This window comes from Paenibacillus sp. SRL342, assembly GCF_984798905.1.
Genome location: NZ_OZ481790.1, coordinates 4,092,992 through 4,150,662, shown reverse-complemented (window position 1 = coordinate 4,150,662; position 57,671 = coordinate 4,092,992). Strand labels below are relative to the sequence as shown.

Genomic DNA, 57,671 nt, shown 5'->3' with positions numbered 1-57,671 from the left:
GCTCCAATTGCAGTCTAATTATGTGTTCAATCTCGATAAGAGACTTGGATTGAAGGAGTGTATTACCCTTGAGTATTGAACTGGTATGGGCAATGGGGGAGAACGGTGTGATCGGATTAAATAATTCGATTCCATGGCGTTTACCCAAGGATATGGCCTTTTTCAAACAACGTACGCTGAACAAAACAATTATCATGGGACGTAATACGTGGGAATCCTTTGGTGGTAAGCCGCTTCCTCAGCGCCGTAATATCGTAGTGACTAGAGATCTGAACTACAAGGTGGACCAAGCTGAAATCGTACATACGATTGAAGAAGGGCTGAGTGTAACCAAAGGTGAGGAACTGTGCGTAATTGGGGGTTCCCAAGTGTATCGTGAGTTCCTGCCACTTGCAGATCGTCTTGTGGTGACCAAGATTCATGAGAATTTTGAGGGAGATACGTTTTTCCCTGAAGTGGATTGGTCCGAATGGGAACTAATTGAACAGATTGAAGGCGAACAGGATGAAAAAAATGTTTATGCGTATACATTCGAATTCTACGAACGTAAACGGTAAATTTGGCATAAGAAATTCCTGACTTCGGTCGTATTTTTATGATGAGAGGCGCTGATTGCGAAATATTCGTGAACAGCGTCTTTTCTTTTATAAAAAAATGAGTCACTTGTTTAAATTGGAGTACATATAACATTAATATAACATGATTAATTGGTATTTATGTATATTATACATACGCTCAAGCATTAAAAAGTAAAAAAGTGTAAAATTTTTGGGGTTTTAACGTTGTGAAGCCCTAAAACAGGTCTGATATTCGGAATTGAGAACGATTTATAGCAAAATATGTTGAATTTGATGACAAATTATCTGACATTTACTTAACGTTTCGACAGTTTATTTCTTTAACACACAACAGATTTCGCAGTTCAAAACCACATTAAACACCAAAATAAGGGTATTGACCATGGGTAGACTTGAAAGATATGATGTATAAAATACAAATAATTATGCGGATAATCCATTTAATATTCAGCACAGTAAATGCTACTATAATTGAAATATCTTCGAGAAGATTTTGTGATACAATAGACAAAAACTCAAGTAATGAGTAATCCATTTCATATAGAACCATGCACATGAAGGGATTAAGACAAGAACGGATGGGGGAAAACGTAAGATGTCTACACCTACTGGATTTATGGAATACAAACGTCAACTGCCAGCAGATCGTGAGCCAGCGGAGCGGATTAAGGATTGGGAAGAGTTTCATAAACACATGGCTGAAGAAGAGCTCAGAACACAAGGTGCACGATGCATGGATTGTGGTACCCCGTATTGCCATACAGGTATAGATATGATTGGTGGCACGTCAGGTTGCCCCGTGCATAACCTGATTCCAGAATGGAATAATCTTGTATATCGCGGACTGTGGAGAGAAGCACTTGAGCGCCTTCACAAAACGAATAATTTCCCAGAGTTTACAGGTCGCGTCTGTCCAGCTCCTTGCGAAGGATCATGTACAGTTGGCTTAATTGGTCAGCCTGTAACCATCAAAACGATTGAAGAAGCAATTATTGAAAAAGGTTTCGAAGAAGGATGGGTGGTTCCCCAACCTCCTGAAAAACGTACGGGTAAACGTGTAGCTGTGGTAGGCTCAGGTCCAGCGGGATTAGCTACTGCGGCTCAGTTGAATAAAGCAGGACACTCGGTAACCGTATATGAGCGTTCGGACCGTGTCGGCGGATTGCTGATGTACGGTATCCCAACCATGAAATTGGATAAAAACGTAGTTCAACGTCGTGTTGATCTGCTCGAAGCAGAAGGCATTCAATTCATTACGAACACCGAGATTGGTAAAGATATTGCAGCACAACAACTGGTGGATGAATATGACGCTGTTGTATTGTGCGGTGGTGCAACGAAGCCGCGTGAATTCAATATTGAAGGCAGCGACTTGAAAGGCGTTCATTACGCAATGGATTTCCTGAATGGCAGTATTAAGAGTTATCTGGACTCCAATCTGGAAGATGGTCAATATCTGTCCGCTAAAGATAAAGATATTATCGTCATTGGTGGCGGTGATACAGGATCTGACTGTGTGGCTACATCGCTGCGCCATGGTTGTCGTACGATCACTCAATTCGGTACGCATACCCAAGCGCCTATGGAGCGTGATCGCATTAATAATCCTTGGCCACAATTCCCTAACGTATACACACTTGATTATGCGCAAGAGGAAGCCAAAGCGTTGTTTGGTCAAGATCCGCGTGAGTTCTCCATCATGACAACAAAATTTGTCGGAGACGATGAGGGGAACCTCAAAGAATTGCATACAGTACAGATCGAGCGTATTGTGGATGAGACTGGTCGCAAGATTTATCAGCCGATTCCAGGTACAGAGCGTGTCTTCCCGGCTCAGATGGCCATGATTGCCATTGGTTTTGACGGACCGGAACAAACGTTGGTCGAGCAACTGGGACTTGCAACAGATCGTCGCACAAACGTTAAGGCACGTTACGGCAAATACAACACCAATGTGGATAAAGTATTTGCAGCAGGTGACATGCGTCGTGGTCAAAGTTTGGTTGTATGGGCAATTAATGAAGGCCGTGAGGCTGCTCGTGAAGTGGACAAATACTTGATGGGTGCTTCGGTTCTGGTGTAAAAGTATAGAACAAGATATCAATGACAACCTTCGCGATCAGCGGGGGTTGTTTGCTGTCTATTGAATAGAAAAGACTACATATTTCACGTAAGTGTGAGCAATAGCATTGCTTTTTAAGTGATAAAGATTTATTATTATATTATAATGATTATAAATAAGGATTCACTGAAACCAAGAAATTCGTACGTTAAAAGTAAAATTTAATGAATATAAACCGGAGGTGCGACCTGCTATGGCAAGTAACCGGGACAAGTCCATTTCAGAACAGATCTTTCACATTAAAAATCAATTGGTTGAAAAAGGATATAAGTTAACACAACAACGAGAAGTTACTGTACGTGTATTGCTTGAACATGAGAAGGATCATTTTAGCGCAGAGGAAGTATTCCTGCTGGTTAAGGAGCAGTTCCCTGAGATTGGATTGGCTACCGTATACCGCACTCTCGAACTGCTGAGTGACCTTCAGGTCGTTGAAAAGATTAACTTTGGTGACGGCGCTGCGCGCTTTGATCTGCGAAGTACAGACGGTTCCCATCACCACCATCATTTGATCTGTACAGAATGTGGTAAAGTGGAAGAGATTATGGAAGATGGTCTGCTTCGTTTGGAACAACAAATCGAGCGTCAGTATGGCTTTGCTGTTACGGATCATCGTCTGGATTTCCAGGGTGTATGCAAAGAGTGCAGACAAAAACATGTATTAAAGGAACAGGCAGCAGGATAATTCATTTCGGGAAGGTGCTCCCGAATCCAAAATCTGATATAATGAGTTTCAGAAGCAAGGGGCTTCCGTCGGCGGAATGCCCCTTTTTGCCGTCATGCGGACGGTGAAGGAGGAGAGATGGACGGATGAAGACACTGGTTATAGCGGAAAAACCCGACATGGGTCGAACCATTGCCGCCGTCATAGAACCAAAGGCCAAGAATAATCGCACATATCTGGAGGGTGAGCATTACATCATCACTTGGGCGATAGGGCATTTGCTTGGACTGGCTGAACCGGATGCCTATGATACAAAGTACAAACGCTGGAATATAGCGGATCTGCCGATTATACCCGATCAGTTCAAGATTGTACCCAATCCGAGGACTAAAGATCAGCTTAAAATGATTGGAGAACTGGCAAAACGGGCTTCAGCGATCGTTAATGCTTGCGATGCAGGGAGAGAAGGTCAGTACATCTTCGCCCTCATACAACAGCAATTGAAGCTGCGCCAGCCTGTAAAGCGTTTATGGATATCGGATTTGACGGCAGAGAGCATTAGACGTGGTTTTGATGGTCTGAAGGATGCCTCTGAATTTGAAAATCTGACCCATGCTGCTCGCGCCAGAAGTGAAGCCGATTGGCTGATCGGGATGAATGCCTCACGGGCGTTTACAACCCGCCATAATGCATTGTTGTCTGTAGGCCGTGTTCAGACGCCGGTACTCGCGCTAATCTACGATCGGGAAATAGAGATTGAAGCATTCCAGTCACAGACCTTTTATGAAGTAGCCGCCTGGTTTCGGCAGGAAGGTGTCGAGTACCGGGGACTGCGTCAGGGAGATAAGTTGACCGATGCGGAGGCAGCAGAGGCCATTGCAGCCAGTGTGAAGGGCAAGACAGGGCAAATTACCAAATACGAAGCGAAGCAGACGAAGGAGTATCCGTATCGTTTGTATGACCTGACCCTTTTACAGCGTGAAGCCAATGCCAAGTTTGGATATGGTGCCAAAAAAACACTGGATATCGCACAGGCCTTGTATGAAAAACACAAGGTGATTTCGTATCCGCGGACAAACTCCAACTATGTTACAGAACAGAATATTGAAGGTATGCACAAAACACTAAACCTGCTTAAAAATGGTACCTATAGTGAGCTTGCGCAAGGGGCCAAGCCAGAGCTTGTTCATAAGAATAATAAAGGGGTATGTAATCCGAGCAGGGTTGAGGATCACCATGCGATCCTACCTACTTTGAAGCGACCAGGTACCTTATCCAAGGATGAGCAGAACATCTATGATTTGATTGTAAGACGTTTCTTGTCTCACTTTTATCCTCCGGCGGAGTATAAGCAACATACCGTGCTCACCGAAGTGGAGAAACATCAGTTTAAGACATCTGTCAAAGAGCTGCTGTCCCTCGGATGGAAAGTGGTTCTTGGTTCTGGAGATCAGGAACAGGGCGGTGCAGGCAAGAAGAAGAGCAAGAAAAACGGCAATGAGGAAGAAGAAGCCGAAGAGTGGACGGACAAGGCTTTTGCTGTACAACCTGAATTGCCTGTTCAATGTACGAAGAGTGAGTTCAAGGAGAAAGCGACCCAGCCTCCCAAAAGTTATACCGAGGGAACATTGCTGAAAGCGATGGAAAGTGCAGGCAAGCAGATCGAGAATGAAGAGCTGCGAGACGCGATGAAAGATAGTGGTCTAGGTACTCCGGCTACACGTGCGGCTACAATTGAGCGTCTCAAAAACGTAGGTTACATTACGCTGCAAGGGAAGAAAATGCAGTTAACGCTCAAAGGCAGAACAGCTATTGAGTTGATTCGCCGTGCAGGCGTAGACTTGTTAACTTCACCTGAGATGACCGGGCAATGGGAAAGAAGGTTATATCAGATTTCCAAAGGTGAGGCGGGTCAGGACAAGTTCATGGAGAACGTCAAGAAATTCACCTTGTCCATCATTGAGAAAGTGCGTGTACAAGCCCCAGCCCCAGCAGATGCTTTTGGGGAAGATTCACGGGCAGGCAGGGGGAAAGGTAAAGGAGCGAGGACCCAGGCCGGCAATACAAGGACATCTGCCAAGACGGCTAGTGGTGGTTCCGCTGTAAAAACGTCCCGTCAGACTACGGCATCTTCGTCCAGAGCGGGCAGTGGGAAAAGCACGACCACCAAGGCATCATCTTCAACAGCGAGCCCAACCGGAGTGAGAGAGTTACTGGCACCTTGTCCTTCTCCAGGCTGTACAGGTCAGATTATAGAGGGCAAGAAGGGTTATGGATGCTCACGTTTCAAGGAAGGCTGTTCATTCGTGGTCTGGAAAGAGTATGCGGGTAAAAAAATCACCAGTACGATGTTAAAATCGCTGATTGAGAAGGGGAGTACACAAGTACTGTCGTTCAAACGAAAAGACGGGAGTACGGTGAAAGCACGGATTATTTTACAGGACGTAGTAACAGGCAAATTATCTGGTGAGAAGCAGGATGCTTGATCTTAGTTAACAGTTAACATACAGCAAAAGGACCCTTAACCAAGGGTCCTTTTCTGTTGCTGCTGTTGTATATTTTCGTGTATGACTTTTGGTACCTCTTCCAGTGCAGTGATGGTATACATCGATGTTTCCGGATTAGGTTGAAGATCTACGATGTTGTATTGCCATTCATTTGGTTGTTTGATATAAATGCTGTGAATTCCGGCTTTTACCGCGGGCATAATGTCTGTCCGCAGTGAGTTACCGATCATCCACGTTGCACGACGATCAAACGGTCCATTAGACAGAATGCCTTCCAGTGCCTCGACGTTTTTGTGTTGTCGGATATAGATCCGATCATCAAAATAAGCCGAGAGCTTCATCTGATCAATCTTGCGCTGCTGAATCACGGTTTCGCCGCCGGTATATAAGTAAAGGGAATGTCCAGCACCTTTAAGGTTCTCAAGCGTTTCAACCATATGAGGGTAGGGTTCAACCTCCTGATCGTACACACTCATACCCAACTTGCTCAGATAAGACTCTTCTCTGGGAGAGGTTAATCTGGCGAACTTGCCGGAGAAATAACGATAGGTGTCAATCAGGGATTGCGGGAAATGATGACTCGCAAAGCCAAGCTTGTTCACTCCGGTTACATCAATCTCCAGTTGTTTTTCCCGAATCTCTTGTGTTGTCAGAGAATGTCCATCAAACCACTCTTGCATATTCTCAAAGAATTCTCCCAAAACCAGGTTGAAGTATTTGTTGCAATATACGAGTGTATCATCAAGGTCAAACATAATATGTTGTTTCATTATTTTCATGATCTAACTCACTCCTTGTTGCCAGTAACTCCACAATGGTTCAACTAAATTATATGCGAATATAGGATTCCAGGAACATATTCAATTCAGATACGCCATCCGGACGAATACTGTATTTCTCTTTACGATTACTTCCCAGCAGATGGGTTCGAAGCAGACCTGCGATGCGCAACGCCATAACCTGATCTTTGACCGTGTCTTCATCTTTACCCAATTCTTCACACATCTCAGCGAGGGATTTGGGTTCATCCGATACGTAACGAAGCAGGCGAAGTCTTTCAGGATCAGCCAGTGCATGGGTGAAACGTAAAAGGCATGTTGGTGGTTGGTCTTCGTTCTCTTCAGGTGCATCTACGGGATACTGCATGATCATCATACCCTCATAGAAGCAGTACATATTAATAGGGCGGTTATGCACCGTTGGAAACAGGATGACTTCGTTTAGTCCAGGCATCGGTTCAACAAGAACGCCAGCTGTAGCATATTCAATGAGCAGTTCAGATCCCATTTTTTCAAGCAAAACGCGTTTTTCTTCAGCATCTTCTTCGAGCCATACACGCTGATCTTCACTTATATTCTGACAGTAGTGTTGATCCCATAGTCGCAATAATGGGACATAGCTGTTCCGAATACGCGTAGATTCTTCTATGGTAAGGGCGGGCAGAAGAGGAGACACACGTGCATACAGGTCATCCGCTGTCATTCCGGCAAGCATGTCCAGAAACTCTTGATTCTCCTTCGTATCATTTTGATACGCAGCCCATGCAAACAGGACATCAAAATCATCAAAAGGCCAAGTGGCAGCAGGTGCGAGCGCAGCTCGTACATTGGAACTTAGTTTGCCTTCCACTTCCAGAATCCATTCAGGACCTATATCCAGATGCTGAATCCATTTTTTCGTAACATAAACCAGAAAGCTGTTGAGCATTTCATATATCGGTGAAACATCAATTTTCACATGATAAGCCATATTGTTGCAGAATCCTCCCGTCACATCTAAGTGTACGCAGCGACTTAAGTACCATTATGGCTTGTTTTGCAGGGCGTTGTCCACTATAATGTTCAAGTCCGGGGCAAAGCCCCGACTATGAATAGCAGTTCAAAACCATATGTATACCATACGAAAGTCGTCAGCGATGGCGATTTTTCTTTGTGTGCTCGCAGGAGGAATGAATTCGTGTCATCGATTACTCGCCCCAAACTATCACACTCGACAGCCAACTATCTGATTTTGATTACGGTTATTGTGGTAGCTGGAATTAGTCAGGGGCTTTTGCTGCCTGTGCTTTCGATTTTTTTGGAGCAAAAAGGGGTTTCACCAGGTTTGAACGGATTAAACGCCGCCGCGTTGTACGTTGGCTCTTTTGCCATGACTCTCGTTGCGGAGCGACTACTAGGTGCATTCGGGTTCAAAAAGCTGATTGTGGGTGGCCTGATATTAGTCATGGTCCCTTTAATACTATTTCCGTATTTACCAGATATTAAAATATGGTTCATATTGCGTCTGATCGTTGGAATAGGAGACAGCGCACTTCACTATGCGGCTCAGCTCTGGGTACTGCTTGTTACGGCACCTGAGAAACGTGGGCGCTACATATCGCTATATGGCATGTCCTACGGGCTGGGATTCAGTATTGGTCCGCTGGGAATTAAGCTGCTTGGCTTTGGTGATGCTGTCCCTTTCTGGGTATTGTTCGTATGTATGGCAGCAGTACTTATACTGGTATTAATGAAGCTTCCGAATACAAAGCCGGAAAAAGCAGAGCATGGCCAGCTTCCTGAACGGCGCTTCCGTCGTAGTCTGGCATGGGCTTGGTACGCACTGTTACCTGCTCTTCTATACGGATATATGGAGGCCGGCATGAATAGTAACTTCCCCGTGTATGGCCTGCGTATTGGGTTCGACACCGATCAGATTTCGTCGTTGCTTCCCTTTATTGGGATTGGAGGTTTGTTCCTTCAATTGCCTCTGGGGATGCTGAGTGACCGGTATGGGCGTAAAAAGATATTGATGTTTGCGGGAATCAGTGGGGGGATCATCTTCATGCTGGTTCCCGTCGCAGGTACGCATTTCTGGTGGACGCTTGTATTGTTAACAATCGCAGGTGGCCTGGTCGGTTCCTTTTTTTCGCTGGGCCTGGCCTATGCCGCAGATATTTTGCCTAAAGTGTTGCTGCCTGCAGCCAACGTTGTGGCTTCCTTTCATTTCACGATTGGAAGTATTATTGGACCGAATCTGGGTGGTCAGATGATCAACTGGATTTCACCCGGAAGCATGTTCACCTTGCTCGGAATCATGTATCTTCTTTTCGGCTTGGCAGGTATATTATTTCGTCGTAAACCGGAGTTCGAATCTGTGTTAAAATAGAAGCTGGTGTTCGCATGGAAATTGATGTCCATTTCCGAGTACACTAGTGGTAGGGAAAAACATGGACAAGAGGAGACATCGCGATGATCAGAGTAGAGAACTTGAGTAAATCCGTTGGCGTGGACCGCGTTCCCGTTCTACGGGATATTCGATTTGATATGCAACAAGGAGAGATGATAGCTGTAGTTGGTTCAAGCGGTAGCGGTAAAAGCATGCTGCTCAAATGTCTGGCTATGATGGAGAAATGGGATTCCGGCCGGTTTACGGTGGATGGCGCCGAGATTTTGAAAGAAGGCTGGTCCGGAAAACGGAAAATCAAACGGGAATGGGCATACTTGGAACAGAATCCAGAACTATTTCCCAGACGTACGGCTCTTAAAAATGTATTAATCGGACGATCGGGTCAGACTCCTGTATGGAGAATGGTAACCGGTATGGTACGTTCAGATGATTATATGGGTGCTATGGATTATCTCGAAGGATTGGGATTACTTGATAAAGCACATCAAATAGCAGAGAAGCTCAGTGGTGGCGAGAAGCAGCGTGTTGCCATTGCAAGAGCACTTGCTCATGGTGCCAAAGTGGTTTTGGCTGATGAACCAGTGATTGGTCTTGACCCTCACACAGCAGATTCGGTGCTGGAAACGCTGCGCAAATTATGTGAAGAAGAACGTGCAACAGTCATTGCAGTATTGCCCATTGAACTTGCTGAGAAACATGCCACGCGAATCTGGGGGTTGGCAGACGGCAAGATTGCTTTTGATATTCGTGGACGGAGATTGACACAGCAAGAAAAAAACCAGATTTAAACTATTGAAAAGAGTGATGAGATTGTTTAATTCACGGTGGGGACGCTTTGTAGCAGCAGGAACAATGGCGATCATGCTTGGTTCTGTTCTAAGCGGATGCACAGTCATAAGTGACCCCAAAGGTTTGATGAGAAAACCAATGATGTCCACCGATAAGGAGAAATTGTACAACGTGGTTCAGGTTAAACTGCCGCCAGAGAGCACGTTGATTCGTCCCAAGGATATGAATAACACCAGTATGATTCGAGTAGAAGACCTGAATGGGGATGGAACTCGGGAAGCGATTGTTTTTTATGAGACACCGAATGAGAATGTGCGAATCCATGGCATGATTTTGGAAGAGCAGGGAGGCACATGGGTTAAAAAGCTTACATTTGATGTGCCGGGAAATGAGTTGCAATCCTTTAAAGTATTGGATATTACGAATGACGGAAATCCCGATATTATTCTTGGTGTAAGTCTGCAGGAGCAGAAGGCCCTGACTGCATATTCCTACAAGGGCGGGGCACTGGAGCAGGTCTTGGGTGGAGTTCCGTATAATCAATATATTATTGATAATGCGCAGGGGAACACGCTGGATTTAAGTGGGGATGGCAAGAGTGATTTTGTTATCATTTCGCTGAACAACAGCGGTTTTGCAACGATTGCGTTATACCAGTACGAAGATGGCAGCTTCAAGGAAGTGGATCGGGTGCAGACCGATTATACCGTTAAAGAAGTTTATAATGCGCTGGGCGGAGAGATCGCCGAAGGACAGATGGGCATTGTACTGGATGCCGAGCTGGATGATCGGAGTTCCTTTTCGCAAATTATGTATGTTAAGGATAACAAGTTAGTCAATGCTTTTAAATCACCGGATCAAACGTATAGAGATGACAAAATTTTAAGCGGTGATGTCGATAATGATGGTATTATTGAGTTTGGACTTAAAGAGACTCCGAAAGGCTGGGAGCATTACGTTTTTGACTCCAGGTTGTGGTTCTATACCTATTACCAATGGGATGGTAAAGAAGGCAAGAAATTTGTCTCGTTCCAATTCCGGGATGACGCTGATTTATTTCATCTAAATCTCAAACCAGAGTGGTACGGTAAGATTACTATTGACACCAAATCGGAGAAGGAAAAATATATTCGCTTTAAAATGATTGATACGGACGAAACCGTGGCAGAGATCAAATATTTCACCCTTTCCAAGTGGGAACAGGAGAAGGGTAAAAGCTGGAAGGAAATTACGCGTACCAAAGATCGGGTTATTGCTTCACGAGTAGCACAATCAGAGGCGGGTAAAGATGCACTGAGCAATACTTCTCAGCTGAATAGAAAGGGAGAACTTAATGAGTAAAGTACTTATTCTTGAGGATGAAGAATCCATCCGCAGTTTTATAGTGATTAATTTAAAGAGAAACGGATTCGAAGTGCTTGAGGCGGGTGACGGCCATGAAGCGCTCCGCATACTGCAGACAGTACCGGATATTGATCTGGCTCTACTGGATGTCATGGTACCTGGTATTGATGGATTTGAGGTCTGTCGACGCATCCGTGAAACTAATGAACGTCTGGGCATCATCTTTTTGACCGCGAAAGTTCAGGAACAGGATAAAGTGTATGCTCTCTCCGTTGGTGCAGATGATCATGTCAGCAAGCCTTTCAGCCCAACAGAGTTGATTGCACGTATTCAGTCTTTATTACGTCGTGTGAACGTGCATCGGGAAACTGCGGCAAAGGTTACGTTCCAGTCTGGGCCATTTTCACTGGATCTGATCTCGAAGCAATTCAAGAAACAGAATGAAGCCATTGAGTTGACTCCAACGGAGTTTTCCTTGATTCAGTTTTTCCTGGAAAAAGAAAATACACCGCTCAGCCGCGATGTATTGTTAGATCATGTATGGGGAAAAGAGTACATGGGTGATCCAAAAATTGTGGATGTCAACATTCGTCGTCTGCGTCAGAAAATTGAGAACAATCCTTCCGAGCCCGAATACCTGCAGACAGTATGGGGTCACGGGTACAAATGGAAGGGCCGGGAGCAATGATTAAAAAAGGCATTACTCGGCAGATCGTACTACATTATTTCTTTGTAGTTTTTCTCGCTCTGCTGTTGGTCGAATTCGTATTTATGTTGGCAGTTCAAAGGTATTATTATGAGAGTATCTACAATACGATTAGTACCCACATTTCTAATTCAAAGGACTTTTTCGAGCCAATCGCTCGTGAGAATACTACGGAGGATGGCAATAATCTATCTAGACTCCTTGTGAACTTGGCATTGTCCAATACTGAATTGGAAATTTTGGATCTGAACGGGCGCGTATTGGCGAGTTCAACTGCTTTTGAATCTGACCGTGCCGTACTGCAAACCAGTGATATTATGCAGGCTCTGAACGGAGATATGGGACGCTGGATTGGAAGACAACCAGGTACTGGAGAATCCGTCATGGCCGTTTCACACAAGTTTGATCTGGGCGGCGAAAATACTTATGTTATTCGATATTTGACTTCACTCGAAGATGTGAATTCAAAGTTGTTGAATATGGGACTACTCGCCGCTGCGGTCGGTGTTGGCGTGCTTGCTATAGTGTTAATCATCAGCATTGGTATGGCAAATTCCATTGTACGTCCAATTAACAACATCACCGCAGTATCTGCTCAAATGGCCAGAGGACGGCTGGATGTCAGGGTTAAAGGGAATTATAAGCACGAACTGGGCGAATTGGCATCAACACTTAACTTCATGGCACATGAGATTGTGCGCAGTAATCAGATCAAAGATGATTTTATCTCTTCGATCTCACATGAATTAAGAACACCTCTGACCAGCATTAAGGGCTGGAGCGAGACACTGGACTCAGGCGGTTATGATCCGGAAGAAACCCGTATCGGTATGGGCATCATTTCCAAGGAAACCGAACGACTGATTGGACTTGTTGAAGAGATGCTGGATTTCTCCAAATTACAGCAAAATCAGATGAAGCTGGTCAAAGGAACGGTCAACATTCGTGAAATTGTACAGGAAACGATGTTGAATGTCTGGGCCAAAGCGGAACAAAAACAGGTCCATCTCAAGTTGGAAACGGACGAGACACGTGCTTATAATGTCCATGGGGACGGCAACAGACTGAAACAAGTCTTCTTAAACATTGTGGATAATGCGATCAAATTTTCACACGAGAATTCCTGGATCTTCTTGTCCGTCAAAGAGGAAAATGGTCAGATCATTGCAGCTGTTCAGGACACCGGTATCGGAATTAGTGAAGAACACCTAATCAAAGTACGGGACCGCTTCTTCCAGGTTAATCATCAAAATGGGGGAACGGGACTGGGTCTTGCGATTACGCAAGAACTGGTAGAACTGCATGAGGGGACGATCACGATGCAGAGTGAACTTGGATCTGGTACAACCGTTACGGTTACGTTACCGGCTGTGCCTGAGGAAATGGGTACAGAAGAATCTGTAAACGCGTCTGGTGATGCTGAAGTCACAGATGAGAGGACAGCAAGCGATACAAAATCGGATATAGAAAAGTCTTAAGGTTTTAAAAGATAAGAGATTTTTCTACCTGACCCTCGAGCATGTTACGCTTTATAACATCCATATCAACACAAAAAAAGGTGAGCCATTCAAGGCTCACCTTTTTTGCATATTATTATGAAGAAAGTTCACCTGTGCGCAGGCGCCCACTTTTCTCATATACTTCTTTCAACATACGAACAGGTTGCGTACGGACAGCCGGTTTGGCAGAGACGATCTCGTTAGGTCCAACGACAACAATTTCATCTGCCGTACCTTTAACAATTGCACCGTCCTTGATTATTGCCCCTTCACCGATGATGGCGCGTTCGATGTGAACCCCACGGCCTATGCGTGCATTAGGCATAACGACACTGTCTTTAACCTCAGAGCCTTTACCCACTTCTGCACCGCAGAAGATAACGGAACGCTCCGAACGACCTTCGATTGCACAAGAGTCGTGAATCATGGAAGTAACATGTTCGATCTTTGTATGTCTTGCTTTGTAAGCACTTGGCTTGGAGCGCCAGTCGCGAGTAAACATCGGCCAGTTTTCTTTTTGCAGACTCCAGTCTTCCTCGTTGTGTAACAGATCCATATGTGCATCCCAAAGGCTCTTAACCGTACCTACGTCTTTCCAATAACCATTAAAGTTATAGACAAAGAGGGGATTATTTTCGTTCAACATTTGAGGAATAACATCTTTACCGAAGTCATGGCTGGATTCAGGGTTAGCGGCATCTTCCAAGAGATGGCGTTTCAGATAATCCCATTTGAACATGTAAATGCCCATTGAAGCCAGATTACTTTTTGGTTCAGCCGGTTTCTCGGCAAACTCGGTTACACGTAAATTCTCATCAGCAGCCATAATACCGAAGCGATGTGCTTCATCCCATGGAACTTCCATTACTGAAATCGTTGCTGCTGCATTATTGGCCTGATGAGCCTCCAACATCTCGCGATAATTCATATGATAAATATGATCACCCGACAAAATTAGAACATTTTCGGGGTTTTGCTGATCAATATAGTCAATATTTTTATAAATAGCATCCGCCGTTCCCAAGTATTCGTCATTTCCTGTATGATAAGATGGAAGTAAGGAAATTCCTGCCTGACTTGAGTTACCATGTCCCCATGGTTCGCCTTGACCAATGTGATCATGCAAAGATTCCGCTTGGTACTGCGTTAATACGCCTACAGTATCGATCCCTGAGTTTACGCAGTTACTGAGAGGAAAATCGATGATCCGGTAGTGCCCGCCAAACGGTACAGCGGGTTTTGCGATACTTGAGGTTAAAGGGGCTAATCGCTTCCCTTCTCCTCCCGCCAACAGCATAGCGATGCAATCTTTATTAAACATAATCGTTTCCCTCCCAAAATATTGTGCATTGTAGTACATCATTAACGCAAAGTAGAGCAGATGAAACGATTGTTACTGTAAAAATTCAGAAAAAAGACAACATTTTCTAAGACACCGCATTTTTCTTTTCAACTTGGCTAGAATGGGGTAATGGTTACTGTTATATCTATTTTCTTGAGAAGAAGGTGATCTCTTGGCCATTCAACCGTTGGCACACCCGGACATATTGCCGGAGCATATTTATTTATTTCATGAAGGTAACCTTCATCACAGTTATCGAATTTTGGGCGCACAGCCTGAGATCTGCGATGGCCGTCAGGGGTATCGCTTTACCGTGTGGGCACCAAATGCCGCAGAAGTAGGATTGGCTCTGGACCGTAATGGATGGAAAGGTGAAAAGGAACCTTTATATAAGATACCCGAATCAGGATTTTGGAGTCGTTTTTTTCCGGAAATTAGTGAAGGAACTTTATACAAGTTCCGTATATTAACGGAAGACGGAACAGAATTGCTCAAAGCCGATCCTTATGCGTTTCATGCGGAGGTTCGACCTCAGACAGCCTCTGTCACCAGTTCAATCGAAGGGTACAAATGGAATGATGGAGCCTGGAGACGCAAACAACGCGGGCTGTATAATAAACCCCTACATATTTATGAAATGCATATGGGAACCTGGAAGCGCAAAGAAGACGGAAGCCTCTACAGTTATCGAGAGATGGCTGATTTGCTTGTTCCTTACTTATTGGAAATGAAATATACACATGTTGAGATGATGCCTCTTAGTGAGCATCCTTATGATCTTTCGTGGGGATACCAAAACACTGGATTTTACGCGCCAACAAGCCGTTACGGACAGCCCAAAGATCTGATGTATCTGGTGGATACACTACATCAGGCTGGAATTGGAGTTCTGCTGGATTGGGTACCAGCGCATTTTGCCAAAGATGCTCATGGGTTGCGTATGTTTGATGGTACGCCTTTGTATGAGTATGCAGACCCGATGTTAGCAGAGAAGCCAGGCTGGGGTACTCTTAGCTTTGACTACTCGAAACCTGAGATTCGTTCATTTCTGATCTCCAATGCATTATATTGGATGGAGATGTATCATTTTGACGGACTCCGTGTTGATGCGGTTACGAGTATGCTTCGGCTTGATTTTGAGAAGCAGCCAGGTCAATATCGTACCAATGATGAAGGTGGTCTTGAGAACAAGGAAGCTGTAGCTTTTTTGCAGCAGCTGAATCAGACGGTGTTCAAGTATTTCCCTTATGCATTGATGATGGCTGAAGAATCCAGTGCATGGCCAATGGTGACTTTACCTGTAGATGAAGGTGGTCTGGGCTTCAACTACAAATGGAACATGGGCTGGATGAACGATACGCTTGATTACATGGAATCTGATTTTCATGAGCGTCCTTCCAAACATCATTTGCTGACTTTCCCGGTCGTATACTCCTTTGCTGAAAATTATGTGCTACCTCTGTCACATGACGAGGTTGTTCATGGCAAAAAGTCGCTCCTCGACAAGATGCCAGGAACCTATGAGCAGAAATTTGCCGGCATGCGTGCTTTTCTGGGCTATTTTATGACTTTCCCAGGGAAAAAGCTGTTGTTTATGGGTGGAGACTTTGGCCAGTTCATCGAATGGAAAGATGAAGATCAACTGGACTGGTTCTTGCTGGATTATGACAGTCACCGCAATTTGCATAAGTTTGAGCGTGAGCTGTCTAACCTGTACTTGAGTGAAAAAGCTTTGTGGGAGCTTGATCATTCCTTGGACGGTTATGAATGGATCACTCCGGATGATCAGGACCAGAGTGTCATTTCATACGTACGCAAAGGAAAAAAACCTGCGGATACACTCCTTGTGCTCATTAACTTTCAGCCGGTCAAGCGGGAGCGTTACCGGATTGGTGTCATGCGTCCCGGTATGTATACCGAAGTACTGAACAGTGACCATTCCGTTTACGGCGGTTCAGGCATTACTAATGATATGCAACTGCCTACCGAAAAGATTCCTTTTCATGGGCATCCGCATAGTCTCGAATTGGTATTGCCTCCGCTTAGCATCGTGATTCTAAAAAAGAACACGCGTCGGAAAACGGATGAATCACCTGCGAGTATAACTTCCGTCAGTTCAAAAACAAAGAATAATAATGAAAGCAATACGCTCAAACCGAAGAGGAGGACAAAGGCATGAATATTCTATTTGCTGCTGCTGAAGTACATCCATTTATCAAAACAGGAGGCCTTGCTGACGTAATCGGTGCTCTCCCGTTGGCATTGAAGAAGAGCGGGGCAGATGTGCGGGTGATTATGCCTAAATACAAGGGGATTCCCGATGAGTATAAAGACGCGTTACAGCCCGTAATTACAACGGATGTGCCTCTTGGCTGGCGGAGACCTTATTGTGGAATAGAAATGCTGGTTCATGATGGGATTCCAGTATATTTTGTGGATAATGAATATTATTTTGGGCGTGATGGAGTGTACGGTTATATGGATGATGGCGAGCGTTTCGCCTTCTTCAACCGTGCAGTTCTCGAAGTGTTGCCACAGATTGAGTTCAAGCCTGACGTGCTGCACAGTCATGACTGGCATGCAGGAATGATTCCTTTGGTGCTTGAAGCACACTACAGACACGATCCATTTTACAGTGATATTCGTACGGTATTCACTATACATAACTTGTTGTATCAAGGGGTATTCCCGCATCAGTTATTCAGTGATATCCTTGAGCTGGACGATCGATATTTCACCGTGGATGGAGCCGAGTATTACGGTAATGTCAACTTCCTGAAGGCTGGAATTGTCTACGCTGACCATGTAACAACCGTTAGTCCAACTTACGCACAGGAAGTGAAAACATCTTATTACGGATACGGTCTGGACGGACTGCTTAGTTCACTTGGAGATCGATTCAGCGGGATTGTAAATGGCATTGATACCAAGAGTTACAACCCGGCTACAGACACCAAAATCCCGGTGAAATACAGAACAAGTCTGTCCAAAAAAACGGAAAACAAAATTGAGCTGCAAAAGGAACTTGGATTGCCTGTTCGACCAGATGCACCTCTTATGGTCATGGTCACAAGGCTCGTGGATTCTAAAGGACTTGATCTGGTCTGCCGCATCCTGGATGAATTGTTGTATTATGATGACATTCAATTCGCTGTACTTGGAACAGGGGAGCAGTCCTATGAACACTGGTTCCGTGAAGCCGCGAATCGTTATCCACTCAAAATGTCTGCCCAGATCAAGTTCAACGATGGGTTATCCCGTCGGTTCTATGCAGGCAGTGATATCTTCCTCATGCCATCCAGGTTCGAGCCATGTGGTATTAGTCAGTTGCTGGCTCTGCGGTACGGCAGTGTGCCTCTCGTAAGAGAAACAGGTGGTCTGAACGATACTGTGCAGGCATACAATGAGTTTAGCGGTGAAGGAAATGGTTTCTCATTTACCAGCTTTAACGCACATGACATGATGAATACCATTCGACGTGCGGAGGAGATCTACAAACAGCCAGAACACTGGAAGAAGATTGTGAAAAATGCAATGAACGGGGATTATAGCTGGGATGTCTCCGCCGATGAGTATATGAATATTTACCGTGGTATTGCTACATCGTCCGAATAAATATTATCACTCTAATGAGCCGCAGTATTCTACTGCGGCTGTTTTGCAGGCTTATGTCGGGGAATAGTAACATTTCCGTTTGTATTTTGCAGATGAAATGTGATTCATTCAAAACTTAATGAAAGAGAGTTGGTAAAGTGAACAATCACATTAATTTCACCTCCGCTTACAATCCACATATGGAGGCATTGAGTAGTGCCCAAAAATTTGATCCTGTAAAATTGAATGAAATGTTTAGTCAAGTGATGGGAAATATCGCATCTGTGCAAGCCTTAACGACCGGAAATACGATTAATGTAAGGGATTTTGCTCCTGGAGATGGGAGTAATCAGTCAGTTCAGATCAAAGCTTTTTTTGACTCAGCCAATGAAGGCGACGTTTTGTTATTTACACCAGGGCACTATAAAGTGGTGAAGTCAGGATGGTTTTATACTTTTACTGGAAGATCGGTAATCATTAGAGCCCTTCCGGGAGCGATATTTGAGGTTTCTGATCAGGGATTGAGATTTGAGGATAGTAACCATATTGAAGTGAGTGGTTTGACATTAATTCGGACTACACAAGCTGGTTGGAGTAAAGGAAGAACAGGAATACATGTAGAGAATTCAAGCAATGTTATTTTGCAAAATAATGATATTAGCAAATTTACTGATGGAATTGGAGTTAATGGTCCAAGTAGTCAAGATCGTCCATCCCGAAACGTGGTTATCAGAAACAATAAACTTCATCATTTAGGTGAAGAGCCCATCGCCGTGAGGAGCAATTTAGCTTTTGTGATCATAAGTGAAAATGACTGTTTTAGATTCCTTGGAGATGGAATCTTGATTAAAGCGACTTGGAATGTATGTATTACAAACAATTATTTGCATACTCCTGTGCTATCAACCGATAGTGATTATCCTACTTTTACAGCAGGATTACAGGGTACGAATGTACCCAAAGTTGGTGGAGGCATAACCTGTAACAATGAAGGTGGCGAAACTGGGTCAAGAAATATGCATATTCATGCCAACAGCGTCATTGGAACTGCTTTTGGAATAGGGCTTATTGGCTTCAGAGGCGCATTTGTTACTTCGAATGTTTTTAATGATATCAGGAACAGTTCTGTTATTTCTGTTTCTTTCTTTCCTTCACAATATAACCCGGGAGGTGTACCCAATCATGTTTTTGTTATTCAAGGCAATCTCATTGACACGATTTCCAAAACAAGTTCCACATCAGCTATTGAAGCAAGAAGTAGTATAGGAACTGATGGTATGGACATCGGGATCATATCAGATAATATTATCATTCCCAATGGAAACCATTGGGGCATTGTCGCAGACGGTAATATCATTATAAAAGGAAATTATATTGCTAACGCAGGAATCGCGATGGATATAGGTAATGGTGTTATTGCTTCGAATAATATTATACAACCTGATTTTGAAATAGCAAATTCTGACCGGATGGTCAGTGTTAATCATAATGTTACGTTTACCAATAATTCAATTTCAGGCAAAACTACGACACTTAAAGTTCGTGGCTCCAACAATGTCATTACGGGAAATCGTATGAAATATGATGGGAGCTGGTGGGCAGTTCACCTGGATAACGCAAATCATATTGTTGAAAATAACATAATAAGAGATAACGTGTTAATTGTATCCGCAAATGCTACTGGCCGATATTTATTCGGTTCGAACCCTTTTCCGGATGGGAAAAATGTAGTGATCGACATGGTCAAAGACAATAATGGTATTGTCTATCAAGTGGTCAACGATCTCGTGCTTGTCGGACCTAATTCTACACGCTGGAAAGTTATTGTTGACTCAAATGGCAATGTAAAAGCTACAAAGTTATAGCAAAATCAACAAAACCTCCTGAAGTATCGGAATCCATGAAAGATTAGTTCTGATACTTCAGGAGATTTATGAGTTAATTTAAGCCGGATCAAGCTGCCTGTACAAAATCCGGTACCCGTAGGGATCAAGCTTAACATTCATCATGCCATCAGTTGGATACACAGACTCTTCCGTTAAAGCATCCTTCCAGTCTTTGGTTTCCATGGGATGAGAGAGCGTACGATCTTGAGAAGTATTATTCATCCATACAGTAAAGTGGAGGTTTTCATCTACACGTTCGTACACGATACAGGGATCGTTAGGATCAGCTTTGAGGAAACGGAAGCGTCCTTTGCGCAGGGCTTCATTGCTTTTGCGTAAATCGATCATCAGACGATAGAAATCGTAGAGTTCTCTGTCTTGTTTAGCAGGGTCCCATTCCATGCATTTTCGGCAATCCGGGTCAGCACCACCACTAATTCCAACCTCATCTCCATAGAAGATACAAGGTGTGCCAATATAGGTGAATAGAAATACAACCGATAACTTTAATCGGCGTTTGTCTTCTCCTAACCGGGTGAGCAGGCGAGGGGTATCATGGCTGCAGAGCATATTGAAGATTACTTCATTGGTTTGTTGCGGATAGCGCATAATCAGTGAACCCATCTCGTTGGCAAAATTATACCCATCCATTGAACCACAGAAGAACTGAAGCACTTTGTCGGCAAAAGGATAATTCATGACGGAATCGAATTGATCTCCCATAAGCCAGGTCAAGGAATCGCTCCATACTTCACCAACAATATAAGCTTCAGGATTCGCAGCCTTAACAACCTTGCGGAAATCACGCCAGAAATGGTTGTCCACTTCATTCGCTACATCCAGTCGCCAGCCATCCAGCTTGATCTCCTTGATCCAGTACTCAGCCACATCGAGTAGATAGGCCTTAACCTCTGGGTTGGCTGTATTGAATTTGGGCATGTTGCCATAGAACCCGAACGTATCGTAGGTAGGTATACCGTCCTTAATCTGCAACGGATATTCATTGATGTGGAACCAATCCGCATACTTTGAGTTTTTTCCATGTTGGAGTACGTCTTGAAAAGGAGGGAAGTCTTCGCTGCAATGGTTAAACACCGCGTCAAGCATGACACGTATACCCAGGCGATGGCATTCTTCTGTCACTTGTTTGAGCATGGCGTTATCACCGAAATGGGGGTCTACCTTTTTATAATCAATGGTGTCGTATTTGTGGTAGGAATTAGCCTGAAATAACGGGGTAAAGTAAATGGCGTTCACGCCAAGTTCAGTCAAGTCATACAGATGATCCAGCACACCTTGCAGATCTCCACCAAAATAATTGTCCAACTCAGGTTTGCCACCCCAGTCATGTATTCCTTGTGGGTTCAGTTTGGGATCTCCATTGGCAAATCGTTCAGTCATGATCTGATAAAAGACGGCTTCTTTGGCCCATTCAGGCACCTTAAACACATCGATCTCGTGGATATAAGAGAACTCATAGTATCCTCCGGTGGGATAGGGGGTCTCATAATGAATTCCATTATCCGCAAGAAACACATCCTCTGAACCGGCGGTTATCCGAAATATATAGGTGAGACGTTTGAATTGTGGCTTGACGGCAGCCTCCCAATAATCAAACATGCGATCGGAAGCAGCTTTCTCCAGTTGAATTTCCTTGTAGGTTCCGTTCCAATTGTACTTATCTCCGGTCAGTGCAGTCACGTATTGCACATCATTGCGCTTGGTTCGTACGCGCAGATGTATGGTAGACGAATTATAGGCGTAAGCCCACTTGTCACGAGGGACATGATACATGGCTTCGAGCAGCATGACAGCACCTCCTGAATATAGGATAAGTTATAGCAATATATAACCAAGTTAGCCAGCAAATGAACCATATTTACTGTAATAAAATGTATTATTTTCAGTGTTTTCAAGGCTTTTTTTCATAGCATATCCAGCTTCTTACTGGATATACTTACAGATTATTACGAAAAGGGGTACCCGGAACAAGCTTGAAATTCAAGCCCTCTCAGGGTACCCCTATGCAACGTGCTGAAACAAATGTTAACGAATAGCTTGCTCGAACTCAGTAAGGATGGATTGAAGCAGTTCCGGCTGGCTCAGGACGTCATAGGCTGTTGTAGCGAGTGCCTTGGCTCCCAGAATCATCCCGTCCAGGGCACGCTCTTGGAGTGCAAGATCACGGAAGGCTATGGAGTGCAGTGTGTGCACCTCGTCTACAACACGAATGTAAGGATGGATGGCAGGACATTTCAGGGAAACGTTACCGATGTCCATAGAGCCGTGATCATTACCACTCACTATCTCTTCTTGCGGGATACCAAGTTCCATCAGATTTTGACTAAACGCAGCTGAGAATGCTTCATTGGTAACCATCTCGTCATAGGAGGTTTCATAGTTGGATGTCACCAGCTTGCATCCTGTCTGGAGAGCAGAACCTTCAGCGATCTGAATTACACGTTCTGTGAGGATATTCAGTTCTTTGCGAGTTGCTGCCCGTACATAAAATTGCGCAGAAGCATAGTCAGGAATGATATTTGCTGCCTGACCTCCATTGTTGATCACACCATGAATCCGAACGGTGCTTTTCACTTGTTGCCGGAATGCGTTGATTCCGTTGAACGTTTGAATGACGGCATCAAGAGCATTAATACCTTCGTGCGGACTTGCAGCAGCATGTGAAGATCGGCCATGGAATTCAAATTGCACAGCATCAATAGCCAGCGAACTGCCTGACTTTTCGTAGGCATAATACGGATGCGCCATGAGAGCGACATCACAGTCATCGAACAGACCTGCTTCCGCCATCGGAACTTTGGCACCACGTGTCTCCTCAGCGGGTGTACCAAACACTTTAATTGTTCCGCCGACTTCTTCCAGAATGGATTTCAGCCCCACAGCAGCCCCAAGACTCATCATGCAGATCAGATGGTGACCACAAGCATGACCGATCTCCGGCAATGCGTCATATTCACACAATAATGCAATGGTAGGGCCGGGTTTGGCGGCTGAATAGGTTCCGATAAAGGCTGTCTCCAGTCCAAGGATTGGAGCCTCTACAGTGAACCCGTGATAGATCAGTTCTTCTTTTAGACGAGCAGAAGCAAGATACTCTTCATTCCCCAGTTCGGGGTTGGCACCGATATATGATGAAATGGCTTTAAAACGGGAAGCATATTGATCAATAACCGTCAGGATCTGTGATTTGTTAGATGTCATTAGTAAACTCCTTATGCAAAATGAAAATAATTTATTGATTATATCATGTTTGCTTTATTTTTTCAGAAACAAGTCAAGATTTGTATTGTCAAAATGCATTGCATAATCATGCATTGTACTTTATAATGACTCAGTCATCAACATGAGAAGCATACAAAGTATTGTAAGGGGAGAGAAAAAGGTTGAAATTAATAAGTCGTTACACCATGATGCTGTTGACCTTTGTTGTTCTGCTGACAACTGCCGTTCCTGTGGCACTTGCAAGTGGAACTACAGATAATTCAGGCAGTAAAAAGCTGGTGCTCGGTACAAGTGCCGATTTTGCACCATACGAATTCCATAAAGTGATTAATGGTAAAGATGAAATCGTCGGCTTCGATATTGAGATCGCCAAAGAGATTGCCAAAGATCTTGGCGCTGAGCTTGTGATTGAGGATATGGGCTTCGACGGTCTTCTGCCTTCATTGCAGAGCGGGCGTGTTGATCTGGTGATTTCAGGTATGACGCCGACGGATGAACGGAAGAAAAGTATCGATTTTTCCGACACCTATTATAAATCAAAACAAGTGATTATGGTTCGCAATGTGGATAAAGACCAATATCCAACCATGGCAGAACTTGAAAATGCGAAGATTGGCGTTCAGAAAGGCTCCATTCAGGAAACGATCGGACAGAGTATTCCAGGAGCGAAGCTTACTGCGCTGGATAAAATCTCCGATATCGTGCTTCAACTGCAAACAAAACGCATTGACGCGGCAATCGTTGAAGATACCGTTGCTGCAGGTTATCTGGACGATATCATTGGACTTGCTGCTGCTGTTCCGGACGAAGAGCAAGCAGAAGCGGCAATCGGGATTCGTAAAGGTAATACCGAGCTGCTAGCTGCAGTAAATGGAACACTGGAGCGACTGAAAAGTGAAGATAAAATCAATCAGATGGTGACGGACGCCAGCCTCTTGATGGCGGATAAAGCGAACAAATCACAAAATATTTTCCAAGTATTCTGGGAGTACAAAAGTTTCTATGCTACAGGTGTAGGATACACACTTCTGTTGTCTGCACTTGGGGTTATCTTCGGGGTAATTATTGGATTGATCATCTGTTTGTTCCGTTTGCATGACGCTGCAATCTTGCGCTGGATCGGTACTGCTTACGTTGAAGTGATCCGTGGCACACCGATGCTGGTACAATTAATGATTATTTACTATGGTTTTTCCCTGAGCTTTGGCATTAACTTCACTGCCCTTCAGGCAGGTATCATCACGCTTTCCATTAATAGTGGTGCGTATCTAGCGGAGATTTTCCGTGCAGGTATCCAAGGGGTGGATCGTGGCCAGTTGGAAGCAGCTCGCTCCCTCGGAATGGGCAGAGGTGCAGCCATGCGCTACATCATATTGCCACAGGCTTTCAAGGCCGTATTGCCGGCAATTGGTAATGAATTCATAACGATTATCAAGGAATCCTCCATTATCTCTGTTATCGGTATGGTGGACATTATGTATCAGGCAAGTGTAGTCAAGAACATTACGTACCAAGGCTTGAGTCCATTTTTGATTGCAGCAGCCATCTACTTTGTAATGACGTTTATTTTGTCCAAGCTGCTGGGACGACTGGAAAGGAAGTTGAGTGCAAGTGATAGACGTTAGACAATTACACAAATCTTATGGAAATAACGATGTGCTTAAGGGCATTAATGTGACGATTGGCAAAGGCGAGGTTGTCGTGGTTATCGGTCCTTCCGGTTCAGGTAAAAGTACATTCTTGCGTTGTCTGAACCTCTTGGAACAACCTACATCAGGTGAAATCGATTTTGAAGGTGTTTCAATTACGGACCCCAAGCACAACATTAATGCAACTCGGGAAAAAATGGGCATGGTGTTCCAGCATTTCAACCTGTTCCCACACAAAACGGTACAGCAAAACATCACGATTGCTCCGATTAAAGTGAAGAAACAATCCACGCAGGAAGCGGAGAAAATTGCTGCTGATCTGCTTAACACTGTGGGCTTGTACGATAAAAAAGATACATTCCCGAATCAGCTGTCCGGTGGACAGAAGCAGCGGATCGCTATTGCAAGAGCATTGGCTATGCAGCCGCATGTCATGCTGTTTGACGAGCCTACTTCGGCACTGGACCCCGAGATGGTCGGTGAAGTGTTGGATGTCATGAAACGTCTTGCAGAAGGTGGGATGACTATGGTCATTGTAACGCATGAGATGGGTTTTGCACGTGAAGTAGGAGACCGGATCCTGTTCATGGATGGCGGGGTTATTGTAGAAGAGGGAACACCTGATGAGGTGTTTGGAGCACCAAAAAATTCACGTACACGTGATTTTCTTGCCAAAGTACTCTAAATGAAAGTGATCAATAGCGTTACTGACTTCGAGTCGGTGACGCTATTTTTTTATGGTTAATAATCACGTATGGATTCGGAAAAGTAACTATTCTGTTACCAAATGTAAAGTAATCGGGTCGTCCAATATTTCTAAAGTATCCAGTACTCTTACATATGCTTACATGCTAAAAAACCATTTGGTAAGAATTACTACAAGTTCAGGTTACAAAATTGTGATATATTGAACTCTGCCGAAACTTCCGGACAGGGAGTGCGGGGGATGTAACGATGCAGATTTGTGCAGGGGGAAGATCTACAGCACACTGCTTGGGGTGAATTAGGGGTACATAACGTTTCAAATGTAATGAAGAACCTATAGGGTGGGCTCCTCATCCGAATCCGACAACTAACTTCGCAGGCACAATGAGGGAGGAAGACCATGATTAACAAGAAACGTATAGCCAAAACAGCAGTAGCATTAATGACAACAGCAATGCTCATTCAAGCCGTTCCGGCTCACGCCGATTCAGTTCATGTGGCCAAAGAAGGGGATACCTTCTACACCTTATCAAAACAATATGGAGTAGCAATGAACACGTTGGTTAAAGCAAACAACGACATTTCACCTTACAATATTTATGGTGGTTTGAAAATTACAATTCCCGGTAAGGCAAACAATCTAGCTGCCGCGGCGACGGGGAGCAAGACCCAAGCCAAAACGGTTACTACAGCAAGCTTGGACGTTAACGCAGATAACAAAGTGGTTCAAGCCTGGGGTAAAACATTCGATTACAGCAAAGCTGTGAACGTGAAAGCAACGGCATACTCTGCAGATCCGTCTGAAAATGGAGGCTGGGGTGCAGTCGATTATTTCGGAAATGACCTTGAACTGGGTACGATTGCAGTTGATCCAAGTGTAATTCCACTCGGAACCAAAGTACTGGTAACGGGTCACAGCCATCCAGGATTGCCAAAACAGGCTTTTGTAGCCACAGCGCGTGATGTAGGCGGTGCAATCAAGGGTCACCGGATTGATATCTTTATCCCGGGTAGCAAACAGTCCGTAAGCACATTTGGATTTCAGGATATCGAGCTGTACATTCTGAAGTAGAAAATTAATTACATCTAACGAATTCAAACAGGGTGTCTGCCAGTCGCAAACTTGCGATTGAACAGCACCCTTTTAATATTCTCATTTATTTCTTCATCGTCATCTTAATCTTTGGCCTTTGACAATCCCAGCATTTCGTCCAAGGTGACAAGTTCATATCCGCGCTTTTGCAATTCCTCAATGATTTCAGGCAAAGCCTCAATCGTGCCGTTCAGGTTTGATCCTACACCGCCTCCAGCATGTTGCAGAACGATGGAGCCTGGTTTTACGGCAGACAGGATGTTATCTTTCACCTGTTCCTTTGAAAGGCCTTTCCAGTCCAGAGAGTCTACGTTCCAGTTCACAATGCTATAGTGTTGTTTGGCAGCCCATCTCAGCTGTTCTTCATTAATGTCTCCATAAGGCGGCCGAATCATCTTCGGCGTATATCCCGCCAAACGTCGAATAATATCCCCGGTATGTAAAATTTGTTTGCGAAAGGCATTCATCGACAGCTTACTGAATTCAGGATGATTGTAGCTGTGATTACCAACCATATGCCCTTCCTTAATGATGCGTTTCACCAGATCCGGATGTTTCTCTGCACGACTACCCACGATGAAGAATGTAGCTCTGACATTGTATTTCTTCAATACATCCAGCACTTGTGGAGTAAATCGTGGATCAGGTACATCATCAAAAGTCAGTGCAACCTTCTTTGTTGAAGGACCATTGGTTTTGAACGTATCGGCATATTTTTGACGTAACTGTCCCAATGTCAGTTGTTCTTCTTCCGCAGAATCCGAACCTGATACGGATTCACTTGGCGGGCTTGAAACATCCCGCGATGAAACTGGAGCATGATATCCTCCGAGAAAAATAACGATAACCATCAGCATAATGAGGCGTACGCGCATAATAACGGCCTCCTTTTCCAAAATGACGTTCTCTTTGGTATGCCCGGGCTATCCATAAGTTATGCGTAGTGTGAGAATTTTCATTGCCGATGTAGCTCATGAAAGCCATAATTCCTCCATATATAACATATAGAAAAGGATAGGTGGATGGGTATGAGTACATATGATTTGAAATCCATACGTTTACAGGTGATTGAAGCAGGAGAAGATAAGGTTTTTCTCGTTACGGGAGGAAAGGCGCATATTGGCGCCGCAGCCACATTCTATGTAGATCATGAGCGCGTAAGCGGGACGACGGTACATATTCCCGGTCATAAGGAACAAGAACTGTGTGAGCGGCTTGCCCGGAAGGCTGCCCAGCAGCTGAAAGTAACCGTTACGGTGATCATGGGTATTCATTTTGATTCCATCACGCGGATGCAGATCGACGAAATCGTGCAGACTGCAGAGAGGTTGATGGAAGATCATCTGATCAAAGATAAACGATCTTCCTGACGTAAGAGTCATCGAATGTTTTGATTTTATTTGCTAAAATTGAAACGAGTTGTAGATTGTTACGTATGTATGTTTATATACGATGTAATATCGACTAGGAGGAATAACATAATGTCCATTTTCAAACGTTTGCGTGATCTAACCATGTCTAACATCAACGCCATTATTGACAAGGCGGAAGATCCAATCAAGATGACGGAACAATATATCCGCGACATGCAAGAGGATCTGGAAGATGCGGAGAAAGCAGTAGCTCAACAAATCGCCATTGAGAAGAAATTCAAGCAGTTATTCGAAGAGCAGGAAGCTCTTGTGAAGAAACGTGAAGAGCAGGCGCATACGGCGGCACGTGCTCAGAATCTGGATTTGGCTCGACGTGCTCTGGAAGAGAAAAAGGCTGCTGAAGAGAAGATGGCTGAGTATAAAACCAGCTATGACCAAAACAAGGCTTCTGCAGATAACCTGCGTGGCAAGCTCGACGAGATGCGTAAGCAACTGACTCAAATGAAGAACAAACGTGAAACACTGGTAGCCCGCTACAATGCAGCAAAAGCCCAAACGGAAATCAACAAAGCGTTGAATGGGTTTGGCTCTGATACTGCAAGTGCTGGTATGAAGCGTATGGAAGAGAAAATGATGCAGATGGAAGCACAGGCAGAAGCAAGTAACGAAATGTCTTCCAAAGGCAAGTCTTTGGATGAAGAGTTCGAGAAGTTGGGTAAAGATCAAGCTGTTGAAGACGAACTCGCAGCATTGATGAAACAGTACGATAATAAGAACTAATACCTTGGTTGTCAGCAGGGTTAACCAGCGGAGGAGAAGAGCATTTCTCCTTCGCTTTTAAATGCGGTTCATGTTGATATGTGGGGGCTGTGTAAATGGATTTGAATATTTTGGCGATGTTGGTCTGGACCGGATCTGGTTCGGTTTTGCTGTTTGTCTTGATGTATGTAGATTCACTGTTCACGAAATATAAGGATTTTGCTGAAGTTAAGGCTGGCAATATGGCAGTAACCACACGTATGGTGATGAAATTATTTGCACAAGGGTATGTACTCGCTACGTCCATTTCTACAGCTGGTCATCTTGGAGAGGCATTGCTGGTCTCCGTTGTATCCTTTATCATTTTGTTGATTCTGGAGAGCGTTGTACACTTTATGATTCGCAAATGGGCCAATCTGGATCTGGATACGGGAATTCAGCAAGGGAAGACAGGATACGGGTTGTTCTCTGGCGCTTTACATATCGTGGGCGCACTGATTATTGCAGCTTGTTTATAAGATAAGGAACAGGAGTAATTCTCATGAGTGTATGGAAACGAATTAAAGGAATACTAACAAAACCTGAACCACCGCAGGCAGAGAAAACGATGCTTCAGCTTGCACCTGGTGATATCTGTGAGGTTTCTCTGGTCACTTATGAAGTCGTTGGTCGGGTACAAAATCGCGCTCGAAATGCAGTTGTGCTCACGCTGCAGGATGGTACCGCATTTCGATATTTGCATATCGAAGAACGTGAACTCACACGTTACGCTCTATATACACCAATTGATGGCAGGCTTGATGCACCTGATGAGGTGCCCACATTACTGGACCTGGATGGACGCGCATTTCATCTGGAGGAAGAGTATGGAGGCATGGTATCAACGGCAGGTAGAACTCCATATGGCCAGGCTGGAGAACAATTGGTATGGCAGTATCAGTCGGATGATAATATGCTTCTTCGGGTGGAGTGGCAAGACAGAAGATTTACACTGTATGAGGGTGAGTCCATTCTTCCTGCGGATATCAAAGTGATTCGTTCGAGCTAGGAGAGGTTCCCAATGAAAAAACGCTTGGCACATGGATTAAAATTAATGCTGGTCCTTAGCCTTGTGATGTCTCTGTTGTCCGCGTGCGGAGCACCTTCTGTTCAGGACACATACCCGCTTGAATCGGTTAACGGCAGTGGTAACTCAACGTCCTATGTGTACCGGGCTTCTGACCGTACCGTTCCGGAAGTGGCCCAGGAATTGTCTGACCAAAGGCAACCGGATCAGATCTCGGCAGAGAACACAGAGCGTATGTTCCTCGTGTATCAGGACGAGTATTATCATCTGCAACAAGACCCGAACAAGCCGGAGGATACCTTGGTTGAGGTGGACTCCAAGGAATATGTTCGGCAGAACTACGATTCATCTTTTTTACAAGGTTATCTGACCGCTACGTTAATCGGTAATCTGTTCGATTCTTTTGGCGGGCGAGGTTATGGCAACTATCGAGGATATACCAATAAAGATACGTATAAACCGAGTGCAGGATCTTATCGTGCACCAACAAGTAATGACAAGAAGCTTGCTCCACCTATTACTGTTGATCGGAAAGGTACGATTACAAGGCGTGGAAGCGATAAAGATTCAAGCGTGGGATCTGGCGGAGGATTATTCAACCGCAACAGGGATCAGAGCAAGGGGACCATTGATCGTAACAAGAGCAGTGGTGGGTTGTTTGATTCACCTAAGAAATCCTACAAAAAACCAAAAACCAGAGTGGGCGGCGGCCGAATTAAGAGGCGAAGATAATAAACATCTAATCATAAGGATGGCTGCCAATCGCATAGTTCATTTAAGAACAGTGAAAAGGGAAGGCGAATCACCTCGCCGGCATATGACCTTGGAGCTGTTCTTTTTGGTTTACGATTGGCGAACATGATTGGATTTGCGTACACGGGGAATCGTTGAAGCAGGCTGTTTACGAATCCAGCGGATAAATGGAATCATTCGTTCATCCTGTCTCAAGGATTGCAGGTTCGTGAGACCAAGGGTTACAATGTCGCGATTGGTGTATAGCGAATGAATCTGTTTGTGACAGGGGATGCACAGGTTGGCTGTTGGCAGTAATGTTCCGCCCATTTCTTTGGGTGTCAGATGATGAACGGTTGTGTTAACAGGTTCTCTTCCGCATAATTCACATCGATTACTCATGATTATCGCCTCCCTTTGTCACTTATATTATGAGCAGACAAGATGCCATTCATGTTGAATATTGGTCAAGGATGTTACACCTGCAAGAAATAAGATTTTGTCACAGGATTCAATAAGTGATGTACTTGTTATCTTACAGCATTCGGGCTACACTTTCTAAAAGATGATATGTCTCTAGGAGGTAAGAATACTTTTGAAAATGAACTCACATTCACATGATATGACAACTGCCAAATTCAATCGTACAGCTGTACAGGTACCGGATGCCCAAGCCAAAATAGCTGCAAGAGTTACTGAAGGCTCCATTGAGAAAGTCCACCTTGAATCTGCTCATGGCCGCACACTTGCAGAGACAATTCAGGCTCCTCATCCGTATCCATTCTTCCGGAGATCGGGCATGGATGGCTTTGCCATTATAAGTACAGATACTACAGATGCATCAAGTGAGCAACAAATCTGGTTTCGTGTAATTGATGAAATTCCTTGCGGCTACACCTCGGATCACACCATTGTTTCAGGTACAACTGCTCGCATCATGACGGGTGCACAGGTCCCGGAAGGTGCGGATGCGGTAGTCATGATGGAGATGACCGAGAGCAAGGTAGAAGACGGAGAACAGTGGATTGCATTGAAACGGCACATATTGTCAGGTGCTAACATCACCCCAATCGGACTGGAAGTCCAAGAGGGACAGCAACTGCTCGAAGCAGGAACGATCATCGGGGCAGGGGAGCAGTCCGTGTTAGCTACTTTTGGCATAGCAGAAGTTCCCGTATTTCAACGTCCAAAGGTGGCGATATTCGCAACCGGCACGGAATTGCTTGATGTAGATGAACCATTACAACCAGGTCGGATTCGGAATAGCAACAGTTACATGCTTCGCTCTCTGGTTGTTGAGGCAGGTGGAGAGCCTGTGATGTACGGTTCTATTGCAGACGATGTGAATACGGCAAGGGCCAAACTGGAAGAAGCCATTCAAGATAATGATATCGTGGTGACCACAGGCGGAGTGTCTGTCGGGGATTATGATATTATGGGTGAACTTGTGCTGGAAGAACATGTGGAGATGTTGTTTAACAAAGTGACGATGCGACCAGGCAGTGTGACCACAGCTGCTGTATATAAAGATAAATTGCTTTTTGCACTTTCGGGTAACCCAGGGGCTTGTTTTGTAGGTTTTGGTCTGTTTGTTCGTCCAACCATTCGTTCCATGCAAGCGGATGCTCATCCTTATTTGGAAGAATGGACTGCAATCTTGAAAGAGGAATACACCAAAGTTAATAATTTTACACGGTTCGTGCGAGGACGCACAGAGATTCGCAACGGCATGGTGTACGCGATACCGGCTGCTGCCCGTGTAGATGAATCCAGTGTGATGATTACCATTAAGGACAGTGATTGCTTGATTGTTGTTCCCCCTGAGAAAAAAGGTATTCCTGCGGGTGAGCAGGTACGCATTCTCAAACTGCCCTCAGGTCATGTGAGGTAGTGGTAGATGACTACAATGAGTGATACAAAACCACATATCATACAGATTGTTGGATACAAAAACACGGGCAAGACAACCTTGACAGCCGCGCTGATCGGGCACTTTTCTTCCTTCGGACTTAAGGTAGCGGCGATTAAGCATGATGGACACGACCATTTCGAGATGGATCAAGAAGGAACGGATTCGTATCGATTTGGAGAGGCTGGGGCCTCGGCGGTGGTTGTTATGTCAGAGAAACGTACTGCGATTATGGAGCGACAGTCAACCAAGCTGGAGGATATGTTAAGTCATCTGTCCGATTATGATTGGATTGTTGTTGAAGGTTTCAAGGATGCTTCTTATCCCAAATTCGTGATGGTTCGAGAAGAGAAAGATCTGACCTTGGTTGATCAGCTTGAAGGGGTAGTGGGTATGATCTCATGGCTACCTTCAGAGCTGTTTATAGAGCGGAGCACCGTAAACAGAGATATAACGTGGTACTCAGTTCATGAAACGGAGGATATAGCCAAAGCGTTGTTAGCGATGGTTGAGAGCGAGTATAGGCAGAATGGTGAAGTCAAATCGTAGAAATGTTAAGACACGGGGACATAATGGTCTCTATACATGATTGAATGTACAGTGAGCGTGATTGATCGTCTTTGAATAAACGTAATTTTTATTATGTAAACTAAAATCATTTCTGCTTATGCTCTTCTCTTTGAATGATGCAAAAAACAAAACAAGCAGCAGACCTTTCTCGGATCGAAATCCTTGATACGGCTTGCTGCTTTTATGTTGTTCGGGATGTTACATCCCGTCGTCAGTACGGCGTTCGATGGCTTCGGACATCGTTTTGTCGGTAAGGTGAGCATAGATCTCGGTCGTTTCCGTAGAAGCGTGGCCGAGCTGCTCTTTTGTTTTGTAAATATCATTTTGCAAATAATAGTCCGTTGCGAATGAATGGCGTAATTTGTGCACAGTCAGGTATGGTTTGCCAAAGCGCTTGGCGTATTTCATAATCATGGCCTGGATCGCTCTTTTGGTCATTCGACTTCCTTCTGAATCTCCGTTTCGCATGGCAATGAACAGACCTTTTTCCCGCTTGGGCGTACGGTAACGTGATTGCCGCAGATTCATATAGGTCGCGAGTTCGTCCTTGGCCTGTTCCCTGAAATAAACGGGTGTTTTGTATGTCTCATCATTATTACCTTTGCGATAAACATACAGGAGTTTGTTGTTCAGATCGAGGTCATCGACGTTCAGGTTCACAACTTCCGACACCCGTAAACCTGAATTGAGAATCAGGCTGGCAATACAGGCGTCTCGTTCTTTGTTGAGCTCATGGGAATAGAGTGCCTGCTTGTTCTTCTCCATATCAACAGCGTAACCTTCAAGGATATAACCGATAAATTCCAGCAGTTCCTCTTCCTCCAGGATTTTACCTTTGAGTTTGGCAGCGGTGTCCTTGGGTTTATGGGTACGCTTGATCTCGATTTTGGCCATAATGTTCCGCTTCAGCAACGGATAAAAGTCTTCATCTTCCGCAATCTGACTCAGATAATGAAAAAGGGAGCGAAGGGAAGAGAGCTTTCGAGAGACGGTAATTCTGGAATTGGTTCCTTCCCGTTTGGTTGTGAGAAATAACCGATAGGCGGTAACCGAATCCATGCGTAGGACTTCCAGTTCAGTCAACGTAACTTCTTTATTAGAGCTTGCCTCGGACAACCCTTCTGCTCGCAACCATCCGAAGAAAGCTTCGTAATCTCTCAGATATTCGAGCAGGGTAGAGGGGGACAGGTCAGGCAGCTTATAGTCCATGAATTGCTGAACGAACCAAGGCATGGAAGGTAGTTTGTCATCCAGCTTGCGTCGATCAATCTCTTTTTGCACGTTGGTCAAGTTCGACACCTCCATGTGAAAAACATGATAAAATTAATATTCAATTTAATAGTATTCTATGTTCTAGTGTACCATAATTTACATGCTCACAGCTTGTTCACCAAAGCAGGCAATAAGCAGGATATGCTTCCTTGCCCTTCGGCACGTAAACCTTTAAAGTAATCAGTATAGGTAGAGCAGAGGAGGTGAACCGGATGAATATGAAAATAGAACTGGTTCCCCGGGAACGCAGTCAGGTGATACGGCATTTAATGCAATTTTATCTATATGATTTTACCAAATATCTGAATATTGATGTAGACAGTAACGGCATTTTTCCGGAATATCCCGGTCTGGAGGCATTCTGGACAGAGGAGGACCGCAAGTTTCCTTTTTTGATTACAAGTGATGGGGCACCTGCAGGGTTTGCTCTGGTGGAGAAATTGGAGCCTGGAAGCAAGGATAATGACTACTATTTGACTGAGTTTTTTGTGATGCAAAAATATCGGCGCAGTGGAGTGGGCACTCGGGCAGCATATGAATTGTTTAAACGTTTTCCTGGCAGATGGAAAGTAACCCAGGTTCGGAACAATGTCATTGCCCAGGCGTTCTGGCGAAAAATTATAGGGGAATATACGGGAGGACGCTTTCGGGAGAAGTTCCATCCGGAGCTGGGCAATCCAAGCCAGTATTTTGTAACCTGATTCGCGTCAGGGTTTCAATTACATATAAGCATTGATGGAAGGTTATTCTGTCATCGTAGTGTCAGTGTAAATAATCTTTAGTTCAACTTATAAATCTGATGAAGGAGTGAGCAACATGAACGTACCCACATTCCATCTTGATGGACAGACAGCACTGGTGACAGGTGCAGGGAGAGGGATCGGAAAAGCAATTGCGATTGGACTTGCCCAATCAGGCAGTGACGTTGTACTTGTATCCCGAACGATGAAAGAAATTGAGGAGACAGCCGCCTACATCCGCAGACAGGGCGTAAAGCGCTCGCTCTGTCTGCGGATGTGACATCAAGAGAACAAATGGAAGAGACGTTTCAAGAGGCGATCTCGGAGATGGGCAGCCTAGATATTCTGGTGAATAACGCAGGTATGAACATACGGACGCCAGCACTTGAAGTAACGGACGAGCAGTGGGAGACCATCATGCAGACAAACTTAAAATCGGCTTTCTTCGCTTCGCAATTGGCTGGTCAGCATATGAAAGAACGTGGGACTGGGAAGATCATTAACATCTCTTCGGTAGGTGGGCATACGGCTTTACGGACAGGGGTTGTATATGGCGCGACCAAAGCTGCGTTAATCCATATGACCAAAGTGCTCGCACTGGAATGGGGCAAGTATGGAATCCGTGTCAATTCAGTAGGGCCATGGTATTTCCGAACACCTTTGACTGAAAAGCTGCTGGATGATCCTCAGTATTTGCAGGAAATTGTAAGCCGCACACCGCTACAGCGAGTGGGAGAACTGGAAGAAGTGGTAGGACCAGTTGTATTCCTGGCATCAGATGCAGCAGGGTACATAACGGGTCAGACGTTATTGGTTGATGGTGGAATGTCCATTTATGGCTTCTAAATAAATGAAGTTGGGGTGCAGCCTAGAAAAGTGGGTGGCATAACCAACTCATGGGTAATAACATAGGGATAGTTAATCATTTCTATTTATCTGTACCCAATTCACTGAACTTGGAGGAAGATAACCATGGAAACGCGCAAGTATGGTAATACTGGCATGAACGTAAGTACACTTGGATTTGGCGGAGCGGAAATAGGCAAAGATGTATCCAAAACGGATGTAGCGACATTGCTGAATAGTGCCCTCGATGCAGGATTAAACGTAATTGACACGGCTGAATGTTACGGGGACAGCGAGGAATTAATCGGTGAGGTGCTGTTACATCGGCGTGATGACTACTATTTGTTCACCAAATGTGGACATGCTGCCGGGATCGAAGGTCCGGATTGGGATGCCAAAGTACTGGAGCAAACGATTGACCGTAGCCTGAAACGGTTGAAAACGGACTATGTGGATGTTATCCATTTGCATAGCTGCTCTGAAGAAGTACTCCGACAAGGAGCAGTAATCGAAGTACTGCAACGTGCCAAGGAAGCAGGGAAAACCAGATTTATCGGATACAGTGGGGATACTACAGATGCGCTATATGCGATTCAAACGGGGGTATTTGACAGTCTGGAGACTTCATTAAATATCGCAGATCAGGAAGCGATTGAACTTACGTTGCCTGAGGCTAGAAAAAGAAACATGGGTGTAATCGCCAAAAGACCTATTGCCAATGCAGCCTGGACGTATGAAACACTTTCGGAAGAGGCGTATCCCTTTATATACTGGAAGCGCTTAAGCGAACTCAACTATGGTTTTCTGGGTGAAGATGCCCAGGCTGCGGTGGAAACTGCACTGCGTTTTACACTAAGTACCGAAGGTGTAGACACAGCTATTGTAGGAACAGCCAAGCCAAATCGCTGGCAGCAAAATGCTGATCTTGTGGCTAAAGGGCCACTTCCGCAGGAACTGTATGATGAGATTAGAGCACGATGGAAAGAAATCGCCGGAGCAGAATGGACTGGCCGGACCTGATTCTTTGCATTTGCCAAATGGATTTTAATTTTGCGAAGCTGCCTATAGGCAGCTTTCTTTTTGTCATAAACCTTATATTTTCAACATATGAAAAATTCACAACAACTAAATAATTAACTATTTCGTAAAATGTCCCAAACCATCTTAAGCATACTACTTTATTTTTGAGACAACGATAAACGATAACTATGTTGGCTCTAAAAGCTAATTCGCCACTAATATAATATTTCAACATATGAAAAATTCACAATAGAAAAGAACGCGCACCGCTGTTACTACCTACCTTTTAGATACGATTCAGCACGCCCCGCGACTAAATGAACTGTCAACCTTTCACTATGAAAGTCAAATGATTTCTGATTAAAAAATTAGATATTCCAGAAAAGTACCTGCAGCAGCGTATGGAAAAGGAATCCAAAGAAAAGGTTGCCCCTTTTTCAGAAGGAACAACCTTAATTTCTCGAAATAACTACTGAAATAGAAGCCACAGAGCCAATATAAATTTATATAAAAAGTAGAACGAGAAACCTAGCAAAAGCACTCCAGCCATGGCAGAGACTGCTTGTATCATTTTTTTGCTCATTACTTTTCGTGTCACAGATACAATGGAGAGCAGACCCAGATCATGAATAAGAATTCCACATAGTACGCCAAATCCTGCAATGATAAAACTCAGCTTACCGGTAGATTGGTATGAATCGGACAATACAACACCAAAAACAGATATCCAAAAAATAAGATTACCAGGGGAAACCGCTACCAATAAGCCATTGCGGTATGTCCTCCAAAACGATTTTTTGATTTTTCCTTTTGTATTATCTGATGTTGCCATATCCAGATCGGAGTTCCGGATCGAATCGTATCCCAGAAAGGCAAGAAATCCCGCTCCCGCAAGCCATAGTGGAATTTGTACATAAGGAAGAGATAAGACGGAAGCAAACCGGAAGTACATGGCCAGGATCAAACCAGCATCAATTGTCATGCCTCCAAGACCGACGGCCCAGCCATGGATAAACCCATTTCTCAATCCCTGCTTGGTCATCTCTACAGTAATTGCTCCCACTGGCATGGCAATAGCGAGACCAATCAGGACGAACTTAATATAGATTTCCATTGTCATTTCCTTTCCGTCTGTAATGAATTCTTATTTCGATAGGGCTTGTCCAGCTGCTTATGTAGTTGTAGCGAGTATGGAGCACAGGGCTCTCCTCCTATAAATGGGTGGTATAGAGTTTATTCGGAGGAGAGTATTTTTAGAATCGATTTAAGCTATTCCTTTACGTTGTCCTGCTGAAGGGATCGAAGAAACGGGCATTTGGAAGGAGCGGTATCGTCATCTCGCAAAAAATATTGTTTATACTCCAGGTTGCCTTGTGATCCGTATTGCTTTAATTCGGGATGAGCCGGTATGGTATCGTAGGCAGCCAAGCGTGCGCGGATTTTTGGAGCAATCGCTGCAGCTTTCTGAGGTTGTGCGTTCCATATATCGAGTACCCAGCGCGGTGTTAGAGCTAACATGAAATAAGGAAAGTGGCGACTTTGTCGTGATACATGGGCTGGCGTCCCGCAATAGACAAAATACCGTTCGTCATTGTAACAAAACTCCCACATGGGATGCTCTGGGTCTTCTGGAATATCTTTTGGCCAAGGTTTGTTATCCAAGTGTCTAATCTGGCTTAATAAATCCCAGAAGGCTGTTTCATAGGCCAATACATCCCGGACTTGTTTTTCCTTATCAAAAAATAAAATCAATGAAGAATATTCTCCGATTGAACGAGAGCATTCTCCATATTCCTTGAGTATGTCTGATACATTACGTTCTGCAGACTCGTCTCCGAAATTAGAAACAAAACCGTATCGGAGGTGCCCCAGGGCAAAAGCCTGTGTAGCCGGAATACAGGGAAATCGAACCTCCCGGTCACTCATTTTCGAAGAGAATAAACGGTAAGCATCTCTTTTCCAGGTTTCGAGAGGAATCTCCTCATTCTCAATCTCAGAAGATGAAAACAACAACGACATGAATAGTCCTCCTTTTACCTATAGGATATAACCCAAGGGAAAAATGGTGACAGTCCAACTTATTTTTGTTATGGAGACATGCAAGTGATCGATGTAATAAACATACATATCACTTATCTTAAACGGATGAGGTGATATGTTGTTTTTTAATATCAAGGAATTGCAGTATCATGCCAAGCCGGATCGACCCGACCCCGTATTTGCAAGAAAACTACAAGAAGTACTGGGAGGACAATTTGGCGAAATTACCGTAGCCATGCAGTATTTATTTCAAGGCTGGAATGTCCGTGGAGATGGGAAATATAAGGACCTTCTTATGGATACGGGAACCGAAGAACTCGCTCATGTTGAGATGCTGGCTACGATGATCGCTCGCTTGCTGGACAATGCTCCATTAGCCACACTGGAAGAAGCCGCCAAAGACCCAGTTATTAATGCGATACTCGGTGGGAGCAATCCACAACACGCGATTGTAAGCGGACTAGGAGCAGCCCCAACCGATAGTAATGGATATCCCTGGAATGCAAAGTACACAATAGCAAGTGGTAATTTATTAGCTGATTTCAGACATAATCTAGCAGCAGAATCTCAAGGCAGACTTCAGGTTGCCAGGTTATATGAAATGACCAATGACCGCGGTGTGAAAGACATGTTATCGTGGTTGCTTGCTCGGGATACCATGCATCAGAATCAGTGGATTGCAGCGATAAGAGAACTTGAAGAAAAAGAAGGAATTGTTGTGCCCAGTACGTTCCCGAAAGAACTTGAGAAGAGAGATGTGGCGTATGTTCTCTTTAACTTCTCTCGTGGTGATGAGAGCGCAACCGGACGGTGGGCTCACGGTCCAAGTATGGATGGGCAAGGTACTTTCCAATATGTTCAGCATCCTCAGCCTTTGGCACCTGCGCCTAAACTTCCGCCAGCTCCGCCGTATATTTTTGATACCCCACCTGAGGTTCTAAGAAAAGGAAGTTCAGCTGATATGCCACCGTTTATGCCATAAGAATATGTATTCAAAATAGATAAAGGGAAACAGAATATATTCTGTTTCCCTTTTCATTAACAGAATGCATTATTCTAGTTCATGCACTTCTATTTGTTTTATGAGGTTGGAGCCAATACCAGAGATTGTTAACGGCTGGTTTACATAAAATTAGGAAGGGAACAGAAACTAGAATAGTAAGTTAATTCAGAATGGAGGAAAACCATGTTTTTTTATCGTGAAGACCTGATCAATATGATCGTACCAGACAAGCCTGATCCCGCGGCAGCAAAAGTATTGCAAGAGACGCTTGGCGGTCAATTCGGTGAAATGCGGACGATGATGCAATTTTTCTTTCAAAGCAGTAATTTTCGGGGCAACGCCACGCAGTTTAGAGATCTGATCCGTGGTGTATTTCTTGAGGAATTAAGCCATATTGAACTGGTGCAACAAACCATTAATCAGTTATTAACGGGAGCCGGTGCAGAGGGCGCGGGAGATGCAGGGGTCGACGGTGCTCCATTGGATGAAGCGATTAAACATGCCAACCCGCATCATTACATCATGGGGGCTCAGAGCTCATTGCCTGTTGATGCTGCAGGTAATCCATGGCTTGGAAACTATGTGTACGATCATGGGAATCTGGTAAGCAACTTACTTGATAATATTGTGTTGGAGTCTACGGGTGTGTTGCAAAAATCAAGAATATATGAAATGAGTACCAACAAAGCATTCCGTGAAACGCTGGGTTTCCTGATTGTTCGTGATAATGCGCATCAAAATGCATTTGCCAAAGCACTGGAGACCCTGGGTGTGAATTGGGGCAAAATATTCCCGATTCCCAACTATGACATTAACAAATATCCCGAATGCCGGAAATATGTAGATATGGGCTTCCACAATGCGCAGTTTAATTTCCGTTTAGACAATACACGCATCGCTGAGATTTTCAGTGGTCAAACGCCAAGTCGTAATGGTGGGGAACTGCAGGTAATCGATCCCCCACAAGGATATCCACTTCCTTATATGCCTGAACTTCCAAATGAGCATAGCCCAGGGATACATGATCTCAATGCATAAAGAATGAACATCAAGTATGAACAAGCACTCTATAGTATAGGACGGGTATGAAACTCAAGGTAATGACGAAAAAAGAGACACTTGTGCTCTCTTTTTTTGCAACGAATAAAAAAGGAACCCAAAGCTGGGTTCCTTTATGTGTTACATGAAAATGTTATTGCGGGCGGTTTTGATTCGAATACGAACCAAAGGATTGACCATTAGTTGAGATATTGGGAGTGTTGTATGGCTGCTCAAGATAAGATACGTGCTGTGAAGATGAGTGTGCAAGTTGTTGTGCAAGATTGGAGATTTGTTGTAATTGCTGGATGGCGGTTTGATGTCCTTGCAGTGCGGTCTGGATCATATGTGCAGCTTGTTGCTCGCGTTGTGCCAATTGCTCAAGTTGTTGAGCGTTGCTTTGTTCTTGTCTAAGTAGTTGTTGATATTGCATCGAAGCCTGCTGTGTTTGTTGTGTAAGTTGTTGAGCCAACTGCGTAATTTGCTGCGATTGAGAGAACTGATTCATGTGTAAAACCTCCTATGTGTTTTGATGTACTCGTGTATTATTTAATGAGGCCTCAAGAATTATTCAATATATCCAGTTTGTCTGAAATAAGGATTAATTTATGAACATGATTCGCTGTGGATTGGGAAGGCTACCTTTAGTGACCTAAAATGACCTAAAATGATACAGAAAAGGAATGACAACATGAGTAAAGCATCGACTAACGCTACAGAAGAAAAGAAACTGAAATGGTGGCAATTAAGTCTGCTAGGTGTGGCAGGAACAATTGGTACAGGGTATTTTCTGGGTTCCAGCCTTGCGATCTCGATTGGTGGTCCAGCTGTGCTGCTGGCCTATATCTTGGCGGCCTTGGGTACATATGTAGTTTTTGATGCGCTCGCGAGAATGACAGCGGACCATCCGGAACAAGGATCTTTTCGCTCATATGCCAAGAAAGCCTTTGGAAGTTGGGCAGGCTTTGCTAGCGGATGGTTCTATTGGTTTTCGGAGTTGCTCATTATGGGGAGTCAGCTAACCGCATTGTCCATTTTCTCCAGGTTCTGGTTTCCGTCTGTTCCGCTCTGGATCTTTGCTGCAGGATTCGGAATTGTAGGTCTTTGTATTGTATTCTTCGGTAACAAGGGATTTGACCGGGTTGAAAATGTACTGGCTATCATTAAAATTGCAGCCATCATCATGTTCTTGGTGCTTGCCATCGCCCTTCTCGCAGGGTGGATTGGGGGAACCAAGTATGAACACAAAGTACCGCTGGATATGGCAGCTATTTTTCCAAAGGGTGGCATCGGATTGTGGTCTGCGTTTCTTTTTGCGTTCTATGCTTATGGAGGTATTGAAGTTCTTGGCATTATGTCATATCGGCTTCAAAAACCGGAGGATGCCCCAAAGGCAGGAAAAGTCATGCTCATTGCGCTATCCACCGTATATGTTGTATCCATTGGACTCGCGTTAATTATGGTTCCTTTAAATGCATTCAATCCCAAAGAGAGTCCATTTGTACTGGCACTCAGTAGCGATCACCTTGCTTTTGTCCCACATTTGTTCAACGGGGTGCTCATTGTAGCCGGATTTTCAACGATGACAGCTTCGCTCTATGCGGTGACGTCTATGATTATTACCCTCGCTCAGGAGGGAGACGCCCCGCAGTTATTTTCTCGAAAGTGGAAAACGAAGTATCCGTTATTTGCCTTGTCCCTCATTGGTTGTGGGTTAGTTGGTACGATCATCATGTCTCTTTTACTCCCAGGCAAAGTATATGAATACATCACGACTGCAGCTGGACTGATGCTTCTGTACAACTGGTCGTTTATTTTGTTATCCTCCGGTAAACTGTTGAAATCAGGCAAGTTTGATGTGATCAAACGATGGATCGGCTTATTGTTAATCGCTACTGCAGTCACAGGAACGCTTTTTCATGCACTCAGCAGACCAGGTTTCTATATTAGCTTATTGCTTGTCTCTCTCATTGCCATTAGTGACGTTATTGTACAACGGATTCGCAAGAAGAAACCTGCGTCCCAAACATTATCAAACGCCGAGAAAGACGAAAGTGAAGAAAATGAGCAGCATTCTACGGGTATAAGCAGTTATCACATCACGGGTATTCGGTTACGCAAAAAAAACAAACTCAAATAAAGAAGAGAAATTGAATGGCTTTATATCCGAAGTAACAGCCAAAACCGACTAAAGAAAGTCCGGAAATGAGAGCAATTCCTTTAAGCACAGTAGAAGTGAGGTATTTGCGAAAAAAACTTACGGTAGTCGCCATGAATAGATCCCACAGAAGTACGCCAAAGATGATAGCTCCACTATATATCAACAATTGGTCCATAGGGGAGTCATTTACAGCCTTGGCTAGAACAGAGCCATAAATGCCTAGCCAGAACATGATGGAAAGAGGGTTAAACAGAGACATCAGGAATCCTTGAGTAAATGACTTGACAAGCTCCGAATCATCTCCTCTCATTTGAGAAGGGGCAAGGGTTCCTGCATTTTTAATACTTTCCACACCCGTATAGATCAATACAAAACAACCAAACATCCAGAGGAATACCCTTACAAACGGAAGTTCAAGCAGATGTACGATGCCGAAATACACCAGCAGCATGTAGATGATATCAGCTGCGATGGCTCCTAGTCCAACAAACCAGGCAGGCATGAACCCACCTCGAATACCCTTGTCCAATTGCGCAGCATTGATGGGTCCAATAGGGGCTGAAAGTGATAATCCCAGGATCACATAACCTAACAAGATATAAATAAGATGTCCTCCTTTCCATACAGTACAGCATATTCTTCAAGGTGTTTTTGTAGGACAAGATTATCGAGGACGATGTATACTTTTTGCATGATTAATCCATATTAGTCGGAAATAGGGGGTGATTCATGTGCTGATGCGTTGGATAAAGGAGATATTTACTTCACAAAAGCAAGGAGAAACAGATCATAAACGAACACAACATCCGCAAAGTCTGGATATTTCGCTAGAAGATAAACTTAACCATATTATCAAGGCATTTGAGTATAGTCCTGATTTTGTAGTTCGGGAGTTCCCTATGTTAGAGGAGAAGGGTACTGCTTTAGCTGTGTGTTATATGGAAGGATTGACAGATTCTACGCTACTGGTTGAACTTATGGACAATATCATTCAATGGATGAATACGAATCCTCTGCCGGGAGATCAACCGAGAGATGTGTTAGTGAAAAAAGTCTTACCCTCCGGTAATATCCGAAATTTAGATTCGTCGCAACTTATCTATGAAGCTTTATTAACAGGCCACGTCGTTATACTTATTGATGGTGTAAAGAATGTTCTTGCAGTGCCGATCGCCGGAGGAGCCAGAAGATCTGTAGAGGAACCCACGTCCCAAACGGTGGTCAGAGGACCAAAGGAAGGATTCACAGAGGAACTAACGACTAACATTACTCTTGTTCGACGAAAAATACGAACTCCTGATTTAAAATTCCAGATGCATACCATTGGAGAGTACACCCAGACAGTGGTTGCACTGGCTTACATCCAGGGTATTGCAAAGCCACAAGTCATTGAAGAGGTTACCAGGCGTTTAAATGCCATCAACACAGATAGTATACTCGAGAGTGGTTACATAGAAGAATTTATTCAGGATGCACCACTTACGCCTTTTCCGACCATGATCAATACGGAGCGCCCAGATACGGTTGCCGGCAGTCTATTGGATGGTCAAGTAGCCATTATGGTAGATGGGACGCCATTTGCCTTGATTGCACCTGTTACTTTTTTTAACTTCTTTCAAACGCCCGAGGATTATTATCAGCGTTATGATATCTCTACTTTTCTGCGGATTATACGATTAATCTGTTTCCTCGTATCTTTGTTGCTGCCTTCGACTTTCATCGCACTAACCACCTTTCAGCAGGAGATGATACCTACAACGTTATTGGTCACCCTGGCTGCACAACGGGAAGGGGTCCCTTTCCCGGCATTACTTGAAGCTCTCCTTATGGAAATCACGTTCGAGGTCATTCGTGAAGCTGGAGTGCGAATGCCGCGAGCCATTGGACCTGCAATCTCCATTGTTGGTGCATTGGTCATCGGACAAGCTGCGGTAGAGGCGGGATTGGTCTCAGGCGCGATGGTCATTGTGGTTTCTTTTACAGCAATAGCGAATTTTGCTATACCCTATTTCAGTATGGCCACAGCAGTAAGGCTATTACGTTTTCCGTTTATGGTACTGGCAGGTACGCTGGGGCTGTACGGCATATTGGCCGGAGCCATCCCATTACTTGCACACCTGGTATCTCTGAAGTCATTTGGCGTTGACTATCTGATGCCGTATAGTCCGTTTTTCAAGTCAAATATGAAGGATCTGTGGTTGAGAGTACCCTGGTGGGCTATGAAGACTAGACCTGATGAGAAGTCCAATACGAATAAGACGAGACAAGCCCCTCATCAATACCCGTCAGGATCGGATAACATTATAGACCGTATTAATGAAGCTGAGAACGAATAAGGAGCGATTTATATGATTCGTTTGCAGTCCATATTAATCTTACTCATGTTTGGACTGATTACTGCTGGTTGTGGAAATCGCACAGAATTAAATGATCTGGGCATCGCAACAGCAACAGGATTTGATCGAAAAAACGGAAAGTGGATCATTACCTATCAGATTATTGTACCACCAGCGAGCAGTTCAATTGGGTCGTCGTCTGGTGGATCTCAAGCCCCCGTGAACACATTTTCATCAGAAGGCAAAACGATTCGGGAAGCTGTTGCCCAAAGCAGCGTGGAGAATCCCAAAAGATTATATTTTGCACATACCAATGTCGTTCTGATTGGTGAAGAAGCGGCAAGATACGGGATTGCGGAGATCATGGATCACTATTATCGAAATATTGGTTCTCGGGAATCTGCCAAACTTATTATTGCAGATGGTCAAGCAAGGGAGTATCTCGAAAAATTGATTCCTCCAGAGAAACAGCCTGGCCGTGCTTTATCCGAGATTTTGGAACGGAATAATGAAAAAGGGTCGTACTATCCCGTGATGAACATACATGAGGTTGCTCTGAAGATCACTTCAGACAGTGGATCAGCCGGAATTCCTGGTGTTACAACAGATACACTGGGCGATAACAAACAGAGTTCAATTGATATTTTTAAGGAAACATCAATACCCGGGAATTTAAGAATTCAAGGATTAAGTGTATTTCTCAAAGACAAAAAGATCGGAGTTCTGAACCAAAAAGAAAGTATGGGTATCGTCTGGCTAACAGACAGGGTGAACTGGACCAACTTGACCTATAAAGGTGCAAAGGGGGAGGTGAACTCTTTTCTTGTGCGCAAAGCAAAAGTTAAGGTCGTTCCTGTGAAAAAGGGGCTTCATTATGCTGTTCAGGTAGATGCAAAGGTCGACGCTGAACTGGATGAGAGCACATCTGGTGAGGATATAGTTAGAACACACACTATTCATGAATTGCAGCGACAGGCTGAACAAGTCATTCAAGCACAGATATTGGACGGATGGAGAGGGAACCAGAGGCTTCATGTCGATATGTTGGGGATCGCGAACAAAATACATCAAAGACATCCCAAAGAGTGGAAAGTTCTAAAAGACAACTGGTCTAGTGAATTGGCACAGATGGATATTAACATAAACGTAAACGTAACTTTGGAACGAGTAGGTTTGCTTCAAGATTCTTTCAGCAAGTTGCTTGGCGAACAGAAAGACTAACACCAAGGAGAGGTTCAATCATGAAATTGTCTAGGGAGCTTCGCGTATCCGAATTGGCTGTTTGTCTTTCCTTATTTGAAGTTGGCAGTACAACCTTGTTTCTGATAGGTGGAGATGCCAAACAGGATGCATGGTTAGCCATGCTCGCCGGGGCTGCTGGTGGCTTGGTGTTACTACTCCTACATCTGGCTATTCATCATCAGGAACCTGAATTGGATTTGTTTCTTCTGTGTCGCCGTTATATGGGAAAAGTACTAGGGACAATCGTAAGCCTTTCATTTGTAGCTTATTTCGCCTATGAGGCTTCACGAAATTTACGTGACATCAGTGAAGTCACTGAATTGACCTTACTGAACAGAACGTCGATGTGGATCATCAGCATGATCACCATTATCGTTGTATCCAACACCGTACGATATGGATATCGTGTACTGTTTCTCATGTGTATGATTCTGTTTCCGCTCATGGCGCTGGGCTATGCGTTAATCAGTTTCTTAATTCCAACAACAGGTCTTTTTCACTCGGATCTGGCCTTGCCTGTTATGGAGAATGGGTGGAAGCCGATTTTTCAAGCTGCTTTTCCGGAGATCGTATCCTTTCCATTTGGGCAGGTTGTCTTATTCCTGGTCTTTTATCCCTATGCTCGGAAAGGAAGGAATCTTAACAGAGCGGTGATCATCGCCTATATCCTAACGGCTCTCGCTTTAACATTTATCAATCAACTTATCATTTTTGTCTTGGGTCCTCAGATTGCTGCCTATAGCACACTCCCGCTTTTGGAGACAGTACAGTTAATCGATTTGACTGAAGTGTTTGAACGGATGGATGCCTTGTTCACTTTACTTCTGTTCCTCGGATTGGGTATTAAAATGGCTGCATTTTTCCATGGCGCCGTAATTGGACTCGAAAGAGTAACTGGAGCGAACTATAGGAAATGGGTGTTTCCAGTAGGGCTTGTTCTATATGGGTTGTCTTTTTTATCACCGACATTTACAGAACACATTGAGATAGGGCGAGGATACACATTGAATTATACTTCTCCTGTATTTCAGATTTTTTTACCCGTACTACTATTGGTTGTCATTCTCCTGAGAAAAAAAGGGATGCAGAAAAGCGAAAAAAACTAGCTGGAAATATGAAAGTCATATACTCTGGAATCAAAAAACGACCCAGTCGTAACTGAGTCGCTTTAGGCGTTAAGCATTAGTTGTCATCCAACAATTTTAACGCCATGTCTGATTTCTCCATATCGTGTTTAACTTGCTCTTCTATACTATAGGGATGATACATCTCATTTTTGATCATATAATCTGCGATCTTTTGGTGGGTTTCGATTGCAGTATCCAATTGAGCCTTAAGGACTTTCCGAACTCGGGGGGTTGCAGTTTCGGTAAGAGCTATTGCATAGGTACGTACCGCCGACTTAGCAGAAAGAAGCATATCGGTAGCAATGGCCAAATCATCCATGGGAGCAACGGCTTTAACGAGCATTTCTTTAGTTTTGGTTGTAGTCATAAGAGAACCCTCCTTATTTTAATAGGGACTTTAATTCTTCAATAGCTTTGGAAGAGTTGTCCAAATCTTCTTCAATTAAGGATTTTAGTGTGTCGTCTTTTACGAGTTCCAGCATCGTTACGGCTTTGGTGGCACACGAAGTTTTGAGAGTTAGCAGTTCATGTACTTCGAGTTTCTCATGTAATGCAAGTTCCTTAGTTGCCATCATTAAGCACCTCCAAAAAATAGTTGTTTATAATAGCTAATAACCTGCTGCGAAGCATATAAACAGGATTTATTATAATTAATTCGAGAAAAATAGTATTTAACTTTTTATTTATCTGTTGATCTCATATCCAGGTCATGGTGAAGTTCCGTGGCAGGAATGACGGGCTCAGGTATCTGTCCCTTTGGAACAGGATTGGAGATATATACATAGTCTCCGGTTCCATCAGGTGCACTTCCTGTAGCCCATAAACCTTCGGCGGATTCAGTTCCCTCGGAGAGATTCCAGAATTCATAGGCCTGCGGCTGAGATTCTTGCTCGGCTTCAGGAGGGAAAGAGGCTGGAACAACGACTCCATTCTTTTCTTCCAGTTCCTGAATAGCGGCCATCCATTGATACTGGTGATAACGATCACGTGCTAACATTTTACGGAAAGTAGCCCGCACACCTTCATCAGTTGTCATATGGTACAGTCTTGCCACCTGAAGGCGACCCTGACTCTCGGCATGCAAATTGGAGCGTATGTCTGCAAGCAAGTTTCCGCTTGCCACGATATACGAACCATTCCACGGAACACCGTTAGAGTTGGTTGGCAAACCACCAAGACCGCTGACGAGCAGATGTTGTGGGTTGATACCGCCCATAATTGCTGCTGTCACAGGATCCTTAGCGGCTTGTTGTTGTTCCTCAGGAGTAGCACCATCCAGCAACTGACTGATCAATGAGCAGAGCATCTCGACATGTCCAATTTCTTCGGTGCCAATATCCATTAGCATATCTTTATATTTCTCTTCACCTCGACAATTGAATCCCTGAAAAAGATACTGCATCATGACGGTCATTTCACCAAATTGCCCTCCCAACACTTCTTGAACCTGACGTGCAAGCATGGGATCGGGACGATCTACTTTGACTTCAAATTGCAACTCTTTCTGATGTCGAAACATGTGAATCCCTCCAATAAAGATGTCTTAAAATTCTGATGATTTCAAAATTTTATTAACCTGTCTATTGGAAATTAAACAGTAAAATAAAAAAAGACAAAGCAGGAGAATGGGGGCTTCTCCTGCTTTGTCTTTTTAATTCACTACAACATTTTGTTAGACGTCTTCCAATAAACTCTATTCTGAATCCGGTCTTTTGACTTGAAGCGGTGGAGGGATGAGCCAGCCTTTTTCTTTGTTCATTTGAAGAATTCGGAGGCCTAGAGCTGTTTTGGTTGCATGATATTTAGCAAATAACGCGCCAATATCTTCTCTGATCGATTGCCCAATCGTTTGGCTTGCAGCAACCAGACCCATGGCTGTATCGGCTGTTACTTTTGCAGCAATCTCGGGATCTGTGAATCTTGCGCCAGCCGGGATATCCTCAAACTCAACATGTGGTCTTTCCGGCAGTGTTGGTGCAGGGGCAATACCATTTTCAGTCAATAGTGTATCACATTCTTTAATTTCGAGTTTGGCTTGGTCCAGCAGGTCTTCCAAGATTTTCTTCAAATCTTTATCTCCTGCATGACTCATATAAGCTTGGTAGCAAGACACAGCGCCTTTGGCTATTGTGGAACATTGCCATACACTAAAGATTTCACCATAATGCATCGGCTCGTTCTTGGGGTTGCCACTTAGAATACCCATGATTTGATTTCCCTCCAGTATGTTAATTTACCACCAACTTATGATCGCCTGTATTCTATAAAATTATGCACTGAACGGGGAATCGAGGATGCTATCTAAATTAACAACATATTTATTATGTAAACTAAACGAATCTAAACGAATTTATCTTGTTATTCAAAAAGGAAAAACCAGCAGAACAGCTGCTGGTGGGAGTGCAACATATATTTTTAGACTGGAAAAAGTGGGTTACCACTCATCCCGATCCATAGATTTGACTTTTCAAGCTGTCCAGCCAGATGTAATAACCAATCTTCACGTCCCTTGGTTGCCATCACCTGAACACCCATTGGCAAACCTTCTGGTGTCATATGAAGAGGCACACTAATCGCAGGTTGGCCTGTCAGATTCGCAAGCTGGGTGAACGGTGTATACGTAAGACTTGGCTCAAACATTTCATAGATGAGTTGTTGCTGCTGGGTCTTGTCCAATTCACTGATCCGCATCAGGTTACGGATCTGTTCGTCATGAGGTGTTAGTTCACCAATCTTAGGCGCAGGAAAAGCATTAACAGGTGTGACGTAGAAGTCATAACGCTCAAACAAGGTAGACATCTGAGCTGCAGCTACATCCCATTCTGCTAAGCTATGTACAAATTCCGCAGCGGATACCTTTTTGCCAGCTTCAGCCAGAACCCAGGATTCAATCTCCATATCATCTGAGGTAAGAATTCGGCCCATGGAACGTTCCATGGAAGAGATCATTGCCGCCATTTCTCCACTGTTCATCATATAGTAGTTCTCCATCAACCGGACTCCGTTAACCGGACTCAGCTTTTCTTCAACAAGATGCCCTTGGTCTTCCAACCAGCGAACGAGTTTGTGCACAGATTCTTTGGCTTCTGCGCTGACGGGTGTACCTACAGGTGAATCTGTTGTGTACGCAATTTTCAGTTTGCGTTGATGAGGATAGCTCATATCTGCCAAGTAACTGCCTGGAAATAGTGGAGCATGAAACGCAGCTTCAGGCTGAATGACTTGCAAAGTATCGAGGAGGGCGGCGCTGTCCCGAACCGAGCGGGACAGGGCAAAATCAATGGATGCGCCTTGCCATTGACGACCAACTCCAGGCCCCACAGGTGTCCGTCCGCGTGTTGGTTTTAATCCAAACAAGCCGCTAAAGGAAGCCGGGATACGAATCGAACCGCCTCCGTCACTGGCTCCGGCAAGCGGGACAATCCCTGAAGCTACTGCCGCGGCAGCACCGCCACTTGACCCACCTGGGGAGTGATTGATATTCCATGGATTGCGAGTTGGACCATGAAGACGGGGCTCGGTAATATTTTTTAAACCAAATTCAGGCGTATTGGTATGTCCTATAATGATAAAGCCTGCATCACGTAGTCGAGTGACAAAATTGGAATTGCGTAATGCACGATGCTCGCTGAACAAACGGGAGCCTGAAGTCAGAAATTCACCTTCCAAGGATTGCGAAATATCTTTCAGGAGCAGGGGCACACCGGCAAAAGGTTGTTCGCCGGGGCGAACCAAACCGGCTTCCTCCCGTGCGCGATTTTCATATGTACGAATAACCGCATTAAGTTGCGGATTCACTTCTTCAAGGCGTGCAAACGCCGCTTCCAGCATTTCAACCGGGGATACTTCCCGGGATCGGATCAGTTCAGCCAAACCTACGGCGTCGTAGGAGGTATATGAGAATGAAGACATTAATGATCGTTCCTCTCTGAATATAATTCATCTGTTTATTCCATATGTCATCGTACCACCGGATTAGACAAAAGACAAAACATAGAAGAGACGTAGTGCGATGATATGCATATTCGTTATGAGGTTGGAGGGAGAAGAGCGGAGGATTTGCGATATAGAAATAAAGAACAGGGTTAATAGCTCATATTGCTAATTGAGAAAATGATCGAGTAATGGAATTGAAAAAACCACTGCTCATCTAATTTGATGTGCAATGGTTTTATTTTATATTTGACTATTTGTTTATATGTGAACCTCAGATATATCCACTTACTCTGTACGCAGCTTCGGTGCAGCATCAGCCGCAGTTGATGATCTTTCCTGCTGTCTGGAAATGGCGAAGAGGGCCACCCAGATCAGGATAAAACCAAGCAGCTGCTCCCATGTAATCAGTGTACGGAAAGCAATCCAGTTCACCAACACACCCGCCATCGGGAAGCTAAGTTCTGCGAGTGTTGCAACAGATGCTTTGGTTGACGACAGACCTTTGTAATACAACAGAAGACTGAGCAAACCTGGTAACAATGCCTGACCAAGAATGTTGAGGATGACAGCAGCCTGTTCACCCGTTCCGGACGGAAACGTCCATGCCGCACCTTCATTCCACGTCATAAAGATCAGGAGCGGGAGAGCAACGACAAAGCGAAGGGAGGTGACCGTTTCATAACGCGCCTGCCCCAGCATCAATCGGCCCATTACGGTTGAACCTCCCCATAAGGCAGCAGCCCCAAGGGATAACAAGCTTCCAGCATGAATCCAGTTGTCCCAGTTACCTAATGGCAATGTGAAGCCAAATGTAAGCAGGTACGTTCCTGCTAATGCTATGAAGAACAATCCACCGAAGCGACGTGGCAAGGTTTCTTTTAATAACAGTTTAGCCAGCACGATAGCGAAGAGGGGTTGCATTTTTTGCAATAAAAGCACCGTATTTGGATCGTTATGTGTTAGTGCCATGGTGAACAATACCGTTGCGAGTGCTGATCCTCCCCATGAGATAAAAATCACGGCAATCCAGTGGCGAGCACGCAGGTTTTTCAGGTCAGACCGGAATTTCCACAGCACGGGAATGGCAATAAGACTGACGATGATATGTTCCACCAGTACAATCTGCGTGGATGTCATCGTATTTAGCAAAATAATGCGGAAGAGTGGGTCGACACCCCATAAGGCTGCGCCGAGAACTACAAGCCAGAATCCGGTATTACTTCGTTCCTTGCGGTAAACAGGTGATGCTGCTGATGTCTTTTCCATATTCAGGACTCCTTCGTCAGAACACGGAATCTTCAGTTGGCAAAATCGACAAAAGCCCCCGTTTTGGTATATACCAAATAAACGGGGGCTCATCCAAGGACATGCGTCAGGAAAGAGGCCTTCCCGTGAACGGCATGTCAATGTGTTGATCTTCTCTCATCCGGACTGTACCGTCGGCCTTGGATTCACACCAAGTCAGTCGCTAATGTCCTTCGTTAAGAACAAATAGCGAGTCGCGGGCTGGTTCCGAAGAACATCACCGCCGGTTGGGAATTGCACCCTACCCCGAAGATCCTATTCAATTATATAGTGTGTTGAACAAGCTGTAACATTAATAAGTTCATCTTATTCCTGTAAGCGCTAGCAGTTCAAGCGTTTTTTTTAGAAAACGATTTTCCAGCTGCCTTGCTGTCTGCGAAGGAGTACGATCTGACCAGCGTGATACGCATCATGGAGTACCCAGCGAGCTAGTTCGTGTGCCCATTTCTCTTCGGAATCCATATATGCGGCTTCAAGATCTGACTCTTGTAGTGCAGCCAATTGATCTCGCAACTGTTGGGCTAATCGAGTTGTACCCTGTAGCAGTGTATTCCATCCGGCTGCGTCCGTTGGATCTCCAGGATTCCCAAATGTGTATTCATTGGAGTCAACAGCAGGAAGGGTAGGCTCCTTACCTTGCATGCGACATAATAAGCGATGGTTGTAATAATACATATGGTTAACCAACTGCCAGATGCTTAATCCTCCTGAGGGTGGAATCCAGGCTGCTTGTTCTGCTGTAAGACCCTCCAAGGATTTCGACAAAGGTACAATCCAATTACATTGATCCCAAGTATCATCCTTTTGAATACGTAACACATCTAGTGCTGTTGTTTTTGTCATTGCCTTTTCCTCCTTGCGTATAATTGTGATATGTGATGTAACTAGCTAAAACTGATTAATGAGGTTACACTTAATATAACACATCAAAGATGAGTTGTAACCTTCTTTATAAAATTAGATGGTTACACTAAACGGAGGTATATATATGGACAGGTTATGGACCGATTTTGTAAACAGCGATTATCACGACTGGCGTGGGGGAGATCGATCGGAGGACAGGCTTGGGAAGGCGAGCTGGCAGCAAGACTTTCTGGCTCGATGGCAACTTAACGCTTCTGTCCCTGCATCTCCAGAAGATGAGTTGTCCATGAGAAATTTCAGGAACGAATTGATGGCTCTGGGAGCCCGCTTGTCTTCTGGAGCATCATTAACGGATATAGAAAAACAATGGTTAAATGGCATTATGGAAGCAGGGTATGTGAGAAGAACATTGACTACAATTGATCAGGAACTGAAACTCCAACTGTTAGCTGTAGAAGCACATTGGCATCAGGTTATGGCTGAGGTAGCTGCTGATTTTGCCACGACTTTGGTGGAGGGAGAAGGGCATAGGATTCGGATCTGTGATAATTCGGATTGTCGCTGGATGTTCTATGATGATACCCGAAGCAGAACACAGAAGTACTGTGATGATAAGATGTGTGGAAATCTGATGAAGGTCAGAAGATTTCGGGCGAAACGAAAATCCCAAAATTGATAAATACTAACAATAACTATATAATCTATATATACTAGCGAAAAAATAGTCAGAAGCAGTACGGATTCGTAAGCAGGATATGATCGTCTTTCAAACCAAATCAGATGGGAGATGTGTCTTGTGCGGACAAGTTATCTGTTGAAAAATGGCTGTGTGTTGTCGATGGATGCTCGAGTTGGACAGTATAAGAGGGCGGACGTTCTGATCCAAGATTCGTTGATCACGGCGGTTCAGCCCGATCTGGATATTCCGGATGCGGAGATCATTGATGCTTCATCGATGATTATTATGCCTGGGCTGGTGGACACGCATCGGCATATGTGGGAATCACTTGTCAAAACAGCAGGAACCAACTGGTCGTTACCAGTTTATTTGCAAAATCTCTATTATGGTGCAATGGGAAGCAAGCTCCGTCCAGAAGATAGTTATATTGCCAACTTGCTCGGTTCCTTGGAAGCGCTTAATGCAGGAGTGACAACGGTGTTGGATTGGAGCATGCCGTATTCCCCTGACCACACGGATGAACTGATTCGTGGACTTCAGGATGCTGGGATTCGGGCGGTATTTGCTCACGGAGTCCCTGGTGAGACAGACTACTGGAATCGGGATAGTCAACTCACTTATTCGAATAATGATGTGAGAAGAGTCAAAGAACGTTATTTTTCATCACGGGATCAATTGCTTACTTATGGGCTTGCCATTCGTGGTCCGGAGTTCAGTCATTGGGATACAACCGTGAAAGAGATCGAACTAGCACAAGAACTGGATGCGATCTGTTCCATGCATGCCGGATTTGGCAGTTGGGGATCTGTGGATCGCTCGATTAGTCACATGTATGAAGCGGGACTGTTAAGTCCACGGGTGAATATCGTTCATGGTAACACTATGGGCATGGATGAATACAAAATGCTGGCAGATAGCGGCGCTTCCTTGTCGGTCACACCTGAAGTTGAAATGATGATGGGTCATGGATATCCGGCTACCGGCTATTTTCTTGAACATGGGGGAACCCCTACACTTGGTGTAGATGTGGTAACGTCCACAGGCGGAGATATGTTCTCGCAGATGAAGTTTGCACTTCAGGCTGAACGATCCAGAGTCAATGAACAACTTCTGCAACAGGGTGAGATGCCTGGCGAGTTGAACTTGCAGTCCAGCCAGGTACTGAGATTTGCAACTTCGGCTGGTGCCCAAGCACTGGGATTAGAACAGAAGGTCGGAACGCTGACCCCGGGAAAGGAAGCGGATCTGATCATGATTCGTACCACTGATCTGAATATGTTCCCCGTCCATGATCCAATCGGCGCTGTTGTGCAATTTGCCAATCCATCCAATGTGGATACGGTCTTTGTGGCAGGTAGACTCGTGAAGCGAGAGGGTAAGTTGTTGAATGTTGATCTGGATGCGATTCGTCATGCGGCGATGCAGAGCAAAGATTATTTGTTAACCCAATACCGTATGTCAGATGCAGAGAGAATTGCGTTCTCATAATTTACTTTTTCATAAAAACCTGAAATGAAGTCAGTTCGTATTTGTATATACACCTCGATCTATAGTAAGAAATAAAGGGCCGCATAATGATATGTGGCTCTTTAACATGCCTTCATATCGTCGAATTAGACAGGATAAGGGAGGAAGATACAGCAGAAAAAGACGAAAAGAGCTCTCATTTTCTTAACTTCTGATAACAAGGGATATAAGATGTTTTTGTAGGAAAAATAGGCTCATAAAAACTGCGCATAATATAAATTATACGCAGTTTTGTTTTAAATCCATTTTCATATTCATCCACGTGCAACAGATCATGAACATTTTCGCGATAAAACAACAAAATAAGTGATCTTCAAAAATAAATTTAACCAAGCAACGCGATAACGTATTAGATTGGTTGCAAACGTCTTTAACCGAGCACATCTTCACTTTTCCTCATTTCGTATCGCTTAGGCGAAGCGGGATGGGGATTTTTTTATATAGAAAGCTAAAGGAAGATAACAGCAGGGGAAGGTTGGAATTTTCTTCATATATGGGTAAGTAATTAGGGAAGTAACCAACTTAATCACGGGGGCGGGGTTGCGGCTAAGCCAAATATGAAATATATTTGGGGATGTGACATGCCATCAGACATAAGAGAGGGGATGTATCATGAACACACCATTACATACGAATTCAGATCATCAAAATGCAGCTTTTGGATTTGCATTAGCTGACTCATCCGTACTTGCAGAGGCGCAATTAATTGTTTCACAACTAGGAAGTGAAGACGGATTGCAGTTGGATATTGATCCGCAGCGTCTTCTGAAGGATGGACGTAAGGTATCTGTCATTGCACAACAGTTGGATTCACCCGTCAATCGTGAGGATGCCAATATCATCTATGGTCAGGAGTTAGCATACGTGCAGTATGCTGTTAACCTGAAACCGGATAGCTCAATCTCTATTGCATCTATTGAAGGTGTTGAACAGTCTGTTAATCTTGGTTGGGCAGCATTTACAGAGGGGGAATACGAACTTCGAATCTCCCTGCATATGAAAACACCTCGTATTGCTGAAGGTGCACTCGAACCTGAACAGCTTGCAATGGTTAAGTATGCACAGGTTATCACCGTATATATATCGCTTTTCCCGGCAGAAGCAGCGTCGTTGAGTTCACCATCTCAAGCTGTGTGGAGCAGAAACCATCATGTGTTTGACTCCTACGGGAGAGGAGGGTTCATTCTTGCTGACCTGTCTCGACTCGCTGAACGTGTAGAGGAACTGATGGGACCGG

53 protein-coding genes, 1 pseudogene and 2 riboswitches (2 of these 56 running past the window's edge) are annotated in these 57,671 nt (G+C 44.3%); of the genes and pseudogenes, 35 read left to right on the top strand and 19 right to left on the bottom strand.

Going from position 1 to position 57,671, the window contains the following annotated elements:
- From thyA to AC4E8D_RS18130, 5 genes are all read left to right on the top strand, one after another.
- Window positions 1-18 carry the 3' end of a thymidylate synthase gene (gene thyA, locus AC4E8D_RS18150; RefSeq protein WP_221821635.1) on the top strand. Its footprint begins 777 nt before the window's first position, so 18 of the gene's 795 nt are visible here — the last part of the coding sequence; its start codon lies off the left edge, out of view; it ends in the stop codon at window positions 16-18.
- A gap of 50 nt (window positions 19-68) precedes the next feature.
- The gene (locus AC4E8D_RS18145) at window positions 69-557 is read left to right on the top strand and encodes a dihydrofolate reductase (protein ID WP_221821633.1); all 489 of its coding nucleotides are present in this window, start codon (window positions 69-71) and stop codon (window positions 555-557) included.
- A gap of 616 nt (window positions 558-1,173) precedes the next feature.
- Entirely contained in the window at window positions 1,174-2,661 is a 1,488-nt protein-coding gene (locus AC4E8D_RS18140) for a glutamate synthase subunit beta (protein WP_221821631.1), read from the top strand.
- Window positions 2,662-2,893: 232 nt separating this feature from the next.
- A complete protein-coding gene (fur, locus tag AC4E8D_RS18135) occupies window positions 2,894-3,385 on the top strand; it encodes a ferric iron uptake transcriptional regulator (RefSeq protein WP_036613667.1) in 492 nt (163 codons plus the stop codon).
- Window positions 3,386-3,510: 125 nt separating this feature from the next.
- A complete protein-coding gene (locus tag AC4E8D_RS18130) occupies window positions 3,511-5,850 on the top strand; it encodes a type IA DNA topoisomerase (protein WP_339177109.1) in 2,340 nt (779 codons plus the stop codon).
- A gap of 35 nt (window positions 5,851-5,885) precedes the next feature.
- Here AC4E8D_RS18130 and AC4E8D_RS18125 read toward each other — a convergent pair whose 3' ends face one another.
- Together AC4E8D_RS18125 and AC4E8D_RS18120 are read right to left on the bottom strand one after the other, a co-directional pair.
- Complete coding sequence (locus AC4E8D_RS18125; RefSeq protein ID WP_339177107.1) at window positions 5,886-6,650, bottom strand: HAD family hydrolase; 765 nt, start codon at window positions 6,648-6,650, stop codon at window positions 5,886-5,888.
- Window positions 6,651-6,699: 49 nt separating this feature from the next.
- Window positions 6,700-7,620 (bottom strand): ArsR/SmtB family transcription factor, encoded by a 921-nt coding sequence (locus AC4E8D_RS18120; protein ID WP_221821625.1) that lies wholly within the window; start codon window positions 7,618-7,620, stop codon window positions 6,700-6,702.
- A gap of 207 nt (window positions 7,621-7,827) precedes the next feature.
- Here AC4E8D_RS18120 and AC4E8D_RS18115 point away from each other — a divergent pair, with 207 nt between their 5' ends.
- From AC4E8D_RS18115 to AC4E8D_RS18095, 5 genes are all read left to right on the top strand, one after another.
- On the top strand, window positions 7,828-9,018 hold the full coding sequence (locus AC4E8D_RS18115) for an MFS transporter (RefSeq protein WP_221821623.1): 1,191 nt from the start codon (window positions 7,828-7,830) through the stop codon (window positions 9,016-9,018).
- An 83-nt stretch (window positions 9,019-9,101) separates the two neighbouring features.
- Window positions 9,102-9,827, top strand: coding sequence for a phosphonate ABC transporter ATP-binding protein (locus AC4E8D_RS18110; protein ID WP_091020744.1), 726 nt, complete (start codon window positions 9,102-9,104; stop codon window positions 9,825-9,827).
- 16 nt (window positions 9,828-9,843) lie between these two features.
- Window positions 9,844-11,169, top strand: a complete 1,326-nt coding sequence (locus AC4E8D_RS18105) for a hypothetical protein (protein WP_339177099.1) — start codon at window positions 9,844-9,846, stop codon at window positions 11,167-11,169.
- On the top strand, window positions 11,162-11,860 hold the full coding sequence (locus AC4E8D_RS18100; RefSeq protein ID WP_017688086.1) for a response regulator transcription factor: 699 nt from the start codon (window positions 11,162-11,164) through the stop codon (window positions 11,858-11,860). The genes AC4E8D_RS18105 and AC4E8D_RS18100 overlap by 8 nt, the downstream gene beginning before the upstream one ends.
- Window positions 11,857-13,356: a sensor histidine kinase gene (locus AC4E8D_RS18095; RefSeq protein WP_449005489.1), complete on the top strand. Its 1,500-nt coding sequence runs from the start codon at window positions 11,857-11,859 to the stop codon at window positions 13,354-13,356. Before AC4E8D_RS18100 ends, AC4E8D_RS18095 begins: the two co-directional genes overlap by 4 nt.
- A gap of 115 nt (window positions 13,357-13,471) precedes the next feature.
- Here AC4E8D_RS18095 and AC4E8D_RS18090 read toward each other — a convergent pair whose 3' ends face one another.
- A complete protein-coding gene (locus AC4E8D_RS18090) occupies window positions 13,472-14,698 on the bottom strand; it encodes a glucose-1-phosphate adenylyltransferase (RefSeq protein WP_076210125.1) in 1,227 nt (408 codons plus the stop codon).
- Window positions 14,699-14,891: 193 nt separating this feature from the next.
- Here AC4E8D_RS18090 and glgB point away from each other — a divergent pair, with 193 nt between their 5' ends.
- From glgB to AC4E8D_RS18075, 3 genes are all read left to right on the top strand, one after another.
- Complete coding sequence (glgB, locus tag AC4E8D_RS18085) at window positions 14,892-16,898, top strand: 1,4-alpha-glucan branching protein GlgB (protein WP_449005488.1); 2,007 nt, start codon at window positions 14,892-14,894, stop codon at window positions 16,896-16,898.
- Window positions 16,895-18,334 carry a glycogen synthase GlgA gene (glgA, locus tag AC4E8D_RS18080; protein WP_490205059.1) on the top strand — a complete coding sequence of 480 codons (1,440 nt, stop codon included), beginning with the start codon at window positions 16,895-16,897 and terminating at the stop codon, window positions 18,332-18,334. The genes glgB and glgA overlap by 4 nt, the downstream gene beginning before the upstream one ends.
- 137 nt (window positions 18,335-18,471) lie before the next feature.
- Complete coding sequence (locus AC4E8D_RS18075; protein WP_490205058.1) at window positions 18,472-20,178, top strand: right-handed parallel beta-helix repeat-containing protein; 1,707 nt, start codon at window positions 18,472-18,474, stop codon at window positions 20,176-20,178.
- Between the two features lie 78 nt (window positions 20,179-20,256).
- Here the strand turns inward: AC4E8D_RS18075 and AC4E8D_RS18070 are convergent, their stop codons facing one another.
- Window positions 20,257-22,008, bottom strand: coding sequence for an alpha-glycosidase (locus AC4E8D_RS18070; RefSeq protein ID WP_405117696.1), 1,752 nt, complete (start codon window positions 22,006-22,008; stop codon window positions 20,257-20,259).
- A gap of 237 nt (window positions 22,009-22,245) precedes the next feature.
- Window positions 22,246-23,421, bottom strand: coding sequence for a M20 family metallopeptidase (locus AC4E8D_RS18065; protein ID WP_490205057.1), 1,176 nt, complete (start codon window positions 23,419-23,421; stop codon window positions 22,246-22,248).
- A gap of 182 nt (window positions 23,422-23,603) precedes the next feature.
- Between AC4E8D_RS18065 and AC4E8D_RS18060 the strand changes: the two genes are divergently transcribed.
- From AC4E8D_RS18060 to AC4E8D_RS18050, 3 genes are all read left to right on the top strand, one after another.
- On the top strand, window positions 23,604-25,067 hold the full coding sequence (locus AC4E8D_RS18060) for an ABC transporter substrate-binding protein/permease (protein WP_221821613.1): 1,464 nt from the start codon (window positions 23,604-23,606) through the stop codon (window positions 25,065-25,067).
- Entirely contained in the window at window positions 25,054-25,776 is a 723-nt protein-coding gene (locus tag AC4E8D_RS18055; RefSeq protein WP_017688094.1) for an amino acid ABC transporter ATP-binding protein, read from the top strand. Before AC4E8D_RS18060 ends, AC4E8D_RS18055 begins: the two co-directional genes overlap by 14 nt.
- Window positions 25,777-25,996: 220 nt before the next feature.
- Window positions 25,997-26,194, top strand: a riboswitch (cyclic di-AMP (ydaO/yuaA leader).
- Window positions 26,195-26,196: 2 nt separating this feature from the next.
- Entirely contained in the window at window positions 26,197-26,868 is a 672-nt protein-coding gene (locus tag AC4E8D_RS18050; protein WP_221821611.1) for a 3D domain-containing protein, read from the top strand.
- A 104-nt stretch (window positions 26,869-26,972) separates the two neighbouring features.
- Here AC4E8D_RS18050 and AC4E8D_RS18045 read toward each other — a convergent pair whose 3' ends face one another.
- Window positions 26,973-27,764, bottom strand: a complete 792-nt coding sequence (locus tag AC4E8D_RS18045) for a polysaccharide deacetylase family protein (protein WP_339177081.1) — start codon at window positions 27,762-27,764, stop codon at window positions 26,973-26,975.
- A gap of 153 nt (window positions 27,765-27,917) precedes the next feature.
- Here AC4E8D_RS18045 and lpdD point away from each other — a divergent pair, with 153 nt between their 5' ends.
- The 5 genes from lpdD (at window position 27,918) to AC4E8D_RS18020 (ending at window position 30,819) form a co-directional block, all read left to right on the top strand.
- Entirely contained in the window at window positions 27,918-28,259 is a 342-nt protein-coding gene (lpdD, locus tag AC4E8D_RS18040) for a prenylated flavin chaperone LpdD (protein WP_221821609.1), read from the top strand.
- 111 nt (window positions 28,260-28,370) lie between these two features.
- Window positions 28,371-29,042, top strand: a complete 672-nt coding sequence (locus tag AC4E8D_RS18035; RefSeq protein WP_339304176.1) for a PspA/IM30 family protein — start codon at window positions 28,371-28,373, stop codon at window positions 29,040-29,042.
- Window positions 29,043-29,137: 95 nt separating this feature from the next.
- Complete coding sequence (locus AC4E8D_RS18030; RefSeq protein WP_036613690.1) at window positions 29,138-29,539, top strand: DUF350 domain-containing protein; 402 nt, start codon at window positions 29,138-29,140, stop codon at window positions 29,537-29,539.
- Between the two features lie 23 nt (window positions 29,540-29,562).
- Window positions 29,563-30,069 carry a DUF4178 domain-containing protein gene (locus tag AC4E8D_RS18025; RefSeq protein ID WP_076210134.1) on the top strand — a complete coding sequence of 169 codons (507 nt, stop codon included), beginning with the start codon at window positions 29,563-29,565 and terminating at the stop codon, window positions 30,067-30,069.
- Window positions 30,070-30,081: 12 nt separating this feature from the next.
- Window positions 30,082-30,819 (top strand): DUF4247 domain-containing protein, encoded by a 738-nt coding sequence (locus AC4E8D_RS18020; protein ID WP_221821608.1) that lies wholly within the window; start codon window positions 30,082-30,084, stop codon window positions 30,817-30,819.
- Between the two features lie 111 nt (window positions 30,820-30,930).
- Here the strand turns inward: AC4E8D_RS18020 and hlpB are convergent, their stop codons facing one another.
- The gene (hlpB, locus tag AC4E8D_RS18015; RefSeq protein ID WP_221821607.1) at window positions 30,931-31,221 is read right to left on the bottom strand and encodes an HNH nuclease-like protein HlpB; all 291 of its coding nucleotides are present in this window, start codon (window positions 31,219-31,221) and stop codon (window positions 30,931-30,933) included.
- A 199-nt stretch (window positions 31,222-31,420) separates the two neighbouring features.
- On the opposite strand from hlpB, the gene AC4E8D_RS18010 reads away from it, so the two are divergent.
- Together AC4E8D_RS18010 and mobB are read left to right on the top strand one after the other, a co-directional pair.
- Window positions 31,421-32,710 (top strand): molybdopterin molybdotransferase MoeA, encoded by a 1,290-nt coding sequence (locus AC4E8D_RS18010; RefSeq protein ID WP_490206493.1) that lies wholly within the window; start codon window positions 31,421-31,423, stop codon window positions 32,708-32,710.
- A 6-nt stretch (window positions 32,711-32,716) separates the two neighbouring features.
- Window positions 32,717-33,277 carry a molybdopterin-guanine dinucleotide biosynthesis protein B gene (mobB, locus tag AC4E8D_RS18005; protein WP_221821606.1) on the top strand — a complete coding sequence of 187 codons (561 nt, stop codon included), beginning with the start codon at window positions 32,717-32,719 and terminating at the stop codon, window positions 33,275-33,277.
- Window positions 33,278-33,496: 219 nt separating this feature from the next.
- Here the strand turns inward: mobB and xerS are convergent, their stop codons facing one another.
- Window positions 33,497-34,603, bottom strand: a complete 1,107-nt coding sequence (xerS, locus tag AC4E8D_RS18000; protein ID WP_076331583.1) for a tyrosine recombinase XerS — start codon at window positions 34,601-34,603, stop codon at window positions 33,497-33,499.
- Between the two features lie 179 nt (window positions 34,604-34,782).
- Between xerS and AC4E8D_RS17995 the strand changes: the two genes are divergently transcribed.
- The 3 genes and pseudogenes from AC4E8D_RS17995 to AC4E8D_RS17985 all read left to right on the top strand — a co-directional run bounded on the left by AC4E8D_RS17995 (window position 34,783) and on the right by AC4E8D_RS17985 (window position 37,176).
- Window positions 34,783-35,271: a GNAT family N-acetyltransferase gene (locus AC4E8D_RS17995; RefSeq protein WP_076210139.1), complete on the top strand. Its 489-nt coding sequence runs from the start codon at window positions 34,783-34,785 to the stop codon at window positions 35,269-35,271.
- A 115-nt stretch (window positions 35,272-35,386) separates the two neighbouring features.
- A pseudogene (locus AC4E8D_RS17990) lies at window positions 35,387-36,156 on the top strand (SDR family NAD(P)-dependent oxidoreductase).
- Between the two features lie 126 nt (window positions 36,157-36,282).
- A complete protein-coding gene (locus AC4E8D_RS17985; protein ID WP_339177074.1) occupies window positions 36,283-37,176 on the top strand; it encodes an aldo/keto reductase in 894 nt (297 codons plus the stop codon).
- Window positions 37,177-37,645: 469 nt separating this feature from the next.
- Here the strand turns inward: AC4E8D_RS17985 and AC4E8D_RS17980 are convergent, their stop codons facing one another.
- On the bottom strand, window positions 37,646-38,290 hold the full coding sequence (locus AC4E8D_RS17980) for a LysE family transporter (RefSeq protein ID WP_490205056.1): 645 nt from the start codon (window positions 38,288-38,290) through the stop codon (window positions 37,646-37,648).
- 155 nt (window positions 38,291-38,445) lie between these two features.
- Complete coding sequence (locus tag AC4E8D_RS17975; protein WP_339177071.1) at window positions 38,446-39,195, bottom strand: YqcI/YcgG family protein; 750 nt, start codon at window positions 39,193-39,195, stop codon at window positions 38,446-38,448.
- 139 nt (window positions 39,196-39,334) lie between these two features.
- On the opposite strand from AC4E8D_RS17975, the gene AC4E8D_RS17970 reads away from it, so the two are divergent.
- Window positions 39,335-40,198, top strand: coding sequence for a manganese catalase (locus AC4E8D_RS17970; RefSeq protein WP_339185411.1), 864 nt, complete (start codon window positions 39,335-39,337; stop codon window positions 40,196-40,198).
- Window positions 40,199-40,402: 204 nt separating this feature from the next.
- Window positions 40,403-41,257 (top strand): manganese catalase family protein, encoded by an 855-nt coding sequence (locus AC4E8D_RS17965; RefSeq protein WP_336758586.1) that lies wholly within the window; start codon window positions 40,403-40,405, stop codon window positions 41,255-41,257.
- A gap of 154 nt (window positions 41,258-41,411) precedes the next feature.
- On the opposite strand, the gene AC4E8D_RS17960 is transcribed toward AC4E8D_RS17965, so the two are convergent.
- On the bottom strand, window positions 41,412-41,765 hold the full coding sequence (locus AC4E8D_RS17960) for an AMP-dependent synthetase and ligase (protein ID WP_145321997.1): 354 nt from the start codon (window positions 41,763-41,765) through the stop codon (window positions 41,412-41,414).
- 183 nt (window positions 41,766-41,948) lie between these two features.
- Here AC4E8D_RS17960 and AC4E8D_RS17955 point away from each other — a divergent pair, with 183 nt between their 5' ends.
- On the top strand, window positions 41,949-43,397 hold the full coding sequence (locus AC4E8D_RS17955; RefSeq protein WP_490205055.1) for an amino acid permease: 1,449 nt from the start codon (window positions 41,949-41,951) through the stop codon (window positions 43,395-43,397).
- Here the strand turns inward: AC4E8D_RS17955 and AC4E8D_RS17950 are convergent.
- A complete protein-coding gene (locus tag AC4E8D_RS17950; protein WP_237175742.1) occupies window positions 43,390-44,022 on the bottom strand; it encodes a LysE family transporter in 633 nt (210 codons plus the stop codon). The genes AC4E8D_RS17955 and AC4E8D_RS17950 overlap by 8 nt on opposite strands.
- 133 nt (window positions 44,023-44,155) lie before the next feature.
- Between AC4E8D_RS17950 and AC4E8D_RS17945 the strand changes: the two genes are divergently transcribed.
- From AC4E8D_RS17945 to AC4E8D_RS17935, 3 genes are read left to right on the top strand one after another with little or no spacing between them, the layout of a single operon-like run.
- Window positions 44,156-45,754, top strand: a complete 1,599-nt coding sequence (locus tag AC4E8D_RS17945; protein ID WP_490206492.1) for a spore germination protein — start codon at window positions 44,156-44,158, stop codon at window positions 45,752-45,754.
- A gap of 12 nt (window positions 45,755-45,766) precedes the next feature.
- Window positions 45,767-46,975, top strand: coding sequence for a Ger(x)C family spore germination protein (locus AC4E8D_RS17940; protein ID WP_490205054.1), 1,209 nt, complete (start codon window positions 45,767-45,769; stop codon window positions 46,973-46,975).
- Between the two features lie 20 nt (window positions 46,976-46,995).
- Window positions 46,996-48,102: a GerAB/ArcD/ProY family transporter gene (locus AC4E8D_RS17935; RefSeq protein ID WP_339304165.1), complete on the top strand. Its 1,107-nt coding sequence runs from the start codon at window positions 46,996-46,998 to the stop codon at window positions 48,100-48,102.
- Window positions 48,103-48,178: 76 nt separating this feature from the next.
- Here AC4E8D_RS17935 and AC4E8D_RS17930 read toward each other — a convergent pair whose 3' ends face one another.
- From AC4E8D_RS17930 to AC4E8D_RS17900, 7 genes are all read right to left on the bottom strand, one after another.
- Window positions 48,179-48,490, bottom strand: coding sequence for a spore coat protein (locus AC4E8D_RS17930; protein ID WP_221821595.1), 312 nt, complete (start codon window positions 48,488-48,490; stop codon window positions 48,179-48,181).
- A 13-nt stretch (window positions 48,491-48,503) separates the two neighbouring features.
- Window positions 48,504-48,698 (bottom strand): spore coat protein, encoded by a 195-nt coding sequence (locus tag AC4E8D_RS17925; protein WP_237174893.1) that lies wholly within the window; start codon window positions 48,696-48,698, stop codon window positions 48,504-48,506.
- A 104-nt stretch (window positions 48,699-48,802) separates the two neighbouring features.
- On the bottom strand, window positions 48,803-49,642 hold the full coding sequence (locus AC4E8D_RS17920) for a manganese catalase (protein ID WP_490205053.1): 840 nt from the start codon (window positions 49,640-49,642) through the stop codon (window positions 48,803-48,805).
- A gap of 174 nt (window positions 49,643-49,816) precedes the next feature.
- Window positions 49,817-50,329, bottom strand: coding sequence for a DUF3231 family protein (locus tag AC4E8D_RS17915; RefSeq protein WP_237174895.1), 513 nt, complete (start codon window positions 50,327-50,329; stop codon window positions 49,817-49,819).
- Between the two features lie 209 nt (window positions 50,330-50,538).
- A complete protein-coding gene (locus tag AC4E8D_RS17910) occupies window positions 50,539-52,035 on the bottom strand; it encodes an amidase (RefSeq protein WP_490205052.1) in 1,497 nt (498 codons plus the stop codon).
- Between the two features lie 309 nt (window positions 52,036-52,344).
- Complete coding sequence (locus AC4E8D_RS17905) at window positions 52,345-53,325, bottom strand: DMT family transporter (RefSeq protein ID WP_221821591.1); 981 nt, start codon at window positions 53,323-53,325, stop codon at window positions 52,345-52,347.
- A gap of 144 nt (window positions 53,326-53,469) precedes the next feature.
- A riboswitch (FMN riboswitch) is annotated at window positions 53,470-53,622 on the bottom strand.
- 84 nt (window positions 53,623-53,706) lie between these two features.
- Complete coding sequence (locus AC4E8D_RS17900; RefSeq protein ID WP_339304159.1) at window positions 53,707-54,207, bottom strand: DinB family protein; 501 nt, start codon at window positions 54,205-54,207, stop codon at window positions 53,707-53,709.
- A 145-nt stretch (window positions 54,208-54,352) separates the two neighbouring features.
- Here AC4E8D_RS17900 and AC4E8D_RS17895 point away from each other — a divergent pair, with 145 nt between their 5' ends.
- The 3 genes from AC4E8D_RS17895 to AC4E8D_RS17885 form a co-directional block, all read left to right on the top strand.
- The gene (locus tag AC4E8D_RS17895; protein ID WP_237174898.1) at window positions 54,353-54,904 is read left to right on the top strand and encodes a CGNR zinc finger domain-containing protein; all 552 of its coding nucleotides are present in this window, start codon (window positions 54,353-54,355) and stop codon (window positions 54,902-54,904) included.
- A 120-nt stretch (window positions 54,905-55,024) separates the two neighbouring features.
- Window positions 55,025-56,395: an amidohydrolase family protein gene (locus AC4E8D_RS17890; RefSeq protein ID WP_445252474.1), complete on the top strand. Its 1,371-nt coding sequence runs from the start codon at window positions 55,025-55,027 to the stop codon at window positions 56,393-56,395.
- A gap of 651 nt (window positions 56,396-57,046) precedes the next feature.
- On the top strand, window positions 57,047-57,671 hold the 5' portion of the coding sequence (locus AC4E8D_RS17885) for a hypothetical protein (protein WP_490205051.1). Its footprint extends 455 nt past the window's final position; 625 of the gene's 1,080 nt are visible here — the first part of the coding sequence; its start codon is at window positions 57,047-57,049; the stop codon falls past the right edge of the window.

Coding starts and splice junctions, on each gene's coding strand:
- AC4E8D_RS18095 (WP_449005489.1), top strand. CDS start 11,857: ATGATTAAAAAAGGCATTACTCGGCAGATCGTACTACATTATTTCTTT.
- AC4E8D_RS18050 (WP_221821611.1), top strand. CDS start 26,197: ATGATTAACAAGAAACGTATAGCCAAAACAGCAGTAGCATTAATGACA.
- AC4E8D_RS17900 (WP_339304159.1), bottom strand. CDS start 54,207: ATGACAAAAACAACAGCACTAGATGTGTTACGTATTCAAAAGGATGAT.
- AC4E8D_RS18100 (WP_017688086.1), top strand. CDS start 11,162: ATGAGTAAAGTACTTATTCTTGAGGATGAAGAATCCATCCGCAGTTTT.
- AC4E8D_RS18045 (WP_339177081.1), bottom strand. CDS start 27,764: ATGCGCGTACGCCTCATTATGCTGATGGTTATCGTTATTTTTCTCGGA.
- AC4E8D_RS17935 (WP_339304165.1), top strand. CDS start 46,996: ATGAAATTGTCTAGGGAGCTTCGCGTATCCGAATTGGCTGTTTGTCTT.
- AC4E8D_RS18070 (WP_405117696.1), bottom strand. CDS start 22,008: ATGCTGCTCGAAGCCATGTATCATGTCCCTCGTGACAAGTGGGCTTAC.
- AC4E8D_RS17985 (WP_339177074.1), top strand. CDS start 36,283: ATGGAAACGCGCAAGTATGGTAATACTGGCATGAACGTAAGTACACTT.
- fur (WP_036613667.1), top strand. CDS start 2,894: ATGGCAAGTAACCGGGACAAGTCCATTTCAGAACAGATCTTTCACATT.
- AC4E8D_RS18030 (WP_036613690.1), top strand. CDS start 29,138: ATGGATTTGAATATTTTGGCGATGTTGGTCTGGACCGGATCTGGTTCG.
- AC4E8D_RS18130 (WP_339177109.1), top strand. CDS start 3,511: ATGAAGACACTGGTTATAGCGGAAAAACCCGACATGGGTCGAACCATT.
- AC4E8D_RS18035 (WP_339304176.1), top strand. CDS start 28,371: ATGTCCATTTTCAAACGTTTGCGTGATCTAACCATGTCTAACATCAAC.
- AC4E8D_RS17915 (WP_237174895.1), bottom strand. CDS start 50,329: ATGGGTATTCTAAGTGGCAACCCCAAGAACGAGCCGATGCATTATGGT.
- AC4E8D_RS18010 (WP_490206493.1), top strand. CDS start 31,421: ATGAACTCACATTCACATGATATGACAACTGCCAAATTCAATCGTACA.
- AC4E8D_RS17910 (WP_490205052.1), bottom strand. CDS start 52,035: ATGTCTTCATTCTCATATACCTCCTACGACGCCGTAGGTTTGGCTGAA.
- AC4E8D_RS17980 (WP_490205056.1), bottom strand. CDS start 38,290: ATGGAAATCTATATTAAGTTCGTCCTGATTGGTCTCGCTATTGCCATG.
- AC4E8D_RS17995 (WP_076210139.1), top strand. CDS start 34,783: ATGAATATGAAAATAGAACTGGTTCCCCGGGAACGCAGTCAGGTGATA.
- AC4E8D_RS17920 (WP_490205053.1), bottom strand. CDS start 49,642: ATGTTTCGACATCAGAAAGAGTTGCAATTTGAAGTCAAAGTAGATCGT.
- AC4E8D_RS17930 (WP_221821595.1), bottom strand. CDS start 48,490: ATGACTACAACCAAAACTAAAGAAATGCTCGTTAAAGCCGTTGCTCCC.
- AC4E8D_RS17895 (WP_237174898.1), top strand. CDS start 54,353: ATGGACAGGTTATGGACCGATTTTGTAAACAGCGATTATCACGACTGG.
- AC4E8D_RS17960 (WP_145321997.1), bottom strand. CDS start 41,765: ATGAATCAGTTCTCTCAATCGCAGCAAATTACGCAGTTGGCTCAACAA.
- AC4E8D_RS18105 (WP_339177099.1), top strand. CDS start 9,844: ATGAGATTGTTTAATTCACGGTGGGGACGCTTTGTAGCAGCAGGAACA.
- AC4E8D_RS18020 (WP_221821608.1), top strand. CDS start 30,082: ATGAAAAAACGCTTGGCACATGGATTAAAATTAATGCTGGTCCTTAGC.
- AC4E8D_RS17965 (WP_336758586.1), top strand. CDS start 40,403: ATGTTTTTTTATCGTGAAGACCTGATCAATATGATCGTACCAGACAAG.
- AC4E8D_RS17975 (WP_339177071.1), bottom strand. CDS start 39,195: ATGTCGTTGTTGTTTTCATCTTCTGAGATTGAGAATGAGGAGATTCCT.
- AC4E8D_RS18065 (WP_490205057.1), bottom strand. CDS start 23,421: ATGACATCTAACAAATCACAGATCCTGACGGTTATTGATCAATATGCT.
- AC4E8D_RS18090 (WP_076210125.1), bottom strand. CDS start 14,698: ATGTTTAATAAAGATTGCATCGCTATGCTGTTGGCGGGAGGAGAAGGG.
- AC4E8D_RS18025 (WP_076210134.1), top strand. CDS start 29,563: ATGAGTGTATGGAAACGAATTAAAGGAATACTAACAAAACCTGAACCA.
- AC4E8D_RS17925 (WP_237174893.1), bottom strand. CDS start 48,698: ATGATGGCAACTAAGGAACTTGCATTACATGAGAAACTCGAAGTACAT.
- lpdD (WP_221821609.1), top strand. CDS start 27,918: ATGAGTACATATGATTTGAAATCCATACGTTTACAGGTGATTGAAGCA.
- AC4E8D_RS17905 (WP_221821591.1), bottom strand. CDS start 53,325: ATGGAAAAGACATCAGCAGCATCACCTGTTTACCGCAAGGAACGAAGT.
- glgA (WP_490205059.1), top strand. CDS start 16,895: ATGAATATTCTATTTGCTGCTGCTGAAGTACATCCATTTATCAAAACA.
- AC4E8D_RS17940 (WP_490205054.1), top strand. CDS start 45,767: ATGATTCGTTTGCAGTCCATATTAATCTTACTCATGTTTGGACTGATT.
- AC4E8D_RS18125 (WP_339177107.1), bottom strand. CDS start 6,650: ATGAAAATAATGAAACAACATATTATGTTTGACCTTGATGATACACTC.
- AC4E8D_RS18120 (WP_221821625.1), bottom strand. CDS start 7,620: ATGGCTTATCATGTGAAAATTGATGTTTCACCGATATATGAAATGCTC.
- AC4E8D_RS18110 (WP_091020744.1), top strand. CDS start 9,102: ATGATCAGAGTAGAGAACTTGAGTAAATCCGTTGGCGTGGACCGCGTT.
- hlpB (WP_221821607.1), bottom strand. CDS start 31,221: ATGAGTAATCGATGTGAATTATGCGGAAGAGAACCTGTTAACACAACC.
- AC4E8D_RS17945 (WP_490206492.1), top strand. CDS start 44,156: ATGCGTTGGATAAAGGAGATATTTACTTCACAAAAGCAAGGAGAAACA.
- AC4E8D_RS17955 (WP_490205055.1), top strand. CDS start 41,949: ATGAGTAAAGCATCGACTAACGCTACAGAAGAAAAGAAACTGAAATGG.
- xerS (WP_076331583.1), bottom strand. CDS start 34,603: ATGGAGGTGTCGAACTTGACCAACGTGCAAAAAGAGATTGATCGACGC.
- mobB (WP_221821606.1), top strand. CDS start 32,717: ATGACTACAATGAGTGATACAAAACCACATATCATACAGATTGTTGGA.
- AC4E8D_RS18140 (WP_221821631.1), top strand. CDS start 1,174: ATGTCTACACCTACTGGATTTATGGAATACAAACGTCAACTGCCAGCA.